At 72.0% G+C, this 55235-nt stretch carries 56 protein-coding genes and 1 pseudogene; 22 read left to right on the top strand and 35 right to left on the bottom strand.

Features of this window, described 5'->3' with window-relative positions; all coding sequences use genetic code 11:
• The first annotated feature begins 40 nt into the window (after positions 1 to 40).
• Positions 41 to 385, top strand: a complete 345-nt coding sequence (locus tag BM085_RS25595) for an anti-sigma factor antagonist (RefSeq protein WP_093889455.1) — start codon at positions 41 to 43, stop codon at positions 383 to 385.
• Here the strand turns inward: BM085_RS25595 and BM085_RS25590 are convergent, their stop codons facing one another.
• Positions 386 to 610 carry an HGxxPAAW family protein gene (locus BM085_RS25590; protein ID WP_093889454.1) on the bottom strand — a complete coding sequence of 75 codons (225 nt, stop codon included), beginning with the start codon at positions 608 to 610 and terminating at the stop codon, positions 386 to 388. It abuts the gene before it with no gap.
• A gap of 27 nt (positions 611 to 637) precedes the next feature.
• Positions 638 to 1075: a MarR family winged helix-turn-helix transcriptional regulator gene (locus BM085_RS25585; protein ID WP_037936271.1), complete on the bottom strand. Its 438-nt coding sequence runs from the start codon at positions 1073 to 1075 to the stop codon at positions 638 to 640.
• Between the two features lie 90 nt (positions 1076 to 1165).
• On the opposite strand from BM085_RS25585, the gene BM085_RS25580 reads away from it, so the two are divergent.
• From BM085_RS25580 to BM085_RS25570, 3 genes are all read left to right on the top strand, one after another.
• Positions 1166 to 1348, top strand: a complete 183-nt coding sequence (locus BM085_RS25580) for a hypothetical protein (RefSeq protein ID WP_093889453.1) — start codon at positions 1166 to 1168, stop codon at positions 1346 to 1348.
• A gap of 240 nt (positions 1349 to 1588) precedes the next feature.
• Positions 1589 to 2758 (top strand): Gfo/Idh/MocA family protein, encoded by a 1170-nt coding sequence (locus BM085_RS25575; RefSeq protein ID WP_093889452.1) that lies wholly within the window; start codon positions 1589 to 1591, stop codon positions 2756 to 2758.
• A 278-nt stretch (positions 2759 to 3036) separates the two neighbouring features.
• Positions 3037 to 3231 carry a DUF5302 domain-containing protein gene (locus BM085_RS25570; RefSeq protein WP_012890522.1) on the top strand — a complete coding sequence of 65 codons (195 nt, stop codon included), beginning with the start codon at positions 3037 to 3039 and terminating at the stop codon, positions 3229 to 3231.
• 211 nt (positions 3232 to 3442) lie between these two features.
• Here BM085_RS25570 and BM085_RS25565 read toward each other — a convergent pair whose 3' ends face one another.
• Positions 3443 to 3817, bottom strand: a complete 375-nt coding sequence (locus BM085_RS25565) for a hypothetical protein (RefSeq protein ID WP_093889451.1) — start codon at positions 3815 to 3817, stop codon at positions 3443 to 3445.
• On the opposite strand from BM085_RS25565, the gene BM085_RS25560 reads away from it, so the two are divergent.
• From BM085_RS25560 to BM085_RS46120, 4 genes are all read left to right on the top strand, one after another.
• Complete coding sequence (locus BM085_RS25560; protein ID WP_245789693.1) at positions 3816 to 4907, top strand: helix-turn-helix domain-containing protein; 1092 nt, start codon at positions 3816 to 3818, stop codon at positions 4905 to 4907. The genes BM085_RS25565 and BM085_RS25560 overlap by 2 nt on opposite strands.
• 20 nt (positions 4908 to 4927) lie before the next feature.
• Entirely contained in the window at positions 4928 to 5152 is a 225-nt protein-coding gene (locus BM085_RS25555; protein ID WP_245789692.1) for a DUF397 domain-containing protein, read from the top strand.
• A gap of 105 nt (positions 5153 to 5257) precedes the next feature.
• Positions 5258 to 6118, top strand: a complete 861-nt coding sequence (locus BM085_RS25550) for a phosphotransferase enzyme family protein (RefSeq protein ID WP_245789691.1) — start codon at positions 5258 to 5260, stop codon at positions 6116 to 6118.
• Between the two features lie 363 nt (positions 6119 to 6481).
• On the top strand, positions 6482 to 6622 hold the full coding sequence (locus BM085_RS46120) for a hypothetical protein (RefSeq protein ID WP_245789703.1): 141 nt from the start codon (positions 6482 to 6484) through the stop codon (positions 6620 to 6622).
• Between the two features lie 5 nt (positions 6623 to 6627).
• Here the strand turns inward: BM085_RS46120 and BM085_RS46115 are convergent.
• The 7 genes and pseudogenes from BM085_RS46115 to betA all read right to left on the bottom strand — a co-directional run.
• Positions 6628 to 6687, bottom strand: a pseudogene (locus tag BM085_RS46115) (serine dehydratase beta chain); the annotation flags it as partial.
• Positions 6684 to 7256, bottom strand: coding sequence for a sarcosine oxidase subunit gamma (locus tag BM085_RS25540; RefSeq protein ID WP_093889447.1), 573 nt, complete (start codon positions 7254 to 7256; stop codon positions 6684 to 6686). The pseudogene BM085_RS46115 and the gene BM085_RS25540, both read right to left, overlap by 4 nt.
• Positions 7257 to 7325: 69 nt before the next feature.
• Positions 7326 to 10115, bottom strand: coding sequence for a 2Fe-2S iron-sulfur cluster-binding protein (locus BM085_RS25535; RefSeq protein ID WP_218158819.1), 2790 nt, complete (start codon positions 10113 to 10115; stop codon positions 7326 to 7328).
• Positions 10112 to 10390 carry a sarcosine oxidase subunit delta gene (locus BM085_RS45335; protein WP_012890518.1) on the bottom strand — a complete coding sequence of 93 codons (279 nt, stop codon included), beginning with the start codon at positions 10388 to 10390 and terminating at the stop codon, positions 10112 to 10114. Before BM085_RS45335 ends, BM085_RS25535 begins: the two co-directional genes overlap by 4 nt.
• Before the next feature lie 32 nt (positions 10391 to 10422).
• Positions 10423 to 11649, bottom strand: coding sequence for a sarcosine oxidase subunit beta family protein (locus tag BM085_RS25530; RefSeq protein ID WP_093889446.1), 1227 nt, complete (start codon positions 11647 to 11649; stop codon positions 10423 to 10425).
• A 44-nt stretch (positions 11650 to 11693) separates the two neighbouring features.
• Positions 11694 to 14120 (bottom strand): GcvT family protein, encoded by a 2427-nt coding sequence (locus tag BM085_RS25525; RefSeq protein WP_093889445.1) that lies wholly within the window; start codon positions 14118 to 14120, stop codon positions 11694 to 11696.
• A 212-nt stretch (positions 14121 to 14332) separates the two neighbouring features.
• Positions 14333 to 15991: a choline dehydrogenase gene (gene betA, locus BM085_RS25520; protein ID WP_245789690.1), complete on the bottom strand. Its 1659-nt coding sequence runs from the start codon at positions 15989 to 15991 to the stop codon at positions 14333 to 14335.
• Between the two features lie 115 nt (positions 15992 to 16106).
• Between betA and BM085_RS25515 the strand changes: the two genes are divergently transcribed.
• Positions 16107 to 16898: an IclR family transcriptional regulator gene (locus BM085_RS25515; RefSeq protein ID WP_177245261.1), complete on the top strand. Its 792-nt coding sequence runs from the start codon at positions 16107 to 16109 to the stop codon at positions 16896 to 16898.
• On the opposite strand, the gene BM085_RS25510 is transcribed toward BM085_RS25515, so the two are convergent.
• The 3 genes from BM085_RS25510 to BM085_RS25500 all read right to left on the bottom strand — a co-directional run bounded on the left by BM085_RS25510 (position 16870) and on the right by BM085_RS25500 (position 22098).
• Positions 16870 to 19158 carry an FdhF/YdeP family oxidoreductase gene (locus BM085_RS25510; RefSeq protein WP_093889443.1) on the bottom strand — a complete coding sequence of 763 codons (2289 nt, stop codon included), beginning with the start codon at positions 19156 to 19158 and terminating at the stop codon, positions 16870 to 16872. The genes BM085_RS25515 and BM085_RS25510 overlap by 29 nt on opposite strands.
• Before the next feature lie 85 nt (positions 19159 to 19243).
• Positions 19244 to 20368, bottom strand: a complete 1125-nt coding sequence (locus BM085_RS25505) for an aromatic ring-hydroxylating oxygenase subunit alpha (RefSeq protein ID WP_093889442.1) — start codon at positions 20366 to 20368, stop codon at positions 19244 to 19246.
• Between the two features lie 464 nt (positions 20369 to 20832).
• Positions 20833 to 22098 (bottom strand): MFS transporter, encoded by a 1266-nt coding sequence (locus tag BM085_RS25500; protein ID WP_245789689.1) that lies wholly within the window; start codon positions 22096 to 22098, stop codon positions 20833 to 20835.
• Positions 22099 to 23092: 994 nt separating this feature from the next.
• Here BM085_RS25500 and BM085_RS25495 point away from each other — a divergent pair.
• The 6 genes from BM085_RS25495 to BM085_RS25470 all read left to right on the top strand — a co-directional run bounded on the left by BM085_RS25495 (position 23093) and on the right by BM085_RS25470 (position 28390).
• Positions 23093 to 23317 (top strand): type II toxin-antitoxin system CcdA family antitoxin, encoded by a 225-nt coding sequence (locus BM085_RS25495; protein WP_093889441.1) that lies wholly within the window; start codon positions 23093 to 23095, stop codon positions 23315 to 23317.
• Positions 23314 to 23742, top strand: a complete 429-nt coding sequence (locus BM085_RS25490) for a PIN domain-containing protein (protein ID WP_093889440.1) — start codon at positions 23314 to 23316, stop codon at positions 23740 to 23742. Before BM085_RS25495 ends, BM085_RS25490 begins: the two co-directional genes overlap by 4 nt.
• A gap of 183 nt (positions 23743 to 23925) precedes the next feature.
• The gene (locus tag BM085_RS25485; protein ID WP_177245260.1) at positions 23926 to 24453 is read left to right on the top strand and encodes a shikimate kinase; all 528 of its coding nucleotides are present in this window, start codon (positions 23926 to 23928) and stop codon (positions 24451 to 24453) included.
• A 240-nt stretch (positions 24454 to 24693) separates the two neighbouring features.
• The gene (locus BM085_RS25480; RefSeq protein WP_245789688.1) at positions 24694 to 25455 is read left to right on the top strand and encodes a carotenoid biosynthesis protein; all 762 of its coding nucleotides are present in this window, start codon (positions 24694 to 24696) and stop codon (positions 25453 to 25455) included.
• The gene (locus BM085_RS25475; RefSeq protein ID WP_245789687.1) at positions 25443 to 26873 is read left to right on the top strand and encodes a phytoene desaturase family protein; all 1431 of its coding nucleotides are present in this window, start codon (positions 25443 to 25445) and stop codon (positions 26871 to 26873) included. Before BM085_RS25480 ends, BM085_RS25475 begins: the two co-directional genes overlap by 13 nt.
• 161 nt (positions 26874 to 27034) lie before the next feature.
• Positions 27035 to 28390 carry a glycosyltransferase family 2 protein gene (locus tag BM085_RS25470; RefSeq protein ID WP_245789686.1) on the top strand — a complete coding sequence of 452 codons (1356 nt, stop codon included), beginning with the start codon at positions 27035 to 27037 and terminating at the stop codon, positions 28388 to 28390.
• On the opposite strand, the gene BM085_RS25465 is transcribed toward BM085_RS25470, so the two are convergent.
• Positions 28299 to 28937, bottom strand: a complete 639-nt coding sequence (locus BM085_RS25465; RefSeq protein ID WP_093889437.1) for a glycerol-3-phosphate acyltransferase — start codon at positions 28935 to 28937, stop codon at positions 28299 to 28301. The two genes, BM085_RS25470 and BM085_RS25465, sit on opposite strands and share 92 nt — an antisense overlap.
• 40 nt (positions 28938 to 28977) lie before the next feature.
• Here BM085_RS25465 and BM085_RS25460 point away from each other — a divergent pair, with 40 nt between their 5' ends.
• Entirely contained in the window at positions 28978 to 29640 is a 663-nt protein-coding gene (locus BM085_RS25460; protein ID WP_245789684.1) for a spheroidene monooxygenase, read from the top strand.
• Positions 29641 to 29833: 193 nt separating this feature from the next.
• Here the strand turns inward: BM085_RS25460 and plsX are convergent, their stop codons facing one another.
• The 18 genes from plsX to BM085_RS25375 form a co-directional block, all read right to left on the bottom strand.
• Positions 29834 to 30805 (bottom strand): phosphate acyltransferase PlsX, encoded by a 972-nt coding sequence (plsX, locus tag BM085_RS25455; RefSeq protein ID WP_093889435.1) that lies wholly within the window; start codon positions 30803 to 30805, stop codon positions 29834 to 29836.
• A 44-nt stretch (positions 30806 to 30849) separates the two neighbouring features.
• Positions 30850 to 31749: a phytoene/squalene synthase family protein gene (locus BM085_RS25450; protein WP_093889434.1), complete on the bottom strand. Its 900-nt coding sequence runs from the start codon at positions 31747 to 31749 to the stop codon at positions 30850 to 30852.
• A complete protein-coding gene (gene crtI / locus BM085_RS25445) occupies positions 31746 to 33206 on the bottom strand; it encodes a phytoene desaturase family protein (protein ID WP_093889537.1) in 1461 nt (486 codons plus the stop codon). Before crtI ends, BM085_RS25450 begins: the two co-directional genes overlap by 4 nt.
• Before the next feature lie 190 nt (positions 33207 to 33396).
• Positions 33397 to 34668: a hydrogenase expression/formation protein HypE gene (hypE, locus tag BM085_RS25440; protein WP_281249866.1), complete on the bottom strand. Its 1272-nt coding sequence runs from the start codon at positions 34666 to 34668 to the stop codon at positions 33397 to 33399.
• Positions 34665 to 35792, bottom strand: coding sequence for a hydrogenase formation protein HypD (gene hypD, locus BM085_RS25435; protein ID WP_093889433.1), 1128 nt, complete (start codon positions 35790 to 35792; stop codon positions 34665 to 34667). Before hypD ends, hypE begins: the two co-directional genes overlap by 4 nt.
• 6 nt (positions 35793 to 35798) lie before the next feature.
• Complete coding sequence (locus tag BM085_RS25430; protein ID WP_341351694.1) at positions 35799 to 36050, bottom strand: HypC/HybG/HupF family hydrogenase formation chaperone; 252 nt, start codon at positions 36048 to 36050, stop codon at positions 35799 to 35801.
• Positions 36025 to 36417: a hydrogenase maturation nickel metallochaperone HypA/HybF gene (locus BM085_RS25425; protein ID WP_093889535.1), complete on the bottom strand. Its 393-nt coding sequence runs from the start codon at positions 36415 to 36417 to the stop codon at positions 36025 to 36027. The genes BM085_RS25430 and BM085_RS25425 overlap by 26 nt, the downstream gene beginning before the upstream one ends.
• A gap of 92 nt (positions 36418 to 36509) precedes the next feature.
• Positions 36510 to 36614: a DUF6893 family small protein gene (locus tag BM085_RS47480; RefSeq protein ID WP_386443556.1), complete on the bottom strand. Its 105-nt coding sequence runs from the start codon at positions 36612 to 36614 to the stop codon at positions 36510 to 36512.
• Positions 36608 to 37111, bottom strand: a complete 504-nt coding sequence (locus BM085_RS25420; RefSeq protein WP_093889432.1) for a hydrogenase maturation protease — start codon at positions 37109 to 37111, stop codon at positions 36608 to 36610. Before BM085_RS25420 ends, BM085_RS47480 begins: the two co-directional genes overlap by 7 nt.
• On the bottom strand, positions 37108 to 38454 hold the full coding sequence (locus BM085_RS25415) for a hypothetical protein (protein WP_093889431.1): 1347 nt from the start codon (positions 38452 to 38454) through the stop codon (positions 37108 to 37110). The genes BM085_RS25420 and BM085_RS25415 overlap by 4 nt, the downstream gene beginning before the upstream one ends.
• Complete coding sequence (locus tag BM085_RS25410) at positions 38451 to 39086, bottom strand: DUF6084 family protein (protein WP_031169318.1); 636 nt, start codon at positions 39084 to 39086, stop codon at positions 38451 to 38453. Before BM085_RS25410 ends, BM085_RS25415 begins: the two co-directional genes overlap by 4 nt.
• The gene (locus tag BM085_RS25405; protein ID WP_218158818.1) at positions 39076 to 39822 is read right to left on the bottom strand and encodes a DUF5947 family protein; all 747 of its coding nucleotides are present in this window, start codon (positions 39820 to 39822) and stop codon (positions 39076 to 39078) included. The genes BM085_RS25410 and BM085_RS25405 overlap by 11 nt, the downstream gene beginning before the upstream one ends.
• Positions 39819 to 40379, bottom strand: a complete 561-nt coding sequence (locus BM085_RS25400; RefSeq protein WP_177245259.1) for a NifU family protein — start codon at positions 40377 to 40379, stop codon at positions 39819 to 39821. The genes BM085_RS25405 and BM085_RS25400 overlap by 4 nt, the downstream gene beginning before the upstream one ends.
• Before the next feature lie 67 nt (positions 40380 to 40446).
• Positions 40447 to 42255: a nickel-dependent hydrogenase large subunit gene (locus BM085_RS25395; protein WP_093889429.1), complete on the bottom strand. Its 1809-nt coding sequence runs from the start codon at positions 42253 to 42255 to the stop codon at positions 40447 to 40449.
• A 7-nt stretch (positions 42256 to 42262) separates the two neighbouring features.
• Positions 42263 to 43339 carry an NADH-quinone oxidoreductase subunit B family protein gene (locus BM085_RS25390; protein WP_093889428.1) on the bottom strand — a complete coding sequence of 359 codons (1077 nt, stop codon included), beginning with the start codon at positions 43337 to 43339 and terminating at the stop codon, positions 42263 to 42265.
• Positions 43340 to 43497: 158 nt separating this feature from the next.
• Entirely contained in the window at positions 43498 to 44175 is a 678-nt protein-coding gene (locus BM085_RS25385; RefSeq protein WP_093889427.1) for a D-sedoheptulose-7-phosphate isomerase, read from the bottom strand.
• Positions 44162 to 44395 (bottom strand): HypC/HybG/HupF family hydrogenase formation chaperone, encoded by a 234-nt coding sequence (locus BM085_RS25380; RefSeq protein WP_093889426.1) that lies wholly within the window; start codon positions 44393 to 44395, stop codon positions 44162 to 44164. The genes BM085_RS25385 and BM085_RS25380 overlap by 14 nt, the downstream gene beginning before the upstream one ends.
• Positions 44392 to 45036, bottom strand: a complete 645-nt coding sequence (locus BM085_RS25375) for a D-sedoheptulose-7-phosphate isomerase (protein WP_093889425.1) — start codon at positions 45034 to 45036, stop codon at positions 44392 to 44394. The genes BM085_RS25380 and BM085_RS25375 overlap by 4 nt, the downstream gene beginning before the upstream one ends.
• Before the next feature lie 168 nt (positions 45037 to 45204).
• Here BM085_RS25375 and hypF point away from each other — a divergent pair, with 168 nt between their 5' ends.
• The 3 genes from hypF to BM085_RS25360 all read left to right on the top strand — a co-directional run bounded on the left by hypF (position 45205) and on the right by BM085_RS25360 (position 49154).
• The gene (hypF, locus tag BM085_RS25370) at positions 45205 to 47583 is read left to right on the top strand and encodes a carbamoyltransferase HypF (protein ID WP_093889424.1); all 2379 of its coding nucleotides are present in this window, start codon (positions 45205 to 45207) and stop codon (positions 47581 to 47583) included.
• Positions 47584 to 47685: 102 nt separating this feature from the next.
• Positions 47686 to 48558, top strand: coding sequence for a metalloregulator ArsR/SmtB family transcription factor (locus BM085_RS25365; RefSeq protein WP_093889423.1), 873 nt, complete (start codon positions 47686 to 47688; stop codon positions 48556 to 48558).
• Positions 48555 to 49154: a dihydrofolate reductase family protein gene (locus BM085_RS25360; protein WP_093889422.1), complete on the top strand. Its 600-nt coding sequence runs from the start codon at positions 48555 to 48557 to the stop codon at positions 49152 to 49154. Before BM085_RS25365 ends, BM085_RS25360 begins: the two co-directional genes overlap by 4 nt.
• A 9-nt stretch (positions 49155 to 49163) precedes the next feature.
• On the opposite strand, the gene BM085_RS25355 is transcribed toward BM085_RS25360, so the two are convergent.
• Complete coding sequence (locus tag BM085_RS25355) at positions 49164 to 50390, bottom strand: MFS transporter (protein WP_093889421.1); 1227 nt, start codon at positions 50388 to 50390, stop codon at positions 49164 to 49166.
• 64 nt (positions 50391 to 50454) lie between these two features.
• Between BM085_RS25355 and BM085_RS25350 the strand changes: the two genes are divergently transcribed.
• The 3 genes from BM085_RS25350 (at position 50455) to BM085_RS25340 (ending at position 53480) form a co-directional block, all read left to right on the top strand.
• Complete coding sequence (locus BM085_RS25350) at positions 50455 to 51474, top strand: LacI family DNA-binding transcriptional regulator (RefSeq protein ID WP_245789682.1); 1020 nt, start codon at positions 50455 to 50457, stop codon at positions 51472 to 51474.
• 423 nt (positions 51475 to 51897) lie between these two features.
• On the top strand, positions 51898 to 52737 hold the full coding sequence (locus BM085_RS25345) for a metallophosphoesterase family protein (RefSeq protein ID WP_093889419.1): 840 nt from the start codon (positions 51898 to 51900) through the stop codon (positions 52735 to 52737).
• Positions 52734 to 53480 carry a 4'-phosphopantetheinyl transferase family protein gene (locus BM085_RS25340; RefSeq protein ID WP_245789680.1) on the top strand — a complete coding sequence of 249 codons (747 nt, stop codon included), beginning with the start codon at positions 52734 to 52736 and terminating at the stop codon, positions 53478 to 53480. The genes BM085_RS25345 and BM085_RS25340 overlap by 4 nt, the downstream gene beginning before the upstream one ends.
• On the opposite strand, the gene BM085_RS25335 is transcribed toward BM085_RS25340, so the two are convergent.
• On the bottom strand, positions 53462 to 54130 hold the full coding sequence (locus BM085_RS25335) for a response regulator (protein WP_093889418.1): 669 nt from the start codon (positions 54128 to 54130) through the stop codon (positions 53462 to 53464). The genes BM085_RS25340 and BM085_RS25335 overlap by 19 nt on opposite strands.
• The coding region (locus BM085_RS25330; protein ID WP_245789678.1) for a sensor histidine kinase at positions 54127 to 55235 on the bottom strand (1109 nt) is incomplete at its 5' end. The genes BM085_RS25330 and BM085_RS25335, both read right to left, overlap by 4 nt.

The following is a 55235-nucleotide window of genomic DNA, read 5'->3' as shown; positions in this document are numbered from 1 at the left end:
AGGCAGCCCGCCCTGCGACCCGCGGGCGGAGGAGTGGGGCATGGCCTTTTTCATGGTTTCGACGAGCCGGCACGGGACGGCGTGCGTCGTCCAGGCAAGCGGGGAGCTCGACTACGGCAACGCGCCCGTCTTCCGCGACGAGACGACCAAGGTCTGGGAGGCCGAGGCCCCTTCCACGGTCGTCATCGACGTCACGGCGCTCACCTTCTGCGACTCCACAGGCGTCGCGGAACTGATCGTGAGCCTCCGGCGGAGCCGCGCCCTGGGCGCCCGCCTGGTCCTCGTCGGCGTTCACGGCACCCTGGAGCGGATCCTGACCATCACCGGTCTGCGCTCCGCCTTCGAGCTCTCCCCCTCCGTCGAGGAAGCCCTGCGGGAGATGTGATCAGCTGGTGTGGTCCAGCGGCGCCCGGGGCGCGTCGATGATCACGTCGGAGAAGATGTCGACCACCAGGGCGATCACACCGCCGACGGCGATGATCCCGGCTCCCACCCAGAACAGCATCCAGTTGGGACCGAGGCACAGGGCCACACCGCCGACGGTGAACCCGATCAGAATGACGATCACCGCAAGCCAAGACTTGGGGCTTCCTCCGTGGCTTCCAGCCATGAGCCTTTCCTGTCCTCTCTGTGTGGATCAGGGATGCGCGCCGTTCGCCGCGGCGATCACCCTGGTCAGCGACTCGTGGAGCTCCTGCAGCTCTTCCAGTCCCATACCCAGGCGTTCGACGACGGACGGCGGAATCCTCTCAGCTTCGCTCCTCAGCTCCCGGCCCTTCGGAGTGAGCGTGACCTCCAGGACGCGTTCGTCCCGGCTGCCGCGCCGCCGCCGGACGTAGCCGATCGCCTCAAGACGTTTGAGGAGCGGGGACAGCGTACCGGGGTCGAGTTGCAGTAGCTTGCTCAGCTCCTTCACAGACAGGGGCGCGTGCTGCCAGAGCGCGAGCATCACCAGATACTGCGGGTGGGTGAGCCCCATGGGTTGCAGCAGCGGCCGGTAGACCCCGACGACGCTGCGCGAGGCGACTGCCAGGGCAAAGCACACTTGCCGCTCCAGATGAAGCGCATCGGTCATCTCGCTCACGCACACCTCCTACCGACATAGTACGATAATTGGTGCACAAACTATTGTGACCCCAAGCATAGGTCGGCCAAAAGGAGGCCCATGTTCAACCGCAAGCCGATCGAGGAGCGGATCGCCGAGCGAGAGGCCCGGCGTCCGGTGCTCGCCGAGGGCAAGCACTTCGAGCACGGACCGGCGAAGTTCATCTTCATCTTCGTCATCGTGTTCGTGGTGATCGGCCACCTCGCCGGGCTACTGCTGCTGATGGCCCTGGGCCTGCACTGAGACGTCCCCCGGATCCGGCGACGGCGATCCCCTGGATCATTCGTCGTCGCCGCCGGAGGCGGAGCATCCCGCGGCCCCCGTCACGAGCGCGCCGGCGCAGCCGAGCGCCCACACCCCCGGCCATCTCACCCCTTGTCCGGCGAACCTGTGCGAGCGTGTACGGCGACTGGCGCTCATTTATGAAAATAACTAGGATAATTGGAGCGTGAGCGAGCAGCCCCATGGCGAACAGGAGCGACAGTGAGGAACGACCTCCGCATCGGAGTGGCGGGATACGGCCTGAGGAGGTCACTGGCTCGTGAGGCGCACCGGCCCGGGGACGGCAGCCGGGTGGTGGCGCTGTACGACCCCGACCCCGGGGCGCAGCGGCAGGCCCGCGCCGAAATAGGCTCCGAGCTGCGGTTGGCCGCCGATTTCGACACGCTGCTGAACGACGTGGACGCGGTGATGATCCTCACGCCCGACCACACCCATGCGGAACTGGCCGTCGCGGCGCTGAGGGCGGGCAGGGCGACCCTGGTGGAGAAGCCGCTGGCGATCACGGTCGAGGACTGCGACCTGATCCTGCGCACCGCCCACGAGCACCGCGCCCGGCTGTACGTGGGACACAACATGCGGCACATGCCGGTCGTCCGCGCCATGCGGCAGCTGATCATCGATGGCGCGATCGGCGAGGTCAGGGCCGTGTGGTGCCGCCACTTCGTCGGGCACGGCGGCGACTACTACTTCAAGGACTGGCACGCCGACCGGCGCAACACCACCGGTCTGCTGCTGCAGAAGGGCGCCCACGACATCGACGTCATCCACTGGCTGGCCGGGTCCAGGACCGCCCTGGTCACCGGCATGGGCGGCCTGACGGTCTACGGGCAGGTCACCGACCGGTCCGAGGGGCTCCCGCAGGACTGGTTCAGCCCGGAGACCAACTGGCCGCCCCTCGCCCAGCGCGGTCTCAACCCGGTGGTGGACGTCGAGGACCTCTCCATGGTGCAGATGCGCCTGGAGAACGGCGTCTACGCCAGCTACGAGCAGTGCCACTTCACCCCCGACTACTGGCGCAACTACACCGTCATCGGTACGGCCGGCCGCCTGGAGAACTTCGGCGACCACGGGGAGAAGGCCGTCATCCGGGTCTGGAACGGCGGGCGGCGCGGCTACGACCCCGAGGGCGACCTCCAGGTGCCGATCACGGCGGGCGTGAGCGGCCACGGCGGCGCGGACGAGGGGCTGGTCAGCGAGTTCGTCCGGTTCGCCGCCGAGGGAGGCATGACCGACACCTCCCCCGTGGCCGCGCGCGACAGCATCGCGGCCGGGGTCCACGCCACCGAGTCCCTGCGGGACGGCTCGACGCCCCGCCACGTCCCTCCCGTCTCCCCGGAGCTGGCCGCGTACTTCGCCGCCGGGCAGGTCTGACCGAATTTACATAAGCTCTTTGGAGAAATAAGCCTCCTGTGCCCGGCCGGGGAATGCGAGACAGGATCGCCGCCGAGTCGAGCCGGCGGAGCGGGGAACCGTCACCGCTCTCCTGTCTCGTCACACCGCCCGGCCTCGCCCGGAACCGCCCCGGAGGGCTACCCTACTTAGATAAGAGTCTTGCGTATTTACCGCCAACCGCCTCTCTATTTAGGACGTGAGAGGATAATGATCCGGTTGGCCGGAGTTGGACTGCCCGCCCAGATCAGGAGGTCCGTATGTCTGACGTCACGCCGGAACCCGAGAGTTCCGAGGACGAGCTGAAGCGCAAGTTCCGCGAGGCCCTGGAGCGCAAGAAGGTCGCGCAGACGGAGGCGAGCACCGGGGGCAAGGGGAAGAACGCCTCGAAGATCCACGGCGCCCACGGCCCGGTCGGGGGCAAGCGTTCCTTCCGCCGCAAGAGCGGCGGCTGAGCAGGCCCGGGTCAGGCCTCCCGCCTGAGCCGGGCCACGTCGCCGCCCCGCTGGACACCCCTGGCCAGTGGGCGGCGCGCTTACCTCTGCCCCGAGAAGCCGTCGCTCTACCCCTCCCCCTCACCGGGAGCCTCGTCCCGCTCGATACGCATTTCCGACGGGACCTGGCGGAGGGCTCCCGCACCGCATCCATGGATGCGACCTGACAGCCCTACTCACCGATGCCGTCTGCCTCTGCAGTCCGCGCATCGATCTCTGAAATCCAGACGAGATCACAGCCGAGCCTCGAAGCGGCACTGTCGGCGCTGATCCATCGGCCGAACCCCGAAGCGGCTACACCGACGGTCGCCGCTCCCCCTCCTGGCAGCGCCAGCCCGTAGGCCATCACTTCGGTGACGATCTCGTCATCCTCATCGAATTCCTGGACCAACGCGAACATGCGCGGCAGGCCACCGGTCGACGTTTCCTCCCCCGCGCGTTCGGGATCTCCGTCCCACCAGGGGCGTCCATCCCCGCCCATCACGATCTGCCCGCAGTACTGACAGCGGCAGATCGGCGGCTGCTTGAGCCCAGAGAAGTGCTCCATGTCGAATACTTCCTTCCGGCGCCAGGGTCCGGGCGAGTCTCTCCAGCAAGAGAACCTCGCCCAGCCACGATCCCTTTTCGCTTCTGATCAATCACTCAACGTGATGATCGATGCCCTGGTAGCGTGGCATCAGATCCACTACAACGCAAGCTTGCAAAATAACCTCTTTGAGATTGTCATGTTTTGCTCAATATTTGACTGTGTGATGATTCGAGCAAGCCCAGAGGAGGAGCGGGTGGGAGCGAAACGAGGACCGACGCTGCGGGCGCAGTGGCTGGGTAAACAGCTTCGGGAACTGCGTGAGTCCGTCAAGCTGACCCTCAAGCAAGCCGGAGACTACCTACAGCGTGACGCCGCCACCATCAGCCGGTTGGAGGTCGGCATCACTCCGGCGAGGGCGGCCGACGTGCTGGCACTGCTGAATCTGTACGGCGTCAGCGAGCAGAAGATCCGCGATGGAATGGAGCGGTTGAGCCGCGATGTCTGGCAGAAGGGTTGGTGGGACGGCTACGCCTCCGAGCCCCTCGGCGGGATGCTCGATCACGCGTGGCTGGAGGCGAGGGCGCGGGAGATCCGTTCCTACGACGCAATGGTCGTCCCCGGGCTTCTCCAGACTCGTGAGTACGCTTTGGCCGTCATCTCGGCAAGCGACGCGGACGCCGACCGAGAACAGATCGAACGCTGGGTGAAGTTCCGGATGGCTCGGCAGCAGGTGCTCGCCCCTGATTCCAGCCCGAGCGTGGAAGTCGTCCTCGACGAGGCCGTACTCCATCGTGTGATCGGTAACCCCCATGTGATGCGCGCTCAACTGGAACACCTTCTCGGTGCGATGACCCGCCGCAATGTGACGATCCGAATCCTGCCGTTCAGCGCTGGAGCGCATGCCAGCCCAGAGGGCCCTTTTACGATCTTCGACATGCCGGAGCCCTACCCCGATGTGGCTTACGCGGAGACACGAGGAGGTTCCGTCTACACGGAGGCAGAAGGTGCCGAGAGCTTCGTGCGAGCGTACGATTCCATCAGAAAAGCCGCACTCAATCCGGATAAATCAGCGACTGTGATCCGGGATGCGGCCGACCGGATCGGATGAACGGGACGGAGGCGTACCCGATGGCCACCCCCCAGGAGCTGGCAGATGTCGCCTGGCGTATAAGCGCCAGAAGCGCCAACGGCGGCGGGCAGTGTGTCGAGGCGGGACCACTGGCCGACGGCAGCGGAAGAGTCGCCGTACGGCACAGCCGCCACCCCGACGGTGAGGTGATCGTCTATACCCGCGCCGAGTGGGAGGCGTTCGTCGGCGGCGTCAAGGACGGCGAGTTCGACTTCTTCGTCTGATGACGGCAGCCTTCCGTAGCGCTCGAACTTCTGCAGGCTTCATCTCATCCGGCGAGGCATTCGGCTGCGGCGGCGAGCAGTCACTTGGCAAGGTGAGCAGGTCACGTGCCCTGGATCACCAGGAAGCGCCCCAATGGATCGCCGGGCTACAAGGAGTCCCGAATGACGCCATCACTGCGGATCGAGGAAGAAGAGCTGAACGGCGGGGGTGTCAATCACGTCGTAAGGATCGGCACCACGGTGCGGCGACCTGCGGGCCGTTGGATGCCGGCCGTTCACGCGCTGCTGAACCATCTCGCGGCGGTCGGCTTCACCGGTGCTCCCGCCGGTCACGGGCTCGATGACGAAGGCCGGGAGATCCTCGACTTCCTGCCCGGCCAGGTGCCCGACTACCCGCTGCCCGAGTACGCACGGTCGGACGAAGCCCTCCTCGGCGTCGGCGTCTTGCTGCGGGACTACCACGAGGCCACCGCCGATTTCCCCGCATCGCCCGACGCCGACTGGTACTTCTCCCCGCAGAGTCCAGCCGAGGTGATCTGCCACGGCGACATCGCCCCCTACAACTGCGTGTTCCGTGACGGGCGCCCGGTCGCGTTCATCGATTTCGACACCGTGCATCCAGGACCGCGTATCTGGGATGTCGCCTATGCGGCCTACCGGTTCGTACCCCTGGCCGATCCTCACCGCGAGGACGGCATCCCTACCGTTCACGAGCAGGCACGTCGGCTGCGCCTGTTCGCCGACGCCTACCGTCTCGGCGACACCGACAGGAACACGCTGACCGGCACCGCGCTGGCGCGACTGGACCACTTGATCCGGCACATGCACGACCAGGCCGACGCGGGAAACGAGGCGTTCGCCGCCCACATCGCGGCAGGAGACGACATCATCTACCGCACCGACGCCGAACACATCGCACGACACCAGGCCGTCTTCCAGACTGCACTGGACCCTGCCAGCGAGTAGGACCTGGACGGCAGCCGCAGATCGGAATCTTTGAGTCATCATCGCTGCCAGCGGCGCTGGAGAGCGGTCCTACGTCCTGGACCGCGGTGCTGGACGCGATCCGCCTGGGACCCGAAGACGACGCCACCGCGGTCACCACCGCCCGGTTGCGCGAGGTGGTTCAGCGACTGGTGGGGGCCGGCCACCGGCACTCGTCCGTTCATCGAATCGGGTCGGCACCCGCAGCCGGTCCGTCGTGCCAGTCGACCAGGCTCTGCCCGGTGCTGACATCCACCCATCGCCGGGGTGTCTGGCCTGCCCGGGCTGGACGATATATCCATGGATCATCGGTAGACCGGCATAATCCGGTTCGACCGAACGAGCTTGCGCTTCCTCGACGTCCCGGCACTGGCCACGTTCCTGGCCGAGGCCGGGTTCGCCATCGAGAATCAGTACGGCGACTGGCACCGGGGTCCCATCACCGAAACCAGCCGCGAGATCATCACGATCGCCCGCCGCATCTGATGCAAGCTGTGCGAGCTGGACGGGCCGATCCCGACCTTGAACAGGTCGAAGACGCCGACGGTCATCCCGGCTGCCCGGAGACGTACTCGGCCGCGGCGTCGAGCAGCCACGCGACGAGGTAGCCGGCGAACGACGGGCGGACGAGCACCATGAACTCATCGCCGTCGCGGGCGACGAGCAGGACCTGCGCGCGGGCCAGCATGGTCTGGGCGCACCTGCCCGGGCCGAAGACCCGGGGGTGCAGGTCGAGGGCACAGCCGTGGGCCAGCAGGTCACGCGCCTTCGGCCCGGCCACCAGCAGCGTGGTCCGCTGCGCCGAGACGTCGGTGACCGCGACGTGCCCGGTCCCGGCCGCGTCCCGCAGCCGGGTCTCCAGTTCGCGTTCCCGCCCGGGTTCCCCGACGACCAGCCACTCGTCGGGGCCGAGCCACAGCACGTCGACGTCGGCGCTCCCGTACGTGCCGGGTTCGGCGGGGAGCGGCACGCCCAGGGCGCGCCCGATGTCGCCGGCCGCGGGGCCGCCGGGGTCCAGACGCAGGTTGACCTGGGTGCGGAACGGCACTTCCGCGATGCGCAGGTCACCGTCCGACACCGGCTCGAACCGGGCCGGCGGGCTCGGTCGCTCACCCGTCACGGCGCACCCCCTCCGGGTCGTATCGGTCGCTCACCCGTCACGGCACTCCCTCCGGGTCGCGTCGGTCGCTCACCCGTCACGGCGCGCCCCCTCCGGGTCGTAAAGGACATGGCGGGTGACGGTGACGGGGACCTGCTCGGCCCCGACGGGCACGTAGAGCCGCTCGCCGACCCGCTCGCGCCCGCCGCTGACGAGGGCGAGCGCGAAGGTCCGCCCGAGTGCCGCGCTGCGGTAGCTGGAGGTGACGTGGCCGAGTGCGGGGACCGGCGGTTCGGGCAGCCGGGCGGTGGCCACCAGGTGGGCGCCTTCGGGCAGCAGCCGGTCCGGGTCGTCCGGCAGCAGGCCGACCAGGTGCTTGCGGTCGGGTCTGAGGTCGCCGGGGCGGGCGTGTGAGCGCTTGCCGACGTAGTCGGCCTTCTTCCCGGAGAGCGCCCAGCCCAGGCCGAGGTCGGCGGGGGTGACCGTGCCGTCGGTGTCCTGGCCGACGATGGGATAGCCCTTCTCGGCCCGGAGCACGTGCATGGTCTCGGTCCCGTACGGCGTGACCGCCCCGCTCCCCTGCACCGCCTCCCAGAGTGCGAGCCCGTCCCAGGCGCTGACGTTGATCTCGTAGGCCAGCTCGCCGGAGAAGCTGATCCGGCACACTCTCGCCTCGATGTCCGCCACCCGGGCGTCCCGCCACGTCATGAACGGGAAGCTCGCCCCGTCCACGGCCAGGCCGGGGGCGAGCCCGGCCAGCACGGCCCGGGAGCCGGGCCCGGCGAGCGCCACCGTGGCCCACTGCTCGGTGACCGAGGTGCAGTACACCCTCAGCGACGGCCACTCGGTCTGCAGCCACTCCTCCATCCAGTCCAGGACGGCGGCGGCGTTGCCCGTGGTCGTGGTGGCCAGGAAGCGGTCCTGCGCCAGGCGGGTCACCGTTCCGTCGTCGAAGACCGTCCCGTCGGGCCGGCACATCACGCCGTAGCGGATCGCGCCCACGGGGAGGGTGCTCATCATGCCGGTGTAGAGCCGGTCGAGCAGCTCGGCGGCGTCCGGCCCCTGGAGATCGATCTTGCCCAGCGTGGAGACGTCCATCGCCCCCGCGCCCCGCCGTACGGCCGCGCACTCCCGCAGGACCGCGGTCGGCATGTCCTCGCCCGCGCGGGGGTAGTACCGGGGCCGCTTCCACTGGCCGATGTTCTCGAACAGCGCGCCGCGGGCCACGTGCCACCCGTGCAGCGGGGTGACCCGGACGGGATCGTGCAGCGCCCCCCTGTCGCGCCCGGCGAGGGTGGCGAAGCTCACCGGCACGTACGGCGCGCGGAAGGTGGTGGTGCCGAGCTCCGCGACGTCCACTCCCAGGAGGTGGGCGACGACCCCGCTGGTCAGCAGCCCGGAGGTCTTGCCCTGGTCGTGGGCGGTCCCGGCGGTGGTGTAGCGCTTGACGTGCTCGACCGAGCGGAGCCCCGCCCCGGTCGCCCGCATGACGTCGGCGACGGTCACGTCCCGCTGCAGGTCGACGAAGTGGCCGCGGTAGTCGGCGGCGGGGACGAGCCACACGTGCTCGGCGGGTGCCGCCGCGACGTCCTCGGCGCGGGCGGCGGGCCGGCGGCCGGCGCGGAACCCGGCCGCCTCCGCCGCCCGCGCCCCGGCCGCGGCTCCGTCGGCGAGGCAGCGGCCCAGGGTGGACAGCCCGCGCGCGGCGCCCGCGACCTCCACCGCCTGGCGGGTGGCGGCGGGCAGGAGGGCGCCGAGCCGCTCGTCGTAGCGGAGCCGTCCCCCCGCCTGGCCGAACAGGTGGACCACGGGGTTCCAGCCGCCCGACACGAGCAGCAGGTCCGCCTCGATCTCCCGGCCCCCGGCGGGGCCTCCCCCGGGGTCCGGGGAGACGGTCACCGAGGAGACGCCGTCCGGCCCGTCCACTCCGGTGACGAGGTGCCCGGCGAGCACCTCGCTCCCGTCCCATGACCGGCCGCCGCCCCGCCGTACGTCGACGACTGCCGCGACCTCGACGCCGGCGGCCGCCAGGTCGCGGGCCGCGGCGTAGGCGCTGTCGTTGGCGGTGAACACCACCGCGCGACGGCCCGGCAGGACTCCGTACCGGTTGACGTAGGCGCGGGCGGCGGAGGCCAGCATGACGCCCGGCCGGTCGTTGCCGGCGAAGGCGACGGACCGCTCGTGCGCGCCGGTCGCCAGCACGACGCGGCGGGCGCGGATGCGCCAGAGGCGCTCGCGGGAGGACGCCCGCTCCCCCCGGCGCTCCACCGCGACCAGGTAGTTGTCGTCGTAGTAGCCGAGGACGCCGGTGCGGGCGAGCACCCGTACCTCGGGGTGGCCGTCCAGCTCGGCCAGCGCGGCGGCGGCCCACTCCGCGCCGGGGAGGCCGTCGACCGTCTCGGCGGTGTCCGGCAGGCTGCCGCCGGGCACGGGCCGGTCGTCGGCGAGGACGACCCGGGCTCCGGAGCCGGCGGCCGACAGCGCCGCCGAGAGCCCGGCGGGCCCGGCCCCGACCACCAGGACGTCGCAGTGGGCGTACACGCCGTCGTGGCGCGCCGGGTCGGCCTCGCCGCTCAGCCGCCCCTTCCCCGGCAGGCCCCTGGCCACCAGCCCGTCGTACAGCTCGACGGTGGTGGCCTGCAGCATCGGTTCGGGGAAGGGGTGTTCGATCTGGACGAGCGCGTTGGGCTCCTCGGTCCACGCGGCGAAGACGCCCCGGGGACGGCCCAGCCGGACGCTCGTCGCGACCGCGCGCACCCCGTTGGCGAGCAGGGCGGCGGCGAGCGTGTCGCCCCGGTACCCCTCGTAGTCGCGGCCGTCGAACCGGAACCGCAGCGTCTCGCCCCGGTGGCCGTCCCTGCGGAACGGCTGGCGGGTCACGGGCTCACCGGCCTCTGCCCGCCCGCGCGGTAGACGGCGTGGATCTCGTTGGTCGCGGTGTCCCGGACGACGTTGAACCAGCGGCGGCAGCCGGCCGCGTGGCTCCACCGTTCGGCGAAGGGCCCCTTGGGGTTGTCGCGGAAGAACAGGTAGCGGGCCCATTCGGCGTCGGAGAGGGCGGCCGGGTCCGCGGGGTAGGCGACGTGCGCCTGCCCGCCGTAGTGGAACTCGGCCTCGTCGCGCGGCCCGCACCACGGACAGGGGATGAGCATCAACTGTCGGTCTCCTTCAGTGGGCCGCCATGGTCTCAGTGGGCCACCGCGGCGGCGCCGTGCTCGTCCACGAGCGCGCCGGTGGTGAATCGTTCGAGGGAGAAGGGGGCGGTGAGCGGGTGCGGCTCGCCGTGGGCGATCGTGTGCGCGTAGCACCAGCCGACCCCCGGCGTGGCCTTGAACCCGCCGGTGCCCCAGCCGCAGTTGACGTAGAGGTCCTCGACCGGGGTGAGCCCCACGACCGGGGAGGCGTCGGGGGTGACGTCCACCACCCCGCCCCAGGTCCGCAGCACGTGCGCCCGCGCGAAGACGGGGAACAGCTCCAGCGCCGCCGCCATCTGCCGCTCGATGACGTGGAAGGCGCCGCGCTGCCGGTAGGAGTTGCAGGCGTCGATGCCCGCCCCCATGACCAGCTCGCCCTTGTGCGCCTGGCTGACGTAGACGTGCACGGCGTTGGACATGACCACCGTCGGGTGCACGGGTTCCAGCAGCTCCGAGACCAGCGCCTGGAGGGGGTGGCTCTGCACCGGCAGGTCCAGCCCCGCCATCCGGGCCACGACCGAGGAGTGACCGGCCGCGCACATCGCGACCCTGCCCGCCGCGATGCGGCCCCTGGTGGTCCGTACGGCCCGCACCCGCCCGCCGGCGACGTCGATCCCGGTGACCTCGCAGTGCTCGATCAGGTCGACGCCCATCGCGGCGGCCGCGCGGGCGAACCCCCACGCGACGTTGTCGTGCCTGGCGATCCCGGCCCGGGGCTGGTAGGTCGCGCCCAGCACCGGGTAGCGCACGCCGGGCGAGACGTCGACGATCGGGCAGACCCGCCTGACCTCCTCGGGCTCGAGCCACTCGGCGTCGACGCCGTTGAGCCGGTTGGCGTTGACCCGGCGCACGCTCTCCCGGACGTCCTGCAGGCTGTGGGCGAGGTTGAGCACGCCGCGCTGACTGAACAGGATCGGGTAGCCGAGATCCTCCTCCAGCCCCTCCCACAGTTTCAGCGCGTGCTCGTAGATGCCCGCGCTCTCCTCCAGGAGGTAGTTGGAGCGGATGATGGTGGTGTTGCGGGCCATGTTGCCGCCCGCCAGCCAGCCCCTCTCCAGCACGGCCACGTTGCTGATCCCGTGGTCTCTGGCCAGGTAGTAGGCCGTCGCCAGGCCGTGGCCGCCCCCTCCGACGATCACCACGTCGTAGGAGGCCGCCGGCTCGGGGCTGTTCCACAGCCGGTCGGGGTGCTCGGGCGGGCCGGCGTCGTGGACGCTCATCGCGGTCCCTTCGGTGAGGCGGTCATGGGGTGCCCTGCCGCGCCCTAGCCGCGCAGCCGGTCCATCGCCGGGTCGTAGAGCGGTTCCCCGGCGACGGCGGCGGCGATCCGCCGGTCGAAGTAGCCGATGTGGAGGGTCTGTCCGGGGACGGAGAGCGCGGCCGGCAGCCAGGCGTAGGCGACGCCCCTGCCGATCGTGTGGCCGTAGGCGGCGCTGGTGACGTATCCGACGCACTTCTCGCCGTCGTAGACGGGCTCCTTGCCCATGACGACGGCGTCGGGGCCGTCGATCGTCAGGCAGGTCAGCCGGCGCCGCACCGAGGCGTGGCGCTCCCGGAGGGCCGCGCGGCCGATGAAGTCGCCCTTGCCCTCCTTCCGTACGGCGGAGCCGAGGCCGGCCTCGTAGGGGTCGTGCTCGTAGGTCATGTCGGTGCCGAAGGAGCGGTAGCCCTTCTCCAGCCGGAGGCTGTCGAAGGCGCCCCGGCCGCCGGCGACGATCCCGTGCCTCAGGCCCTCCTCCCAGAGGGTGTCCCACAGCTTGGCGCCCAGGTCGGCCGTCGTGTAGAGCTCCCAGCCGAGCTCGCCGACGTAGGAGAGGCGGAGCGCGGTGACGGGCACCGTGCCGACGTGGCCGCGCTTGCCGCGGAAGTAGCGGAAGCCGTCCCGGGAGAAGTCCGGGCCGGCCAGCGGGACCATCAGGTCACGGGCGCGGGGGCCCCAGACGCCGACGCAGCAGGTGCCCGCCGTGATGTCGCGGATCACGACCGAGCCGTCGGCCGGGAGATGGCGGTGGAGCCAGTCGAGGTCGAGGTTGCCGTTGGCGCCGATCTGGAACAGCTCCGGGCCGAGCCGGGCGACGGTGATGTCGCCGCGGATGCCGCCGTCGGCGTTCAGCAGCAGGCAGTAGGTCACCGAGCCGACGGGCTTGCCGACGTCTCCGGTCGAGACCCGCTGCAGGAAGGCGGCGGCCCCCCGGCCGCCGACCTCGATCCGCTTGAGCGCGCTCATGTCGTACAGCGCGACGGACTCCCGCGAGGCCCTGGCCTCGGCGGCGACGATCGGCGACCAGTAGCGGGCGGCCCACGCGTCCGGCCGGGGGACGGCCCGGCCTTCGGCCGGCGCGGCGTTGGCGCCGTACCACTGGGGGCGCTCCCAGCCGCCGGCCTCCAGGAAGAACGCGCCGAGCTCGCGCTGCCGGGAGTAAAAGGGGCTGGTGCGGATCGGGCGCAGGTTCTCCGGCGGTTGCAGCGGGTGGATGATGTCGTAGACCTCGACGAAATTCTGGCAGCCGCGGGTCAGGACGTACTCCGGGGCGAGCTGGTGGGGCTCGAACCGGTTGACGTCGCACTCGTGCAGGTCGAAGGACGAGCAGTGGCCGTCGGCCAGCCACTCGGCCATGGCCCGGCCCACGCCCGCCGAATGCGTCACCCACACGGCCTCGGCCACCCAGAAGCCCCCGACCTCGGGTGACTCGCCGAGCAGCGGCATGTTGTCGGTGGTGAAGGAGAAGAGGCCGTTGACGCCCTCCGCCACCTCGGCCTCCCGCGTCGCGGGCAGCAGCGACCGGGTCTCGCTCCACGCCGGGGCGAAGTCGTCCCCGGTGAACGGCATCACCGACGGCATCGCCTCCGCCGCGCCGATCGGGAGGATCTCGTCGGGGTGGATCGGCATCGGGCGGTGCCCGTAGTAGCCGATGCCGATCCGCTCGAAGTGCTCCCGGTAGTAAAGGTCGGCGTCCTGGTGGCGCAGTATCGGCCGGACGGCCTCCTCGGTCTGCCCGCTCAGCGCGGGGACGGGCCCGGTCCAGGCGAGCTGGTGCGCCATCGGGGTAAGCGGGAGGGACATCCCCACCATGCCCGCGATCTTCGGGCCCCAGATGCCCCCGCAGCAGACCACCAGGTCGGCCGGGATCTCTCCCCGATCGGTGACGACGGCGGCGACCCGGCCGTCCTCGACGCGGATGTCCAGCACCTCGTGCCGGTCCAGTACGCGCACGCCGCGTTCCCCGGCGCGGCGGAGCTGGATCTCGACGGCGCGCACCGCCTGTGCCAGGCCGTCGCCGGGGAGGAAGAGGCCGCCCAGCACCCGGCCGGGGTCCAGCAGGGAGTGCCGCTCCAGGCACTCCGCGGGCGTGAGCAGGTGCGCCTGGAGCCCCCAGGCCACGGCCCAGCCGTGGCGGCGGCGCAGTTCGAGGAGCCGCTCGGGCGTGGTGGCCACCTCCAGGCCGCCCACCTGGAGGAAGCAGCCGAGCGACACGAACTTCTCGACGGTGTAGCGGGCCAGCTCCGTCATCGTCTTGGACGGGTTCGTCTGGAACACCAGCCCGGGGGCGTGGGAGGAGGATCCCCCCGTGGACGGCACGGCGCCCTGGTCGACGACGGTGACGTCGTCCCAGCCCCTCGCGGAGAGCTCGTCCGCGAGGGCCGCGCCGACGACTCCGGCTCCGATGACGACGACGCGACGGCCTGCCATACCCACCTCCGCCGTTGCGCACTTCGAAACGTAGTGCGCTTCCCGCAACAGGTTCTCTCCTGCGGGCCGCTCGGTCAAGGATGGATCGGGGGGCGCCGCAGGAGCGGCCGTCCGCCTCTCCGGCGGGGGGCCGGAGGGGCGGGCCGTACGGTCAGCCGGCCTTGCCCCCACGCTGCCGGGAGAAACCGGTGGGTGGGAGGCGGGCCGTACGGTCAGCCGTCCGCGCCCCCGCGGTGCCGGTAGAAGCCGGCGGGTTCGGCCGCCATCGGCGTGTTGCCCAGGATCAGGTCCGCCGCCTTCTCCGCGACCATCATGACCGGCGCGTAGATGTTGCCGTTGGTCACGTACGGCATGACCGAGGCGTCCACGACGCGGAGCCCGTCGAGGCCGTGGACCCGCATGGAGAGCGGATCGACGACGGCGAGGCCGTCGACGCCCATCCGGGCGGTGCAGGAGGGGTGCAGCGCGGTCTCGCCGTCCCTGGCCACCCAGTCCAGGATCTCCTGGTCGGTCCGGACCTCCGGCCCGGGCGACAGCTCCCCCGCGTTGAACTCGTCCATCGCGCGCTGGGTCAGGACGTCGCGGGCGGCCCGGACCGCCTCCACCCACTCCCGCCGGTCCCGCGCGGTGGACAGGTAGTTGAACCGCAGCGCCGGGTGGACCCGGGGGTCGGTGCTTCTGATCTTCACCGAGCCGCGCGCGTCGGAGTACATCGGCCCGATGTGCACCTGGTAGCCGTGCCCGCCGGCGGGCGCGGAGCCGTCGTAGCGGACGGCGACGGGCAGGAAGTGGAACATCAGGTTGGGGTAGTCGACGTCGTCGTTGCCGCGGACGAAACCGCCCGCCTCGAAATGGTTGGTCGCTCCGGGTCCGCTGCGCAGGAACAGCCACCGCGCGCCTATCCACGGCCGGTTGCGCCACTTCATCGCGGGCTGCATCGACACCGGCCGCCCGCAGGCGTACTGGATGTAGACCTCCAGATGGTCCTGCAGGTTCTCCCCCACCCCCGGCAGGTCGTGCACGACGTCGACGCCGAGGGCGCCCAGTTCCGCGGCGTGGCCCACGCCGGAGAGCTGGAGCAGCTGCGGGGAGTTGATCGCGCCGCCGCAGAGGACGACCTCGCCCGCGCGGACCGTCCGGCCGTCGCACTCGACGCCGACGGCGCGTCCCCCCTCGAAGAGGATCTTCGTGACGAACGCCCGCGTCCTGATCTCCAGGTTGGGGCGTCTCCTGACGGGGTGCAGGTAGGCCCGCGCGGCGGACAGCCGGCGGCCCTGGCGGATGGTGCGGTCGAAACGGGCGAATCCCTCCTGGCGGTATCCGTTGACGTCGTCGGTCAGCGGGTAGCCGGCCTGCTGCACCGCCTCGAAGAACGCCGCGAACAGCGGGTTGCGCACCGGCCCGCGCTCAAGCACCAGGGGCCCGCCGTGTCCGCGCAGCGGATCGTCCGGGTCCGCGGCGAGACAGTTCTCCATCCGCTTGAAATAGGGCAGGCAGTGGGCGAAGTCCCAGGTCTCCATGCCCGGGTCGGCAGCCCAGCGCTCGTAGTCCAGGGGATTGCCCCGCTGGAAGATCATGCCGTTGATGCTGCTGGAACCGCCCAGGACCTTGCCGCGGGCGTGATAGATCCGGCGGCCGTTCATGTGCGGCTCGGGCTCGGACTCGTACTTCCAGTCGTAGAACCGGCTGCCGATGGGGAAGGTCAGCGCGGCGGGCATGTGGATGAAGACGTCCCAGGGGTAGTCCGGCCGGCCGGCCTCCAGCACCAGCACCCGGTTGGCGGGGTCGGCGGACAACCGGTTCGCCAGCGCGCTTCCGGCTGATCCGCCTCCCACGATGACGAAGTCGTACATGTCTGCCTCGTCTCGCAACAGCAGCAGGTAAGATCAACAATCGTACTGAATGCCGCAATCCATTGCACCATCCGCAACGGAGGTCGAACGGGCGCGTTGGACGCGCGTTCCGCACAGCGCCTACAGTCCCGCTATGGGCAACGACTCCTCCAGCCACCGGGCTGACGGCACCGGCGGGGTGCAGTCGGTCGACCGGGCCATCAGCATCCTGGAGATCCTCTCCCGGCGTCAGGAGGCCGGTGTCAGCGAGGTCGCCGTGGAGATCGGCGTCCACAAGTCGACCGCCTTCCGGCTGCTCGGCGCGCTGGAGTCCCGGGGCCTGGTCGAGCAGGCCGAGGACCGGGGGAAATACCGGCTCGGCTTCGGAATGGTCCGCCTCGCGGGCGGCGTGGCCGCCCGGCTGGACCTCACCCAGCAGAGCCGCCCCGTATGCCGGCGGCTCGCCGAGAAGATCGGCGAGACGGTCAACATCGCCGTCCTGCGCTCCCACTACGCGGTGAACCTGGACCAGGTCCGCGGACCGTCGGCGGTCACCGTCCAGAACTGGATCGGCCAGCTCACCCCGCTGCACGCCACGTCGAGCGGGAAGGTGCTGCTGGCCCACCTCGACGACCGCCACCGGGCGCGGCTGCTCGACGCCGCCGGCTTCGAGCGGTACACCCCCGGCACGATCACCTCGCTCCCCGCTCTCGAAGAGCAGCTGGACGAGGCCCGGCGCAGAGGCTACGCGGTCACCGTCGAGGAGTACGAGACCGGGCTGAACGCCGTCGCGGCCCCCATCCGCTCCCACGACGGCGAGGTCGTCGCCGCGGTCAGCGCCTCGGGTCCGGCCTACCGCCTCGGCGCGGAGCGGCTGCACGACCTCGCCCCGGTCCTCGTCGCCGGGGCGCGGGACATCAGCCACCGCCTGGGGCACACCGGCTGAGCCGCACCACGACGCTCTTGGAGGTGGGGGTGTTGGAGGTCTCCGCGACCGAGTCCAGCGGCACGAGCACGTTGGTCTCGGGGAAGTACGCCGCGCAGCACCCGCGCGCGGTCGGGTAGGCGATGACGCGGAAGGCCTCGGCCCTGCGCTCCCCGTCGGGCCACTCGCTGACCAGGTCCACCAGGTCGCCGTCGGCCAGGTCCCGCTCGGCCAGGTCGCCGGGGTGGACGAAGACGACGCGGCGGCCACCGCTCACCCCCCGGTAGCGGTCGTCCATGCCGTAGATCGTGGTGTTGTACTGGTCGTGGCTGCGGACCGTCTGGAGCAGGAGCCGCCCGGCGGGGACGCGCAGCACCTCCAGGGCGTTGACGGTGAAGTTGGCCTTCCCCGTCGCGGTCGGGAACCGCCGCTCGTCGCGGGGCGCGTTGGGCAGGGCGAAGCCGCCGGGTTCGCGGACCCGGGCGTTGAAGTCGCCGAACCCCGGCACCACCCGGGCGATGCGGTCGCGGATCGCGTCGTAGTCGGCCTCGAACTCCTCCCAGGGCACGTGGGGGTCGGCGCCGAAGACCTCCCGCGCCAGCCGGCAGACGATCGCCACCTCCGGAAGCAGGTCCGGCGAGGCGGGGCGGAGCCGGCCCCGGGAGGCGTGGACCAGGCCCATGGAGTCCTCGACCGTGACGAACCGGTCGCCGTCGCGCTCGGTGCGCCCCAATGTCGGGAGGATGAGCGCCTGCTCACCGCAGACGGTGTGGGAGCGGTTCAGCTTGGTCGACACCTGCACCGTCAGCCGGGCCCGGCGCATCGCCGCCTCCGTCACCGCCGTGTCCGGGGTCGCGGCCACGAAGTTGCCGCCCATCGCGAAGAACACCTTCGCCTCCCCCGAGCGCAGCGCCCTGATCGCCGCCACGGTGTCCAGGCCGTGGTGCCGGGGCGGCTCGAAACCGAACTCCTCGCGCAGGGCGTCGAGGAAGCGCTCGGCGGGTCTCTCGTAGATGCCCATCGTGCGGTCGCCCTGGACGTTGGAGTGCCCGCGCACCGGGCAGACCCCCGCGCCCGGCCGTCCCACGTTGCCGCGCAGCAGCAGGAAGTTGACCACCTCGCGGATGGTGGCGACGGAGTTCTTGTGCTGGGTGAGGCCCATCGCCCAGCACACGATCACCGAGCGCGCCCCGAGCACGTCGCGGACCGTCTCCTCGACGGCGGGCCGCTCCAGCCCGGTCGCCTCCTCGACGTCCGCCCAGTCGAGGTCGCGGACGCTCTTGGCCCACTCGTCGAAGCCGTGGGTGTGGGCCCGGACGAACTCGTGGTCGACCACCGAGCCGGGGGCCGCGTCCTCGGCCTCCAGCAGCAGCCGCGACAGTGCCTGGAAGAGCGCGAGGTCGCCGTTGAGCCGGATCTGCAGGAACCGGTCGGCCAGCGTCGTGCCGCGCCCCACCACGCCGGACGGCCGCTGCGGGTTCTTGAAGCGCAGCAGCCCCGCCTCGGGCAGCGGGTTGACCGCGACGATCCGCGCCCCGTTCCGCTTGGCCTTCTCCAGCGCCGACAGCATGCGCGGATGGTTGGTGCCGGGGTTCTGGCCGACGACGAAGACGAGGTCGGCGCGGTGCAGGTCCTCCAGCGACACCGTGCCCTTGCCGATGCCCAGCGTCTGGTTGAGCGCCGAACCGCTGGACTCGTGACACATGTTGGAGCAGTCCGGCAGGTTGTTGGTGCCGAACCGGCGCACCATGAGCTGGTAGGCGAACGCGGCCTCGTTCGAGGTGCGGCCGGAGGTGTAGAACACCGCCTCGTCCGGGCCGCCGAGCGCGCGCAGCTCCCGGCCGACGATGGCGAACGCCTCCTCCCACGTCACCGGGACGTAGTGGTCGGACCCGGCCGGCTTGTGCATCGGCTCGGTGAGCCGTCCCTGCTGGCCCAGCCAGTAGTCGGTGCGTCCGGCCAGCTCCTCCACGGTGTGACCGGCGAAGAAGTCACGGGTGACCCGGCGGGTGGTGGCCTCCTCGGCGACCGCCTTGGCGCCGTTCTCGCAGAACTCCGCCGGGCTGCGGTGCTCCCCCTCCGGCCAGGCGCAGCCCGGGCAGTCGAAGCCGTCCTTCTGGTTGACGCGGACCAGGGTCAGGAGGGTACGGCCGACGCCCATCTGGGCGTGGGAGGCCAGCAGCGAGCGGGTCACTCCCGGCATGCCCGCCGCCCACTCCTTGGGCGGGCCGACCTTGAGATCGTCCTCGGTGACGTCCTCGCGCGGAGCCTTCCTCGCCATCCCGGCACCTCTTCTCTTCCGAATCCCGGTTCTCCGCCGGATCGCCGGCCACCCGGACGCCGCATTCGGCTGTCGAGCACCCAATCTACGCCGACGCCGCCCCCAGCCTGCCGAGCACCCAGTCGTGGAACGCCCCGATGTGGTGCTCGCTCGGCACCAGGACGCCGCCCCGGCCGTACGCCCGGGAGCTCATCGCCGGCTGGCATCTCTCGCAGGCCTCGAAGTCCTGCACGTTGACCCGGTGGAAGAGCTCGACCGACGGGCCGAGGTCCGCGCCCCGCCCGACGACGTCCTCGCGGAACAGCCAGTCGCACTCGACGATCGTCCGGCCGGCCGCCAGGGGGAACATCCGGTGGATGATCACGTGGTCGGGCACCAGGTTGACGAAGACCTGCGGCTTGATGGTGATCGCGTAGTAACGGCGGTCCTGGTCCTCGCCCACCCCCGGGATCCGGTCCACGCCCTGCGATCCGTCGACCGTGAACCCGTGGATGTTCTCACCGAACTCCGCCCCGTGCCCCACGAAGGACTGCGCCGCGTACCCGTCGGCGAACTCCGGGAGCACCTCGGTGAGCTCGGGGTGGATGGTGGCGCAGTGATAGCACTCCATGAAGTTCTCGACGAGGAGCTTCCAGTTGGCCTTCACGTCGTAGACGATCCTGCGGCCCACGGCGAGGTCGTCGACGCCGTAGTTCCCGATCGGCTCCTCGGCGCCCAGCCGGGTCACCACCTCGCCGACCACGTCGGCCTCGAACGACGGCGGGTCGTCGGCCAGACACACCCACGCATAGCCGAGCCACTCCCGCACGTGGACGTTCACCAGCCCGAACGCGACCCGGTCCACGTCGGGCATCCCGGTGAGGTTCGGAGCGGCGATCAGCCTGCCTTCGAGATCGTAGGTCCAGGCGTGGTAGGGACACGAGAAGGCATGCCTCACCTCGCCGGACTCCTCGGTGCGGAGCCGGGCGCCCCGGTGGCGGCACACGTTGAGGAAGGCGCGGATCGATCCGTCCCGGGCCCGGGTGACGAGGACGCTCTCCCGCCCCACCTGAACCGTCCGGAAAGCGCCGGGCCTGCCCAGGTCGGAGGCCCGGACGGCGCAGAACCACATCGACTCGAAGATCTTCGCCTGCTCGAGGGCGAAGACGCCCTCGTCGGCGTAGTAGCCGCCGGGCAGGGTGGAGATCAGGCTGGGCGGCAGGGCGGTCACGGCGCCTCCTCCGGCGGGACGACATAGAGGGTGCCGTCCTCGGCCACCAGCCGGTGGGCCTCGCCTCGCGGAAGGGCGGCAAGGGGGCGCGCGGGGATCATCGCACCCACCTCTGGTTGTACAAGAAGGAACGCTGAGTGGTTTTACAAGAAGAAACGCAAAGCGCTATACGCAACAGCGTGAGCTCCCGGAATTCCTCTGTCAAGAGTCGACACGTAGCACCGAATCCCCCATGATCTCTGCGCATTCCTTCGGACGGAATCCCCGGCGTTCCCGGCAAGCGGCTCCGGTGGCGCGCCGGGGTGGTCATGGTGGCGGGCAACGGTGAGCTGCGGCAAAGAAGCCAGGGGTTCGACCTCCGGTCTCCCGGCGGCGGGCACGGACGGCCACCGGGAAATGTCAGGGAACGGCGTCCGCCGGCGGGGACGCGCGGCGTGCCGCCGGTAGGAGAGTGCGCTCCGGGGCTACGTGTCGCGGGAGGGGACGGCTTGCCGGACGATGACGGCGGCGGTGAGGCACACGGCTCCGGCGACCGCCAGTCCGGATGAGGGGCCGAGAGCCGCCATCACCCCGGTGGCAGTCGCCAGGGTGAGTGTCTCCAAACTCATCCGCGCCGTGCTGAACAGCGCGGCGCCCGCCCCTCCGCGATGGGAGGGCACATACCTGAGCGCCTGCCCGTCCGGGACGCCTTCGGTCAGCCCGAGACACAGCCCGAGGACCCCGGCCGCGACGAGAAGGGCGGCAGGATGGTCGGTCACCTGGAGGACGACCGCGGTGACGGTGCAGGCTGACAGGGCGGTCGTCACCAGCGGCCGTGCCCATCGGCGCGCGAGCCGCGCGGCGAGAAGCGGAAAGACCGTCGACGGCACGGTCAGCAGGCTGAGCATGACCGCTGACTCGCCCGGCCCCATGCTCCGGGCGGAGCCGAGCTGGGGGAGCACGGTCAACCCCACCACGAGCATCCCCATGAAGGCGCCCGTCGACACGGCGTACGCCCGATAGGCGGGGATCCGCAACAGGTCCACGGGGATCGCGGGATCAGGCGCACGCCGTTCCACGCGGACGAGCCACGTGGCGCCGGCTGCCGCGACGAGGACGAGTCCCCCCGGCCCCCACCACGGGACGCCGGCCCCGAGGCCCAGCCCGAGCGCGGTCACCGCGGCGGCGATGGTCACCCCGAAGAGGACGGCGCCGGCGAGGTCGAACTCATCGGGCACCTCGGGGCTGCGAAGACCCGGAAGCCCGAGTGTGGCCAGGGCCGCGAGGGCGGCGACAGCCCCCGGCGCGACGAAGACGAGGGGCCAGCCTCCGATGGCCATGAGAGCCTGGGCGACGACCGGGCCCAGCGCCAGACTGCTGCCCAGCACGGCGCCCGCGTAGCCGTACACCCGACGCCGCTCCTGCGGCGGGTACACAGCCAGGATCATCGACGATCCACCGGCGGCGCACATGGCCGCCCCGACGCCGGCGACCACGCGGAGGACCACAAGAGACAACAGGTCTGGAGCGAGGGCGGACAGGACCCCGGTGGCTGCGACGACGATGTTGCCGACGGCGAAGACCCGGGTGCGGGCGGTGCGATCGGCTGTCGCCCCCGCCAGCAGGAGGGCTGCGGCGAAGAGCCCGTTGTAGGCGAGGACGATCCACGGCCCCAGGGCACCCGCACCGGGCAGCCGCGCGGTCACATCGGGGACGACCGCCGTCGCACCGGTGATCGCGAGCGGGAACACCGCATCAGAGATGAGGGCGGCCCAAAGGACACGCCGACGTTGACGAGAAGACAAGGCGAACATGAGTGCGCTCCGGAACAAGGGGAATCCGAGCGCCACGAAGGCGCTCCTGGCCAACGGTCAGGAGCGACGGCGAGAACCGGGGTTGTGCGCCGCCGCTCTCAGCGACGGCGCACCTTGTCCGCTTTCGGCACGAGCACACGCTAACAGCGGCCTCGGCCGAGACCCCTCGTAGGGGGACTGACGGCATAGCCGACTTCGACTGTTAAAGCGTCAATGAGGGGGCGGCCGCGTCGGGAGACAGGACCGGGGCCGGCGATCCAGGTCGTCGGGGCGAGACTTTGGATGCCGGGCCAGTAGGCCAAGGCGAGTTCATGACCAGTGTCATGGAGGACCCGGTGGGGAGAAGCTGTCCACACCCTGCCATCGAAGATGTCACGCCGGATAGCTGTGGCACCGCTGGGAAACTGAGCTACTGCGGGGACCGTCGATGGGCGCATGGCGCCACCCTAAGCGTCCATCGACGGGCACCAAAGAGGCATACGGACTCTCAGAGTTTCGTAAACCTGTGATCTGCGGCAACGCTTACTGACGCGGCCGTACAACGGCAAAACGATCGCCTCCACCCAGTCAGGCAGGAACGAGATCATCGACGGGTCATCGGCGACCGACTGCAGCACGGCCATACCGGCGACACCGTCCGCATCGCCCCTACGAGGGGTCGCAACGTGTCGCTGCCGGCGGCGACGCGCCTGGGCGGGTCCGGCGGTTGCTGGATCACCCCCGACCATGACGCCTGAGAGTGCGGCTATGACGATCTGACGGAGAAGGGGAGGCGGCTGTTCGACATGGTGGCCGAGCTGTATGGCCGCCGGCCGTCCCTGGTGACGCTGATCGCCACCTGATCGGGTGCTGGACGCGGGCCACGAAGAACGGTTCGCGTCTGGCAGCTCGACGGACGGAAAAGATCTTAGTGTGGTATTACCATGCAGGCATGGCTGCAAAAGACACCATCACCGTTACCGTCGACCACGACCTGGTCGAGCACGCAAAGGCGCAGAGCGCCCGATCACTATCCGCCTACGTCAACGAGGCCCTCGCCGAGCGTGTGGCCCGCGACCGCCGCCGCCGCGCACTCTTGACGGCCAAGGCCGCCCAAGCCGATGACGCTCGCGTTGAACGCATGATCGCGCACGTGGAGAGCCAGCGCGACCAGTGAGCGACTACACCCCCACCCCGCTCATCCTCGACGCCGGCGTCCTCACCGAGATCGCCCGAGGCGACGCCGACCTGATCCGCCTTGTCCAACGCTACGACGCGGCCGGACAGCCCATGGTCCTGCCGGCGTTGGCCATGACGGGAGCTTCACTCGACGTTCGCAGCGCCGAAGCCGACGACCTCCTGGGCGGCCTCGACCTGTTCGACCACGTCGCCATCGCACCCCTCCAAGGCTCCGGCCAAGCCACAGCTCTCGCCGCGGTGATGTCCAGAACAGGGCTCGACCCCTGGGACGCGCACGTGGCAGCCATCGCCGACGCCTCAGTACTTCCGATTCTCACCCTCGACCGGACCAAGTGGGAGGAGCCCTCCCGCGCTCTCGACGAGCCTCTGCATATCCGAGAGATCGCCGACCCTGACCAGTAAAGACTCCACGCCATATGTACGAGGTGGTTTTTGCCGTGTCCTCATCGTCCCTGCGAGGGATCGCACAAGCAGCCACGGGCCGTCGCCGCCGTCCTGCCGGTGTGCACGGGCCGGACGGCTAGAGCCGGTGCTCCTGGGCAGGGGATGAGCACTTCGTTCCATGGAAAGCAGGAGGTGGCGTGCATGACGGCCGATGTCCCGATCGTCGTGATCGGATTGATGGGCGCGGGGAAGACCAGCGTGTCACGGCTGCTCGGCGAAGCCCTCGGCAGGCCCGTGCGCGACAGCGACGAATATCTGGAAGAACGCTACGGCGCCACGGCCGCCGAGATCGCCGTCAGTGAGGGCGCCGAGGTGCTCCATGCCAGGGAGGCCGCCCACCTGCTGGACTCTCTCGCCGAACGGCCCGCTCCGGTCATCGCCGCCGCGGCCAGCGTGCTCGACGACCCGCGGTGCCGGGCCGAGCTGAAACCGGCCCTGGTCGTGTGGCTGGACGCCACACCGGAGTTCCTCGCCGAGAAGATCATGGCCAAGTCCCACCGGCCTCGGTTCGGCAAGGAGCCGCTGGAGCTGGCGTCCGAGCTGCACGAGCGCCGGGCGGCCTCCTTCGCCGAGGTGGCCGACCTGCGCTTCCAGAGACCCGAGATGTCCAAACACGAGGTGGCGCGGGCCGTACTCGACCATCTGGAGGCCGCGGAGGCGAAGGGCTGATCTCCCGCGCCGGCGCGCGCCTTCCCGCACGGCCCCGCCGGGACCTCACCCGGCCCCTGCCCGGACCTCACCGTCTCCGCCCGACCCCGGCCGGACCCGTAATGGGAGCGGCAGTGGAAAACAGCGGCGGCGGGAGATCAAAGGGAATCTGACCGGGGCCCACCGCTCCGATGACCATCCGCAGGGCACAGCCATGGGGTGAACAGCGGACGCCCGGCTCCCGGCCCGGTGAGGGACGCGGTGAGGCGGAGGTCGTCCGCGGGCGGCCGGGGAGCCCTCGGCGTGCTGGGCGTGCTGCTGCTCCTCGGCCTGATCGTCGCGCAGGTCGCATCGGGGATGCAGCCCCGGCCGATCCCGCTCACCAGCGTGGTCGTGCTGCTCCTGGTGGCGAGCGCCCTGGCCTTCGCCGCCGCGATCCACACCTTCCCCCGAGCCGTCACGGCTCTGACCGCCTCGATGGTGGCCGGGTACGTCGCGGAGTGGGTCGGCACCAGGACGGGGCTGCCGTTCGGGGACTACGGCTACACCGGGCTGCTGCGGCCGCAGCTCGGCGGGGTGCCGGTGATCGTGGCACTGGCGTGGGGCGGCATGGGACTGGCGGCCCACGCGACGGCCGCGGCCGCGGCCCCAGGCAACCGGGCGGCGCGGGTCGTCCTGGGAGCCCTGGCGCTGACCGCGTGGGACCTGTTCCTCGATCCGCAGATGATCCGGCTGGGCCTGTGGACCTGGCACGACCCCGGTCTCTACCGGGGGGTGCCGATCAGTAACTTCGCCGGCTGGCTGGTGGTGTCCCTGCTGGTCATGGTCTTGATCGAGGTCATCGTGGCCGACCCGGGCGCGAGAAGTGCGGGGCTGGTCGCGATCTACACGGTGATGGCGTTCATGGAGACCCTGGGTTTCGCGGTGGTCTTCGATCCACCGGATCCGGTGGTCGCCGCGGTGGGGGGAGTCTGCATGGGCCTGTTCGCCGTGCTCGCGTGGAGGCGCATGTGGCGGAGGTGATCGTGATCGGCGGCGGCGTGGGCGGCATGGTCTCCGCCCTGCTGCTGGCCGGGCAGGGGCATCGGGTGCGGCTGTACGAGCAGCGGTCCCGGCTGGGAGGCAAGCTCGCCGAGCACGCGCGCGACGGCTTCACCTTCTCCGTCGGGCCGTCGCTGCTGACCCTGCCCGGCGTCTTCGCCGACCTCGGCCTGAAGCTCGACCTCGTCGAGCCACGGGAGCTGTGCCGCTACCGCTTCGCCGACGGCTCGGAGCTGGCGGCGCACCGCGACCCGGCGAGGATGGCCGGCGAGGTGGACCGGCTCTCGCCGGGAGAGGGCCGCAACTGGCTGGCCTTTCACGAGTGGGCACGGACCTGCTTCGAGGCGTCGCGTCACACGTTCTTCGCCGGGCCGCTCACCCGGCCGCCGACGCGGGCACGCCTGTCCGACCTGATGGCGGTCGCGCCGGGCCGTACCCTCGACGGCCTGGCCCGCCGCTTCTTCACCGATCCGCGCCTGCTGCAGTACGCCGGCCGTTACGCGACCTACGCGGGCTCCAGCCCGTACCGGGCGCCGGCGGCGCTGGCCTGCATCCCCGCGATCGAGCACGGGCAGGGCGGCTGGTACGTGCCGGGCGGGCTGCCCCGCGTCGCCGACGCCCTGGCCCTGCTGCTGGACAGGGCGGGGGTGGAGGTCGCCCTCGGCGCCGAGGTGACGGACGTGCTCACCGACGGCCGCCGGGTCCGGGGAGTACGGCTGGCCTCCGGGCAGCGCGAACGCGCCGACGTCGTGATCGCCAACACCGACGCGGCGGCGCTCTACGGGCGGCTGCTGCCGGATCGGCGGCGGCTGCGGCGCATCGCCGCGCTCGGCACCTCCTCCTCGGCGTTCCTGCTGCTGGCCGGGGTGGAGGGGCGGACCGAGGGGCTGGCGCACCACTCCGTCGTCTTCTCCGCCGACTACGGACGGGAGTTCGCCGATATCTTCGACCGCCGCCGACCGCCGGAGGATCCGACCGTCTACATCGGCTGCTCGGCGGTGGACGACCCGTCACAGGCTCCGGAGGGCGCCGAGAACTGGGTCATGCTGGTCAACGTCCCGGCCCGCGCCCCGAGCCGGTGGCCGATGTCCCCCGAGGCCTACCGGGACCTGGTGCTGGACCGCCTGGCCGCACGGGGCCACGACCTGTCGGGGCGGATCCGCTTCGTCGATCTGCTGACCCCCGCCGACCTGCGCGAGCGGTACGGCGCGTGGGGCGGGGCGATCTACGGTGGCGCCTACGCCGGCCCGCTCGCGCCCTTCCGGCGCCCCGGGAACAGGGGGCCCCGGCGCGGCCTGTACCTGGTGGGCGGCTCGGCGCACCCCGGTGGCGGGCTGCCGCTGGTCGCGATGGGCGGCCGCATCGTCGCCTCGCTCGTCCAGGAGGACCTGCGGCGATGAGACCACTCACCACCCTCCGCACCACCGCTCATCGCGCGGGACTCCTCGCCGCCGCTCACCGCTTGGGATTTCTCGCCGCCGCTCACCACCCGGGACTTCGCACCACCGCTCACCCTCCGAAGCTCCTGGCCGCCCTTCACCGCGTAGGAGAGACCGTCCCGATGAGGCCGCTCACCGTGTCGCAGGCCGTCGCCGCCCTCGCCGTCGGGGTACGGCTGGCCCGCGGGCGCGACCGGCTGCCGCCGCTGGCTCCCCTCGGGACGGAGAACGGGCGGATCTCGGTGGTGATCCCGGCCCGCGACGAGGAGGGCCGTATCGGCCCCTGCCTGTCGGCGGTGCTCGCCGACCCGGCCGTCGCGGAGGTCCTCGTCGTCGACGACGAGTCGCGCGACGGCACGGCGCGGCTGGCCGCCGAGCTCGGCGCGAAGGTCGTCGTGGGCGCGCCCCTTCCGGAGGGCTGGGTGGGCAAGCAGTGGGCGCTGCTGCAGGGGGTCGAGGCGGCCGGCGGCGACATCGTGGTGACCCTCGACGCGGACGCCCGGCCCGCGCCGGGCCTGTTCGGCGCGCTGGCCGCGGCCCTGGACCGCTACGACCTGGTCAGCGCCGGCCCCCGGTTCGTCTGCGGCGGGATCGCCGAGCAGGCGCTGCACGCCTCGTTCCTGGCGACGCTGGTCTACCGGTCCGGCCCGATCGGGCCGTCCTCCGCCCCCGCTCCGCACCGTGTCATGGCCAACGGCCAGTGCATGGCCTTCCGCCGTACGGCGATGCTGTCCGCCGGCGGGTTCGGGCGGGTCCGCGGGCACATGACCGACGACGTGGCGCTGGCCCGCACCCTGGCCGCCGACGGCTGGGCGGTGGGCTTCCTGGACGCGGGCGGCCTGCTGGAGGTCGACATGCACGAGTCGGCAGCCGAGGTGTGGCGGGAGTGGGGGAGGTCGCTGCCGCTGCGCGACGTCACCGGCCCCGGCCGGCAGGCCGCCGACCTGGCCGCTATCTGGCTCACCGCCGCCCTGCCCGTCCTGCGGCTGGCGGCCGGGCGTCCCACCCGGCTCGACCTGGGGCTGCTGGCCGTACGGCTGCTGCTGGCCGGCGCGCTGCGCGGCAGCTACACCCGGCCCGGCCCCGGCGTGCTGCTGTCCCCGCTGCTGGATCCGCTGACCGCGGTACGGCTGACGCAGGCGACGCTGCGCCCGGTGCGCCGCTGGCGGGGCCGTACTTATCCCAGGGGCGCGGCTTATCCCAGGGACGCGGACCCCAAGGACGCGGACCCCAGAGACGCGGACCCCAAGGACGCGGACCCCAAGGACACGGACCCCGGGGACGCGGACCCCGAGGACGCGGACCCCGGGGACGCGGATCCCGGGGACCTGGTTCCCAGAACTGCGGCTCCCAAGGACGCGGCTCCGGGGATCACTGCTCCGGAAGTCACGGCTCCGGAGGGCACGTCCGGCGACCGGCCCGATCGGCCGGGCCGGGCCGGGCGGCCCGCGCCGCCTGCCCGAAGCGCAGCCCGATGAGGCACATCAGCGCCCCCGTTCCGGCCACGTGCCCGACCGGCGCGAAGAGGAGCTGGCACAGCGGGAGGCCGAACACGCCCGCCCGCGCGCCGATGGCGAAGGACCGTGTCACCAGGGCGGCCGCGATCAGGACGGCGACGCCGAGCAGGAACCCGGGCGGACAGATGACGGCGGAGCCGCCCACGAAGGCGAGGATCGACCTGCCGCCCCGGAAGCCGGCGAACACCGGCCAGGCGTGCCCGATCATCGCGGCGGCCACCGCCAGGTACACCGGCACGGCGCCGGCGCCGGTGACCCCCGCCAACCCCATGGTGTGCGGGCCGGTGGCCGCGAGGGCGAGCAGCGCGGCGAGCGTGCCCTTGAGCGTGTCGCCCGCGAAGACGGGCAGGGCGGCCCGCCAGCCGAGCCGCTCCTTGACGTTCCAGAAGCCGGGGTTGCCGTCGCCGACCTCGCGGGGGTCGAAGCCGTACGTCCGGGAGATCGCCACCGCGACCGGCACGGACCCGAGAAGGTAGCCGCCGATGACCGCGCCGAGCAGGAGAATCATCGCTTCGTTCCACCTCACGAGGTATGTGGATCTGGGATCCATGCGATACATGGCGTTCGACCGGCCGGTGCTGGCGGACACCGCGGGGCTGCTGTTCTGGCGGCTGCTGGGTTCCGGCCGCGGAGCCTCGATGAGCCTGGGCGCGGACCTGCGCCGCTGGGCGCTGCTGGCGGTCTGGAGCGAGGAGCGGGCGCTGGAGTCCTTCATGGAGACCTCGCCCGTGGCGGCCCGCTGGCGGGATCAGGCCCGGGAGTCCTGGCAGGTACGGCTGGCGCCGCTGGCCTCGCGCGGCCGGTGGGGCGGGGTGGAGCCGTTCGGGCCGATCGAGGAGGTTCCCCGGCGGAACACGGGCGGGCCGGTCGCCGTGCTGACCCGGGCGTCGATCCGGCCCTCCCGGCTGGTGCCGTTCTACCGGTCGGTCCCGCAGGTGGAGCGTCTCCTGAGCGAGCAGGCCGGCTGCCTGGCCTCGGTCGGCGTGGGGGAATGGCCGCTGGCCCGGCAGGCCACGTTCTCCCTGTGGCGCAACTCCCGCGCGGTGCGGGACTTCGCCTACCGGGGGCAGGCGCACCGGGAGGCGATCGGGCAGACCCGGGCGGAGGGCTGGTACTCGGAGGAGTTGTTCGCCCGGTTCGTTCCGTACGGCAGCGAGGGGACCTGGAACGGGGCCGACCCCCTCGCCCGGTACGGCGGGCGAGGGGGGTGACCGGTCCCCGGCGGCCGGCTCCGCCGGTTCCGGCTCCCCACCCGCGATCCACCGACCCGAACCCAGGCCACAGCCCCAGGCCCGGTCGCGGTCGCGGGCCCGGTCACGATCACGATCACGGTCACGGGCCCGGTCACGGAACAGGCCGCAGCCCCGGTCGCGGAACAGGTAGATGGTCACCGGGCCGGCCCGTTCAGGTGACCGGCTCGGCCGCGAGGTGGTCCCGGACGCGGGCGACGATCCCGCCACCGGCGAGGTCGTGCGCGACCACGCAGGCCCGGGTGATCGTCGCGGCCCGGGAGGAGCCGTGCGCGACGACGACGGTGCCGCTCAGACCGAGCAGCGCCGCCCCGCCGTGGGTCTCGGGATCGTAGCGGCGGGCCACCCCCCGCAGCGCCTCGGGCCCGGCGGCCCCCGACCGGGCCACCAGGGTCAGCACCGCCCGGACGGAGCCCTCGACGTTCTTCAGCACGATGTTCCCGGTGAACCCGTCGGTGACGATCACATCGACGGTGCCGGCCAGCACGTCGTGGCCCTCGACGTTGCCGTGGAAGCGCAGCGGCAGTCCCGGCAGCAGCTCCTCGACCCTGCGGGTCAGCCGGTTGCCCTTGCCCGGTTCCGAGCCGATCGACAGCAGGCCGACCGACGGGTCGGCCACGCCGAGCACGAGCTGGGCGTAGGACGCGCCGAGCAGCGCGAACTGGGCGATCATCTCGGGCGTGGGGTCGGAGGTCGCCCCGGCGTCGATCAGCACGGTGGCACCGCCGGTGACCGAGGGCAGGGCGATCGCCAGCGCCGGCCGGAGCACGGCCGGCGCGCGGCCGACGCCGCGGATGGCGCACGCGACGACCGCGCCGGTGGAGCCGGCCGACACGAACGCCGAGCCCGCGCCCTGCCGCAAAAGCTCGCAGCCCACCTTCAGGCTGGAGGCTCCGGAGGCGACGGCTCCCGCGCCCCTCTCCCCCATCGGGACGACCTCCTCGGCGTGCACCACGTCGATCTCGCCGACCGCGCCGTGGCGTGCCAGCTCCACGCGGATCTCCCCGGCCCTGCCGACGAGCACGACGGGGACCCCGTGCTCCCGCCGGGCCATGACGGCCCCGCCGACCGTCTCGGCCGGCCCGTGATCTCCGCCCATCGCGTCGACGACCACCGGCTCCGACATCGCTTCCTCCTGGCGACAGTGACAGATGACTCCGCTGGCGCGGTTCAGGGCACCTGGACGACGACCCTGCGTTCGGCCCGGTCTGCCACGGACGCCGCGAGCAGGTGCCGCGCGAAGACGGCCAGCCGGCGGTGCCGGGGCACGGTGGCACGGGTCCCCAGGACGTCGTGGCGGGCGGCCTCGATCCGGTCGAGGATGCCGCCGTACAGCTCGTAGGCCGCGAGGACGCACGGGCGCGAGGAGGGGGTCAGCAGCTCGACGCCCTCCAGCGCCAGCCGGTAGTGGCCGCGGGCCCGCTCGATCTCGAAGGCCAGCAGCCTGCGCAGGGCGGGAGTGGGGTGGGGGTCTCCCAGGTCGGCCACGCTCACCTCGAACCTGTCCAGGTCGGCGAGCGGCAGATACACCCGGCCGCGTGCCAGGTCCTCGGTCACGTCGCGCAGGAAGTTGGTGAGCTGGAAGGCCAGCCCGAGCTCGCGGGCGGGCCCGCGGGCCCGGTCCGCCATGCCCGGCAGCGGTTCGAGGACGGGCAGCATCATCGTGCCGATGACCGCCGCCGAACCCTCCATGTAGCGGAGCAGGTCGTCGTAGGTGGTGTAGCGGCTGACGGTCAGGTCGGTCCGCATCGACCGGAGGAAGTGCTCGATGTCGGCCCGGTCGATGCCGAACGAGCGCACGGTGTGCGCGAACGCGGGGAGCACCGGGTCGTCGACGGAGCCGCCCGCCAGCGCCTCCGCCAGCCGGTCGGCCAGCCCGTCGAGCGCCTCCGCGCGATCGTCCGTCATCGTGAAGGAGTCGACGACCTCGTCGGCGTAGCGGGCGAAGCCGTACAGGGCGTGCACGTGCGGGCGCTTCCAGGCCGGCAGCAGCAGGGTCGCCAGGTAGTAGGAGCGGCCGTGACGGGCGTTGAGCCTGCGACAGAGTTCGTAACTGCTGGTCAGGGTCATCGAGATGTCTCCAGGATGCGTTCGGCCGCGAGCTTGCCCGAGATAAGCACCGGTGGCACTCCCACTCCCGGCGCGGTGTACATGCCCGCGAAGTGGAGTCCGGGGACGCGCCGGGCCATGCCCGCGGGTCTGAACCAGGCCGTCTGGGTGAACCGGTGGTCCATGGCGAAGGGGGTGCCCGCGGAGTGGCCGAGCCGCGCCCAGGCGGGCGGGTCGACGGTGAGGCGGAGGGCGGCCGTCAGGTCGCCGTAGCCGAGGTCGGCCAGTCTGCCCAGCAGGCGGTCCTCCAGCCGCGAGGTGAGGCCGTCCCAGCCGTCCACGCCGTTCAGGTTGGCGGTCGGCTCCAGCACGGTGAGCGTGGCGTGGCCGGTGGGCGCGGCGCCGGCGTCGGACTCGGGGTAGGTGACCAGCAGGCTCGGGTCGGGCTGCGGCCTGCCGGCGTTCAGGGCCGAGAAGGTGGAGCTCCACCCGCGGCCGAAGTGCAGGGTGTGGTGTGCCTGGCCGGCGAGCCGCCGGTCCAGGCCGAAGTGGAGGACCAGGCAGGAGGGCGAGTAGCGGGGGCGGCGCAGCCGCCAGTCGCGTGCCCCGCCGGGAAGCAGTCCGGCGTGGGCGCGGGGCAGGTCGCAGGCGACCACGGCGTGCCCGGCGGCGAGACGCTCGCCGGTGTCGAGCCGGACCGCGGAGACCCCGGAGGACCCGGTCTCGATCTCGACGGCCCGCACGCCGTACCTGATCCGCGCCCCCGCCTTCTCCGCCACGGCGGCCATGGCCCGCGGGATGGCGTGCATGCCGCCGTGGCGGGGGAAGAACACCCCGCCGACCGTGTCCATGTGGGCGATCACCGCGTAGATGCCGAGCGCCCGCTGGGGGGAGAGGCCCACGTACAGGGCCTGGAAGGTGTGCGCCTTGATGAGCCGCGCGTCGGTGAGGTGCCCCTTCACGAGGCGGTCGAGCCGCCGGAAACCTCCCAGGGCGGCCAGCCGGGCCAGGACGCCCGGCTGGGCCAGGCTCCGCAGCCGTGTCATGTCGCGGTCGACGAAGGAGGGCCACTCGCAGGCGAACAGCTCGCCGAGCCTGGCCCGGAACCGCCGGTACCGGTCCGCCTCCGCGGCGCCGCACAGCCGGCGCACCTGCTCGGTCATGGCCTCCTCGCCGGGCACGATGTCCAGGTGGGAGCCGTCGTGGTAGCGCAGCCGGTAGTACGGGTCCAGGCGCCGCAGCGGAAGCAGGCTCTCCATGTCCTCCCCGGCGGCGGCGAAGACGTCGGCCAGCACGTCCGGCATCGTCAGCACCGACGGCCCGGTGTCGAAGCGGTAGTCCCCGACGCTCGCCGTCCCGCAGCAGCCGCCCGGCGTCTCGCGGGCCTCCACGACCGTGACGTCCCGCCCGGCGGCGGCGAGCCGGACCGCCGCGGCCAGACCGCCGAGCCCGGCCCCGATCACCACGATCGGGCTCATGAGCCCCTCCTCGCCGCCAGCACCGCGCATGTCGATGATCGACATCTTCCGCGCGGTCCATCCCCGGCCCTTCCTGCCGGTAAATCAACTCGTCGAACAAGAAGACGTAAAGGCGGGGAAGGGCGGAGCTCACCTGCGTTCCCGCCACGGGCGGGCCGGCCCCGTACGAGGCCGGCCCGCGCGGCGGGCTTCAGCAGATTCTCGGCAGGGGGTCGCCGACCAGCAGGTCGACGATGCGGGTGCCGCCGAAGGAGGTCTTCAGCAGGACCAACCCGGGCGGGTCGTCGCCGATCCGCCCGATGACGGCCGCCTCGGACCCGAGCGGGTGGGAGCGCAGGGCGGCCAGTGCGGCCTCGGCGGACCGCTGGGCCACCACCGCGACCATCCGCCCCTCACAGGCCACGTAGAGCGGATCGATCCCCAGTAGTTCACATGCCCCGCGTACGGCCGGGCATACCGGGATCGCGTCCTCCTCGAGCACGACCGCGACCTTGGAGGCCACGGCGATCTCGTTGACGACCGTCGCCACCCCGCCGCGGGTGGCGTCGCGCAGGCACCGCACCTGCCCGTCGCCGCAGGCGTCCAGCAACCGGCCGGTCAGCGTGTTGAGCGGCGCGGTGTCGGAGGTGAGGTCGGCCTGGATGTCGAGCTCGCCGCGGGCGAGCATGACGGTGACGCCGTGCTCGCCGATCGGGCCGGACACGATGACCACGTCGCCGGGCCGGGCGGCGGCGGCGCTCAGCCGGATCGGCCGCTCCACCGTCCCGACGCCCGAGGTGGTGATGTAGCAGCCGTCGGCCTTGCCGTTCTCCACGACCTTGGTGTCGCCGGTGACGATCCACACCTCCGCCGCCCGGGCCGCCGCCGCCATCGATGCGGTGATGCGCCGCAGGTCGGCGACGGGGAATCCCTCCTCCACGATGAAGGCGGCCGACAGGTATCTGGGCCGTGCCCCGCACATCGCCAGGTCGTTGACCGTGCCGTTGACGGCCAGGTCGCCGATGTCCCCGCCCGGGAAGAACAGCGGCGTCACCACGTAGGAGTCGGTGGTGAAGGCCAGCCCGTCGACGACCGCGCCATCCTCCAGCGGCTCCAGCAGCGGGTTGCGGAAGGCCTCCAGGAACACCGCTTCGATCAGGGTGTGTGTGGCCTTGCCGCCGGCGCCGTGCGCGAGGGTGATCCGCTCCTCACGGACCCGGGCCTTGCGGCGGCGCACCCGCTCGATCCGCTCCAGCACCTCCTGCTCGCGCCCCGGCGCCGCGCTTCCCCGCGGGCCGCGCTCCGTCCGGCCCGGGAACGCGGTCACCTCCGGATCCGGCCTCTCCCGGCCCGGCGGCGCGGCCGGCCCGGAATCCGTCCCCTCCCGGCCCGGGAACAGGGTCACTCCCGGATCCCGCGTTCCGGAGCCGGTCTCACGTGTCGTGGTCCTCTCCCGGAGGGAGGGGACTTCCTCGTCGTTCACCGGCGGGTCGCCTCCTTGACCCGCTCGCGGGAGAACCGGCCGAAGTTGTAGTAGGCCGCGCACGCGCCCTCCGACGACACCATGCAGGTGCCGATCGGGGTCTCCGGCGTGCAGGCGGTGCCGAACACCTTGCACTCCCACGGCTTGAGCACGCCCTTGAGCACCTCGCCGCACTGGCACGCCTTGGGATCGGCCACCCGCCCGCCGGGGATCCGGAAGATCCGTTCGGCGTCGAAGGCGGCGTACCGCTCCCCCATCCTGAGCGCCGAGTGGGAGATGAACCCCAGCCCCCGCCATTCGAAGTACGGCCGCAGCTCCATCACCTGGTTGATCACGCCGAGAGCCTTCGGGTTGCCCTCCCACGGCACCACCCGGGCGTACTGGTTCTCCACCTCGGCCCGGCCCCCGGCCAGCTGCAGGAGGAGCCGGTAGACCGTGTGCAGCACGTCGAGCGGCTCGAACCCGGCCACCACCAGGGGTTTGCCGTAGTCACGCGCGATGAACCCGTACGGCCGGCAGCCGATGACGGCCGAGACGTGGCCCGGCCCGACGAAGCCGTCCAGGCGCAGGTCGGGAGAGTCCAGGATGGCCTTGATCGCGGGGATGATCGTCACGTGGTTGCAGAAGACCGAGAAGTTGTCGATCCCCTCGGCGGCCGCGCGCAGGACGGTCATCGCCGTCGAGGGAGCGGTGGTCTCGAACCCGATCGCCATGAACACCACGCGTCTGGCGGGATTCTCCCGCGCGATCTTCAGAGCGTCCAGCGGGGAGTAGACCATGCGGATGTCGGCGCCCCGCGCCTTGGCGTCGAGGAAGGAGCCGTTGCCGCCGGGTACGCGCATCATGTCGCCGAACGACGTCATGATCACGTCGGGCTGCTCGGCGATGTGGACGGCGTCGTCCACCCGCCCCATGGGGATGACGCAGACGGGGCAGCCCGGGCCGTGCACGAGCGTGACGGCCTCGGGCAGGTAGTCCTCCAGCCCGTGCTTGTAGATCGTGTGGGTGTGCCCGCCGCACACCTCCATGAACTTGTAGGCGCGGCCGGGCTCGCACAGCGCGGCGATCTGCGCGGCCAGCGTCCGGGCCTTCTCCGCGTCCCGGTACTCATCGACGAAGCGCATCGGATCTCACCCTTGTTCGATCATGGATTCTCGGAGGGCCGCGATCTCGTCCTCGTACGCCTCACCGATGCTTTCGAGGAAGTCGAGCGCGGCCCTGGCCTCCACCTCGTCGATCTTCGACAGCGCGAACCCGACATGGATGAGGATCCAGTCGCCGGGCGCGAGGGACTCCTCCTCCAGCAGGCCGATGTTGATCGCGCGCTGTACGCCGCTGACGTCGACCATGGCCAGGTCAGGACGGTCCGACAGGATTTCCACGATCTCGCCGGGAATTCCCAGGCACATGAGCGGCCTCCGCCATCTGGATGGATTCGAGGACGAGATCGTCGCCGCCCTCGGTGTCGATATCGGTGCCGCCGCATTCGGGGCAGGTGGCGAAGGGGTCGACGGACGCGGCCGTCTGCCCGCAGGACCGGCAGATGAGCTGCACGGGGACGATGACCAGGTCCACCCGCGCGCCCTCGGCCAGCGATCCGTCGGCGACCATGGCGAACGCCTGGTTGATCACTGGTTCGGTGATGCGGAGCAGGGCTCCCGCGTGCACGCGCGCCCGTTCCACCCGCCGGCCGTCCGCGCGTCTCTCCACCGCGTCGAGGATCGCCTCCGCGATCCCGAATTCATGCATGGCTGAACTTCCCCTCTTCCACTGGATCTCTTCCTTGGGGCCCACCGGGACGCGCGCCGCGACCCGCGACGAGATGTCCGGCGCCGGGGCCGTCACATCCTCCTGATCCGCAGGTAGCGCTTGATGTCGGGGATCGACTGGTAGACGATCACCGCCACCCCGACGAGAAGCGCTCCGGTGACCAGACGTCTCAGCATGTCCGTTCCTCCTGATGACCCGCGCTGGCGCACGCCATCGCGATCTGTTGCCCGACCAGCTCCAGGACCAGTTCCACCGCCCTGCCGACGGCGTCCGCCACCGGCGGGCTCAGCTCCATGCCGGGTGAGAGGTCGGCGGGTTCGCAGCCGACGAGCAGGACCCGTCCGGTCGCGCCGCCGAGTGTGCCCGCCAGTGCCAGCACCGATTCGGGCGTCATGGCGTGGGCGTCGACGAAGGACCCCGGGCACTCGCCCGGCGACGGCTCCAGCACGTACAGCGTGCCGGGCGGGCCGTCGCGCGAGGCGGCGTCGATCAGGATCGTGGCGTCGTAGCCGCCGCCGGTGAGTTCGTAGGCGAGGTGGACGCCGCGGATGCCGAAGTCGGTGACCTTGACCCCGTCGGGGAGGTCGGTCTCCGCCAGGCGCCTGGCCACCGTGACGCCGAAGCCGTCGTCGCCGAGGAAGACGTTCCCGACCCCCGCGAGGAGAATCCTCATGCGATGGCCTCCCCGTCCCCGAGCGGCTCGACCTCGTCCGGGGCGAAGTAGAGGAAACGCCCGTGGGAGCGGTGCAGGTCGGCGCCCAGGTCATCGTCCAGGGTGACGGCCAGGTGCCGCGCCCCGTCGAGGTCGAGGAGAACGGCCTCCACCCGGGCGGTCCTGCCGGCCAGGAACATGTCGTGGGCGTCGGCGCGGCGCCTGCCGGGGACCAGCCGGACCCGGCTGCCCTTGGCGATCTCCACGCCGGAGACGGTCACGCTGTCGGTCTCCGGGGACACGCAGGAGTCGGCCGCCGGATCCCACCAGGGCGTGCCGGCCTCCCGCGCGGGCGCGTCGAGGTAGCGGATCACGCCGTGCAGCCGCTCCACCAGTTCGGGCGGCATGTCACCGACCATGTCGATGAGCTGCGCCGCCCGGGGATCGGTCGCCCGCGCCTGCCGCGTCTCCTCGTCGGTGAGGGTAAGCGTGCGCAGGTGGAGTATCTCGTCGATCTCGGTCGAGTCGAACAGGTCACCCGGGCTCTCCGGGGCGATGTCCGGATAGTCGTACAGGATGATCGGCGACGACAGCACCACGTCACGGTGTCCGGGCTCGCCGACGAGCACCGGCCAGGTGTGCTCGTTGCGGCAGTCCTGCGCCATCGGCCGGGCCCACTCCGGCGGGTCGAGCAGGGAGACGAAGGCGCCTCCGGTCACCCCGATGAGCAGGTGCGCCGAGATCAGCGAGCGCCGCAGTGCCTGCTCGCGCGCCGTTTCCGGCCCGGCCCAGCCGGCGGTGTTCTCCACTCGGACGCGCAGCCTGACGAGGCCGTACGGCCCCGGCACCCGCTCGGCCCCGGCCCTGAGCACGGCGTGCAGCGGCAGGTGCTCGGAGACGACGCGGCCCTCCCGTTCGCCGGTCGGCGCGAGGATCAGCTCGGCCGAGCGGTCTCCGGGGACGCGCACCTCGACCGTCTGCTCGGCGTCCAGGAGGGCGGAGATGGGCAGGACGGCCTCGACCTCGCGTTCGGTCGCCTCCTCGAAGGTGAGGTAGGTCCGCTCGCCGCTCGTCAGTTCGGCCACCGGCCGGTAACCGCCGCCCTCGGCCTGCTCGACGCTGCGGGTCCTGACGTGCAGGAATCGCAGGCGCAGGCGTACCACGGCGTCGTCGGCCCGTTCGAGGAGACATTCGGTCACGCTGGCGGAGGGCTCGGCGGTGGCGGTGAATCCCGGGGGCACGAGCACCCCGAACTGCCAGCGCAGCCGGTTCTTGGCCGCCGAGGCCCGGTAGGGGTAGAGCAGGTAGCCCTCGTACAGCACCGCGTCGGCCACCCTCCGGGCGATCTCCATCGGCACGCTCACCCCAGCGTCTCCTTGAGTAGTAGTTCCACGGCCTCGTCCCATGTCGCCAGGGCGCGTTCGGCCTTGAAGCGGTGCAGGGCCCGCAGGGTGTCGCGGCGCAGCCGCAGCCATCCGGTCTCCGGGAAGTAGCGGTTCATCAGCTCCTGCCAGACGGCCACCGGCAGCCGGTGGCGCGCCTCGCAGTGCCAGGGCACCTGCCCCACGGTGAAACCGTTGTCCGCCCTGGCGAACACGGTGCCGCTGAAGAGCATGAGCAGCGGGACCTCGCCCTCGTCGAGCGCGGCGAAGTATTTGCCCGCGGCCACCTCCAGGTCGTAGCTGCAGGGCACGGGCAGGTCGATCTCGGTGGTCCCGCGGAACGCGGGGACCGTGATCGAGACGTTGGCGAACTGCAGGGGCTTGAGCGTGTCGCCCCACCGGGAGGGGTCGCCGAAGAGGTCGTCGAGCAGTTCCACCTCGGCCGGCACGTACCGTCTGAGGTGCGGCTCCACCCGGATCTGGCACCGCAGTGCGATGGCGTGCACCCCGTCGGAGGACGGCTCGGTGACCCGCAGCCGGAAGACCAGCGTCGGGAAGGCCGCGTGCGGTTCCGCCCGCGCGCCCAGGCAGGCGAACCGGAGCTCATCGAGCATCGTCTTCTCCTCCTGGTCCTGCGAGCCCCTCGGGTGCCGCGAACCCTCCGGGGCCGGCGGGCCCTCCGGGGGTCGCGGGCCTTCCGGGTCCGTCGGCTCCCGCGATCCCCGCGGGCTCCGCGGACGGCACGGCGCGGCTGCGCCGGCGCAGCTCGGCGAAGAAGCCGTCGATGGCCTCCCACGCCTCCCGGCCGCCGTCGAAGCCCTTCCAGTGCAGCCGTACCAGGCCGACGAGCTCGTAGCAGGCGGCGATCGGCACCAGATGACACACCGGGCCGCCCTCCGGGCGGCGGTCCACCAGGAGCGCCTCGACGTCCGGCCGGATGTCGGCCAGCATCGGGTTGTCCGCCATGACGCGCTCCCAGGTCTCCAGGGGGAGGAGGGACTCGGTCGCCCCCGCGGGACTCGGGTAGAAGGCGACGATCTGGTCGAGCGCGGAGTTGCGGAAGAAGAACGCCGTGCGGACCGGGATCTGCAGCTCCTCCCAGTCGGCCGCGGCCAGCCTGAACGACGGGGCGTAGAGGTAGCGCTCCGGCACCGCGCGGTAGCGCCTGCGGGTGCCCGCGTCATGGGTGAACAGCAGGTGGCAGGCACGGCAGGCGCACAGCAGCGCCCGGCTTTCGATGTTGACCACGTGGCCGTGCTCCTCGCCGGCCGGCTCCGCGCACATCTCGCACCGCGCCACTCCGGGCTCGCGGGGCTCGCGGAACCGGCGCAGGCCGGCGGCGGCCGTCACGGGACCTTCTCCGGCACCGGGCACGGGCCGGGCGGGCGGCGCTGGATCTGCAGCAGCGGCGCCCGGTCGTCGGCCGGCCTCTCGACGTCCACCCCGGCCACCTCCGGCGCGGCCTGGAGGACGGCGCGTTCGACGGCGGAGATGACGGCGAGCTGCGAGGAGGGGCAGCCCCGGCTGGCGCCCTGCAGGCGCAGCCGTACGACCCCGGCCTCATCCACGCCGAGCAGCTCGACCCCGCCCTCGTGCAGCCCGAGGTGGGGCCGGACGGCGTCGAGGGCGGCGCGGACGCGCTCGGCCGTGCTCAGGGGATGCAGGTCGTGCAGCACGAGCAGGCCCGAGACGAGGTCGTCGGTGGCCAGGCGGTGGAGCACCTCCGCCGCCTCGGCGTCGGTGACGATCTCGACGACGCGTTCCAGGCCCGCGCCGTACAGCTCGACCAGCACGCGGACGAGCTCCTCGGCCTTGGCACGTGTCCCGGGGTCGCTGAGCGTGGCGAGTTCGGCGATCAGCGCCTCGACGCGGCCTCCGGCCGCCTGAACGTCATGGGCTTGCGGCATCGTGCCCGCGCCACCTTTCCTCACGTCCTCCCGCCGGGGAGCGGACGGCTCCCCGGCGGCCGATTGATCACAGGGTGCCGGCGGCATGGGGGGTGTGCAGCTTGCGTAGTTCCTTGCCGTCACCGAGATACATGTGGACCCCGCACGGCAGGCAGGGGTCGAAGCTGCGCACGGCGCGCATGATGTCGATGCCCTTGAAGTTCTCCGGGGAGTTCTCCTCGAAGATCGGGGTGTTCTGCACCGCGTCCTCGTACGGCCCCGGCACCCCGTTGACGTCGCGGACGCTGGCGTTCCAGGGCGTGGGCGGGTACGGATGATAGTTGGCGATCTTGCCGTTCCTGATCACCATGTGGTGCGACAGCACGCCCCGCACCGCCTCGGTGAACCCGCAGCTGATCGCCTCCTCCGGCACCGTGAACGGCGTCCAGGTCTGGGTCCGTCCCGCGCGCACCTCGGCCAGGCCCTGTTCGGCGAAGTGCAGCGCGCACGCCGCCGCGTAGGCCTGGAAGTAGGTGCGGGCCCGGTTGCGTTCCAGCGCGTTGGACATCAGCTCGCCGTTGCGCTCGGGGATCTTCCACTCGAACGTCTTCTCCGGCTTGGTCGCCGTCTTCGGCAGGTTGATCTGCACGCTGTGCCCGGTCGCCCTGACGTAGCCGATGTCGACCTTCCCCGACAGCGCGGTCGACCACAGGCGCGCGATCGGGCCGCCGCCGGTGTCCAGCGCCAGCATGTCCTTGCCATCGAACCAGCGCGGCGACATCACCCAGCTGTACTTGTCGGTGAAGTCGCGCTTCTGCGGGCGCGGGATGGTGTGCTGGTTCCACGGGTGGCGCATGTCGACCGGGTTGCCCAGCGGGTCATGGGTGACGAACGGCTCCTGCCCCTGCCAGTCGTCGTAGTAGGAGCTGCCCAGCAGGATCCGGATGCCGAGGTTGATGTCGACCAGGTCGTCGGTGACGAGTCTGCCGTCGACGATCACCCCCGGGCTGACGAACATCCGCTTACCCCAGGAGGCCATGTTCTCGTAGGTGAAGTCGCAGTGCTCCGGATCCTGGAAGCTGCCCCAGCAGCCCAGCAGCACGCGCCTGCGGCCGACCTCCTCGTAGCCGGGCAGCGCGTCGTAGAAGAAGTCGAACAGGTCGTCGTGCATGGGCACGACCCGCTTCATGAACTCCACGTAGCGCATCAGCCGGCTGAGGTAGTCGGTGAACAGCTGCACCGTCGCGACCGTGCCCACCCCGCCGGGGTAGAGGGTGGAGGGGTGCACGTGCCGCCCCTCCATCAGGCAGAACATCTCCCTGGTGGTACGGCTCACCGCCAGCGCCTCGCGGTAGAACTCGCCTTCGAGCGGGTTGAGGGAGCGCATGATGTCGGCGATGGTCTTGTAGCCGTGGTCGGCCGCGTGCGGGGCCTCGGTCCGCTCGGCCCTGGCCAGCACGCCGGGGTTGGTCTCGCGCACCATCTTCTCGCAGTAGTCGACCCCGACCAGGTTCTCCTGGTAGATGTTGTGGTCGAACATGTATTCGGCGGCCTCTCCGCAGTTGAGGATCCACTCCCCCAGGGCAGGCGGGCGGGCGCCGTAGGCCATGTTCTGGGCGTAGACCGAGCAGGTGGCGTGGTTGTCCCCGCAGATCCCGCAGATCCGGCTGGTGATGAAGTGCGCGTCGCGCGGATCCTTGCCCTTCATGAAGATGCTGTAGCCACGGAAGATCGACGAGGTGCTGTAACACTCGGCCACCTCCCGGTTCTTGAAGTCGACCTTGCAGTAGATGCCCAGGCTCCCCACGATGCGCGTGATGGGGTCCCAGGACATCTCGACCAGCTCGCGTGGCTGGTCCTGCGGGCCGCTCTGCCCCGCTCTCGGTGAGGTCTTCATTTTCAGCTCAGCTCCAGGACGCCTTGTAACCGGTGAGCAGCTCGCGGCCCTTCTTGCGCCACTTCGGCTCTTTATCGACCGTTTTGAGGGTGATGCTGCGCAGGGTGCGGATCACGCTGCCGTAGGCGCCGCTGACGGTCGAGGACACCCGCGCCCCCGGCGGCTCGTCCATGAACGGCATGAACTTGTCCGGGAAGCCGGGCATCGTGCACGCGATACAGATCCCGCCCACGTTCGGACAGCCGCCGATCCCGTTCATCCAGCCCCGCTTGGGCACGTTGCACTTGACCACCGGACCCCAGCAGCCGATCTTCACCAGGCACGTCGGCGAGCCGTACTCGGTCGCGAACTGCCCCTGCTCGTAGTAGCCGGCCCGGTCACAGCCCTCGTGCACCGTCTGGCCGAACAGCCACGTCGGCCGCAACGCCTCGTCCAGCGGGATCATCGGCGCCTGCCCGGACACCTGGTAGAGCAGATACAGGATCGTCTCCGACAGGTTGTCCGGCTGGATCGGGCAGCCCGGCACGTTCACGATCGGCAGCCCCGCCTTCGAGCGCCAGTCCCAGCCCAGGTAGTCGGCCACCCCCATCGCCCCGGTCGGGTTGCCCGCCATCGCGTGGATCCCGCCGTAGGTCGCGCACGTGCCGGCCGCCAGCACCGCCGTCGCCTTGGGCGCCAGGCGATCCAGCCACTCGCTGGTGGTCATCGGCTGACCGGTCGCCGGGTTGTTGCCGAACCCGCACCAGTAGCCCTCCTGCTTGATCGACTCGTTCGGGATCGAGCCCTCCACCACCAGCACGAACGGATCCAGCTCTCCCCGGTCGGCCTTGAAGAACCACTCGATGAACACGTCCGCGCCCTGCATCGGCCCGGACTCGAAGTCGATCAGCGGCCAGTGCACCGCCACCTTGGGCAGCCCCGGCAGCGCCCCCAGCACGATCTCCTCGATGCTCGGCTGCGTCGCCGCGGTCAGCGCGACGGAGTCCCCGTCGCAGCTCAGCCCCGCGTTGATCCAGAGAATGTGGACGACCGGCTCTTCCTGCTGCTGCGGCCCGCTGCCCGCGGACTCCGTCGGCGCTGTCATGCCGCCTCCCCGCTCCTCGTCGATGGCGATAGGTCGTGGTCGGTGCGGGGGGCATGTGCGGTACGGGTCATGACGCGTCCCTTCTCCGGGGTCTCCTGGTCTCCTGGTCTCCTGGGTCTCCGGGGGAGAGCCGCGGCCGGTCGCCCGGCTCCGCGGGCCTACGGGGCGGGCACCGCGCCGAGCGCGTGCTGGGTGAGCTCCCACAGCACGTGGTAGACCGTCGTCTGGGCCTCCTGGATCCGGTGCACCGACGACGACGGGATGACGAACAGGTAGTCGAGCAGGTCGAGTTCGGCCAGCCTGCCTCCCTCGTCCCCGGCCAGGCCGATGGTGAGCATGCCCCTGCGCGTCGCCTCCTCGAAGGCGCGCACGACGTTGGTGGAGCCCCCGCTCGTCGACAGGCCGACGGCGATGTCACCGTGCCGTCCCAGCGCCGCGAGCTGACGCGCGAAGACGACGTCGAACCCCACGTCGTTGGAGAGCGCGGTGACCACGGCGACGTCGCTGGTCAGGGACAGGGCCGGCAGGGACAGGCCGCAGGGCGGATGGAGGAAGGCGGTCGCCACCTCCTGGGCGTCGGTGCTGCTGCCGCCGTTGCCGAAGGCGAACAGCCGCCCGCCCGAGGCGAACCGCAGAGCCATCTCCCCCGCGCACTCCATGAGCGCGTCGGCGGACGCCTCGGCCACCTGCCAGCGCAGCCGTACGATCTCGGCGGCCTTCTCCTCGGTGGAGCGGCACGCCTCCGCCAGCACGGATTCGAGGTCGGCCCGGCCCTCGTAGAGGAAGGGGTACAGCTCCCGCACCCCCTTGGCCGGCGGTTCCTCAAGCCTGCCCATCGCCGCCTCCCTTCGCGATCACGGCGATGGCCTCCTTGGCGTGCACGAGGACGGTGTCGCCCACCGCCGCGTCGACCAGTGCCACGCTCACCTCCTCGGCCACACCGCCGGTGCCGGCCATCGCCAGGTCCGGCTCGACCAGCCGGAGCACCGTCATCGGCACGGCCTGGTCGGAGCAGGTGACGCACACGCCGGCCGGGCAGTCCGCGGGCCCGCTCATCGGGCCGCCTCCCCGCTCGTCCCTCCGGGAGTCCCGGCGCCGGGCGGGCCGGGCTGCTCGTAGAAGACATGCACCAGCTCCCACAGCACGTGGTAGGCGGTGACGTGGATCTCCTTGACCACGGCGGGATCGTCCGAGGCGACGGTCAGCACGTGGTCGGCCGCCGGGCTCCGCGCGAGGGGGCCTCCGTCGCCGCCCGTCAGAGCGAAGGTGAACAGGCCCAGGGCCTTGGCCATCTCCAGGCCCCGCAGGACGTTCTCGCAGCGGCCGTCACGGGAGATCCCCAGCGCCATGTCGGCCGGGTCCGCCCAGCGGTGGACCTGGTGGGCGAAGGTCTCGGCGAGGCCCTCGCGGTTGCCCACCCCGCTGACCGTCGCGGCGTCGTTGCTCAGCGCGATCGCCGGAAGGGCCCTCTTGCCCACGAGGACCGGGTGCATGAACTCGACCGCGATGTGGGCAGCGTCCGTGCCGCCGCCGCCGTTGCCGAAGACGATCAGCTTTCCGCCGTGGCGGAAGCGGACCGCCATGTCCTGGCAGGCCCGCGCGATGCGCCCGGAGTCCTCCACGAGGGCGCGGGCGGCGCGGTCACGCCGGGCGAAGGCTTCGCTGACGGCTACTTGCATGGTCGATGTCACTGACATGTGGACGCTCCGTTATTTACGGTAGTCGTCAGATTACGGTGAGTGTTCATATACTCGACACCTTCGCCGCTACAAACCGGAGTAAAGGTCTGATCATGGGCGCAACCTTCTCCCCCGGGACCGCGCGCGCCCGCCGTCGCCGGCCGGGGGCGCGGGCAAGATGGCCGCATGAGCACCGGAGCGGCGCGGGCCGAGCCCCGGACACGGGTCAGCATCCGGGTCGAAGGGATCGTGCAGGGGGTGGGTTTCCGCCCCCACGTCCACTCCCTGGCCCGGCGGCTGGCCCTGTCGGGGTGGGTGGGCAACGACAGCGAGGGCGTGTTCATCGAGGCCGAGGGGACGCGGGAGAGCCTCACGCGCTTCCAGGAGGAGCTAGGGGGTCACGCGCCGCCGCTGGCGGTGATCCACCGCGTCACCGTCACCGCCGTGCCCGCCCTGGGTGACAGCGGTTTCGTCATCGCCGGCAGCAGGGAGGGGGGCGCGCGGGCGGCGCTGATCTCGCCCGATGTCGCGACGTGCGCGGACTGCCTGGCCGAGCTGTCCGACCCCGCCGACCGCCGTTACCGCCACCCCTTCATCAACTGCACCAACTGCGGGCCGAGGTTCACCGTCATCCGGGACGTCCCCTACGACCGGCCGGCCACGACGATGGCCGGGTTCGCCATGTGCGAGGAGTGCACGGCCGAGTACCTCGATCCGCACGACCGCAGGTTCCACGCCCAGCCGATCTGCTGCCCGGCCTGCGGTCCGGCACTGCGACTGCTCGGCGCCGACGGCCGCACCCACCGTCCCGGCGCCGCCGGGAGTGACGGCGGCGCCGCTCGCGATCCGATCCGGCTCGCGGCCGAGGTGGTGCGGTCGGGCGGCGTCCTGGCCGTCAAGGGCCTCGGCGGCTACCACCTGGCGGCCGACGCCACCGACGAGGCCGCCGTACGGACCCTGCGGTCGCGCAAGCACCGCGAGGACAGGCCGTTCGCCGTCATGGTCGCCGACCTCGACGCCGCGCGCACGCTGTGCGAACTGGATCCCGTGGCCGAGCGGCTGCTCACCGGCCCCCGGCGGCCGATCGTGCTGCTGCCCCGCCGCCCCGGCGCTCCGCTGGCCCGGGCCGTGGCGCCGGACGACCGCCGCCTCGGCGTCATGCTGCCCTATACGCCCATGCACCACCTGCTCGCCCGCGAGATCGCCCGGCCGTACGTCCTGACCAGCGGGAACCTCTCCGACGAGCCCATCGCCTACCGGGACTGGGACGCGTTCACCCGGCTCGCCGGCATCGCCGACCGCTTCCTCACCCACGACCGCCCGATCCACGTCCGCACCGACGACTCGGTGGTCCTCGCGGCAGGGGGGCGCGAGCTCCCGCTGCGGAGATCGCGGGGATACGCCCCCGAGCCCCTCCGGCTCCCCCGTCCCGTACGGCGGGCGGTGCTGGCGTGCGGCGCGGAGCTGAAGAACACCTTCTGCCTCGCCGAGGGAGGACGCGCCTTCGTCTCCCACCACATCGGCGACCTGGAGAACTACGAGACGCTGCGCTCCTTCAGCGAGGGGATCGACCATTTCCGGCGGCTGTTCGACATCACGCCCCGCGTCGTCGCGCACGACCTGCACCCGGAGTACCTGTCCACCAAATACGCCTGCGACCTGGACGGGGTCGACCTGGTCGGGGTCCAGCACCACCACGCGCACATCGCCTCCTGCCTGGCCGACAACCAGGAGGCCGGCCCCGTCATCGGGGTGGCCTTCGACGGCCTCGGCTACGGCGCCGACGGCACCCTGTGGGGCGGCGAGCTCCTCGTGGCCGACCTCACCGGCTTCACCCGCGCCGGATGCCTGACGCCGGTGCCGCTGCCCGGCGGCACGGCGGCGATCCGGCAGCCCTGGCGGATGGCCGCCGCGCATCTGGACGCGGCCTACGGCGGCACGCCACCCGGCGATCTCCGGGTGAGCTCCCGCCACCGGGACTGGGACGACGTGGTGGCCGTGGCCAGATCCGGCGTGAACTCCCCCCTCACCTCCAGCGCCGGGCGGCTGTTCGACGCCGTCGCGGCGATCCTCGGCCTCCGCGACACCGTCACCTACGAGGGGCAGGCCGCGATCGCGCTCGAACAGCGGGCCGATCCCGCCGAGGAGTCCGGCTATCCGGTCCGGCTCGGCGGCGACGAGGGCGAGCGCGAGGGCGAGGGCGAGGGCGAGGGCGAGGGCGACCTCGCGGGAGGGCTGCTGACGATCCGGACCGGCGACCTCATCCGGGCCGTCGTGGAGGACCTGCGCGGCGGGACCGACCCGGCGGTCATCTCCGCCCGCTTCCACAACGGGCTCGCCGCCGCCACCGCCGCGAGCTGCGCGCGGCTCCGCGCGTCCACCGGCATCGGCACGGTCGCCCTGTCCGGCGGCGTCTTCCAGAACCGGCTGCTGCTCGACAGGCTCGTCCAGGCGCTCCGGCTCCTGGATTTCCGGGTGCTGACCCACCATCGCGTCCCGCCCAACGACGGGGGCGTCAGTCTCGGCCAGGCCGCCGTGGCCGCCGCGCGCGATCTCGAGGGCTGACGAGCATCGCGACCGTGATTCCTGGCCTACGGCCCGGCACCGCTCTATCGATCCACAGATATTCCTTGACACGAATATTCTCTATGGGGAATACTCGCCTCCATGGACGCACTCCTCACCGCACTGGCCGACCCGGCCCGCTGGCGGCTCGTGAACCTGCTGGCCGAGCGGCCCCGCCCGGTCGGCGTCCTCGCCCAGCTCACCGGGGCGCGCCAGCCGCAGACGACCAAGCATCTGCAGACCCTTGAGCGCGCCGGCGTCGTCACCTCCCAGCGCGCCGGCCAGCGCCGCATCTACGCGCTCTGCTCCCCTCCCCTGCGGGACCTGGCGGCCGCCCTCGCCCGGCTCGCCGACACCGCGGACCAGGCCGGCGGCCCGCGCGAGACCTACGACCGCTACGGGCACAGCCTCCACGCGGAGCGGCTCGCCGCGGAGGAGCCGGGGTGGGCCGACGGCCGCTCGTTCCGGTTCCTGCGGTCGCTGACGGCGCGCCCCGAGCTGGTCTGGCGCCACCTGACCGAGACCGCCCTGCTCGCCCGATGGTGGACGCCCGACGACCTCCGCGTCTCCGAGCTCCTCTTCGAGGCGCGGCCGGGCGGGCGGATCGTCCACGAGTACCGCGATGCCGAGGACGCCGACGGCTCCGACCTGGTCGCCGGGCGCGCGGAGGGCGTCGTCGACGACGTACGCCCCGGTGAGCGCCTCGCCTACCGGCTCTCCCCGCTGCTTCCCGGCGGCGGCCTCGCCTTCACCGCCCACCTCGACCTCACCCTGCGGCCCGCCGACACCGGCACCGACCTCGACGCCCGCTGGCGGATCACCGACAGCACCGTCGACTCCGCGGACTTCGTCGCGGGCATCGAGATCGGCTTCGGCCAGAGCCTCGACAAGCTCACGGCGATCCTCGCCGCGGACCCGCACGACACCGACGACACCGACGACACCGACAGCACCACTACAAGGAGCACGAAATGACCGACTCGACCGGCCGCAGGGTGACCGCGAACCTGAGCCTCACTCTCGACGGGCGTTACAACGGTCCCGGCGGGCCCAGCGATTTCGGGGCGTTTGCCCCGTATGTGACCAGCGAGGTCGCGCGAAACCACATGACCGGCATCTGGGAGGGCGCCACTACGGCGCTGCTCGGCCGGATCAACGCCGAGGGATTCATGGGGTACTGGCCGTCGGTCGCCGAAGACGACGACGCCGATCCGCGTGATCGCGGATACGCGAAATGGCTGGTCGACACCGAGAAGGTGGTCTTCTCGACCACCTTGACCGAAGCGCCGTGGGAACGCACCCGCGTGGTGAACGCCCCCGCCGCGGACGTCGTCACCGAACTCAGGGCAACCGGTGCGGGCGACATCCTCGTCAACAGCAGCGCGAGCGTCATCAAGGCGCTCCTGTCGGCGGACCTGCTCGACCGGCTGCATCTCATGATCTTCCCCGAGATCGCCGGGGGCGGGCGGCGACTGTTCGACGACGGCCTGCCGGCTTCGAAGTGGACGCTCACCCACCAGGAGACCGGCGAGCTGGGCGAGATCGCCATGGTCTACGACCGGGTCCGCTGAACCGGCCGATCAGCGCACTCGGCTGTCCGGCGACCGTTGCCGCCGGCGGCGGTCAGCGGTGGCGACGGCGGCGCGGAGAGCCGGCAAGGTCAGCAGGGCCAGCGCTCCCGCGAGCACGGACACGGCCAGCATGGCACCCGGCAGCCCGGCGGCCTGGGCCCAGTACCCCACGTACACCGGCCCGGCGAGGAAGCCCAGGTAGGCCACGGTGGTCATGACCGAGGTGGCCGCGCCTCGGGCGGAGTCCGGGACGTCGGCGGTGACCAGGCCGAGCAGGGTCGGGAACAGTACGGCGGTGCCGGCGGCGGCCAGGGCGAGCCCGGCCAGCGCCGGCGGGACGGACGAGGCGGAGGCGAGCAGGACCGTCCCACCGGCCGCCGTGGCCGCGCCGAGGATCAGGACGGTCGTGGCGTGGCCGGATCCCAGGGAGCCGGCGGCGAACCGGGTGAGCGCGACGACCGCGGCGAAGACCGCGGGCCCCGCGGCGGCGAGCACGGGATCGGCGCCCAGCATGTCGGCCATGTAGACCGCGCTCCAGCTCTGGTGGGCGTTCTCCACGGCGAAGGCGAGCGCGCCCAGCACTCCGGCGACCAGCAGGAGCGGCAGATACGCCCGCAGGACCGACCGGCCGCCGGGGCCGGGACCCGGCGCCGCGCCGCGCCCGCCGAGGGGTGCCGAGTGGCCGCGGGCGTCGGCGGCGATGAGCAGTCCCGCTCCGGCGGCGGCTACCGCGACCAGCGCGAACGGCACCACGACGGGCGCCGCGACACCGCCGAGCAGGCCGGTGGCGAGGCTGGCCACCACCACGGCGGCGGAGAAGAAGCCGTGCGCCCTGGTGATGACCGGCCGGCCGGCGGCGCGCTCGGCCGAGCCCGCGGCGGCGTTGACGGCCACGTCCGCGGCGCCCGACGCCGCGCCGAGCAGTGCCAGGCCGGCGGACAGGCTCGGGAGGTCCCGGGCGACGACGGCCACCGTGACGCCGACGGCGCCGAGCAGGACGAGCAGGAGCGCGGTCAGGCGGTGGCCCCACCGGTCGACGGCCCGTCCGGCGGTCAGCATCGCCGGCAGCGCCCCGGCGCCGACGAACAGCAGCGCCGTGCCCAGCTCCCCGTCGGTGAGACCGGCCTGCTCCCGGATCGCGGGGACGGACGCGCCCCACACCCCCCAGAAGGCTCCGAAGACGGCGAAGCCGCAGTAGGCCGTCCTGACCCGCGTTCCGCCCGGCTGGAGAGACATGTGTGTAACGATACACAGGCTATGGTGAGGGATGACAAGAGCTGCGTCGCGCCGGCGTCCGACGATGGCGGAGGTGGCCCGGGCGGCAGAGGTGTCGGTGATGACCGTCTCCTACACCTACGCCCAGCCGGAACGGGTCTCGGAGCAGACACGGGCCAGGGTCCGGGAGGCCGCCGAGCGGCTGGGATATCCCGGCCCCCATCCGGGGGCGCGCTCGCTGCGGCGCGGCCGTGCCGGCAGCCTGGGAGTGATCCTCGGTGAGCACCTGACCTACGCCTTCGAGGACCCCCAGGCGGCCCGCTTCCTGGCCGGGATCGCCGAAGTGTGCGCCGACCACGGCCTGGGGCTCACGATCGTGCCCGTCACCGGCTCCGCGGGGGACGCCGGCCGGGTGGCCGAGGCCGCCGTGGACGGTTTCGTGGTGTGGACCACCTCCGATGACGACCCCGTGGTGGACGCGGTCGCCGCCACCGGCCTTCCCGCCGTCGTGCACGGCGGCCCGCGCCGCGACGACCTGTCGTTCGTGGCGGTCGACGACCGCGCGGCGGCCCGCGCGGTGGCCGCGGCGGCCTTCGCCGGCGCCCGCCGGCCGATGGTGCTCAGCTTCCCCCTCGACCGTACGCGGGCCACCGGCGTGCATCGGGCACTGGATCCGGCCGGGGCGAGCTTCCGGGTGACCCGCCAGCGCCTGCGGGGATTCCGCGACGCGTGGACGGAGAGCGGCGGCCGGTGGTCGCAGGTGCGCGTGGCCGTGTGCTCCAGGAACACCGCCCGCGAGGCCGAACGCCTCGCCGCCGGGCTGCTCACCGGCCCGCACGTCCCGGACGCCGTCGCCGCGATGAGCGACGAACTCGCGCTGGGCCTGATGCGGGCGGCCGGCCGCCTGGGACTGGCCGTGCCCGGCGACCTCGCCGTCACCGGCTGGGACGACACCGACGCGGCCGCCGCCGCCGGCCTGACGACCATCGCGCAGTCCCTGCGCGATCAGGGCGCCCGATGCGCCCGGCTGGCCCTCGGCGAGGAGGCGGACGATGGGCCGGTCGACTGGCGGCTGATCCTGCGCGACTCCACCCGGGGGGAGTGAGGCCGGAGAGGCTGTCGTGTTCGTCGTGGGAAAAGCCGCCCGGTCCCTTTCCGCACGCCGACAGCGGAAGTACCGCCATCGATCCCTCAGATCCTGGACAAACATCCCCCCATGGCAAGAAACTGGCCCCGCCCCCGAAGTCGGGACGGCACGGCGGCATCCCCTCTGGCCTGATCGAAGGAGAACGACCTTGACGGCAGCCCGTTCCTGGATCCGGCGCCTGCCCGCATCACCGCGGAACGACGTCCAGGCGGTCCGTCTCCCCCCGGCAGGAGGGGTCACGCCGTCCGGAGTCCCGTCCCTTCGTCCCGGGATGCCCGCCGTACCGGGCCCGGAGGCCGCCTTGGCCCGGATGCCCGCCGTACCCGGCTCGGAGGCCGCGCCGGCCGGGGCGGCCACCGGATCGCCGCGGGCGGTCCGCGCATGACGTCGCTGCTGGCCATCAGTGATCTGCACATCGGCTACCGGGAGAACCGGCGCATCGTCGAGGAGTTGCGGCCCGCCTCCGCCTCCGACTGGCTGCTGGTGGCGGGTGACGTCTCCGAGAAGGTCGCCGACGTCGAGTGGGCGCTGCGCCTGCTCGCCGACCGCTTCGCCAAGGTGGTGTGGGTGCCGGGCAACCACGAGCTGTGGACCCACCCCAGCGATCCGGTCCAGCTACGTGGCGAGGAACGCTACCGCCACCTGGTGAAGGTCTGCGGCGACCTCGGGGTGGTGACCCCCGAGGATCCCTACCCGGTGTGGGACGGACCGGGTGGGCCGGTCACCGTCGCCCCGCTGTTCGTGCTGTACGACTACACCTTCCGCGTGCCCGGCGTCGCGTCGGCGGAGGAGGCCCTCGCCCTCGCCTACGAGAAGGGCGTGGTCTGCACCGACGAGATGTTCCTGCATCCCGACCCCTACCCCTCCCGCCCCGCCTGGTGCTCCGCCAGGGTCGCCGAGACCGAGCGCCGCCTGGCCGCCCGCACCCCGGGCATGCCCACCGTGCTCGTCAACCACTACCCGCTGGTCCGCCAGCCGACCCTGGTCATGCGGCACCAGGAGTTCGCGATCTGGTGCGGCACCGAGCAGACCGCCGACTGGCACGTACGGTTCGACGCCCAGGCGGTCGTCTACGGTCACCTGCACATTCCCCGCACCACCTGGCACGACGGCGTGCGCTTCGAGGAGGTCTCGCTGGGCTACCCCCGCGAATGGCGGCCCCGCGCCACCCCGCCCGGCCGTCCGCGCCGGATCCTGCCCGCCCCGCAGCCCGTCCCGTGATCGAGAAGATCCTGCCGCCCTGGGTCGCCGCCGTGGAGGCCTTCCGCGACCCGCCGGACGCCGCGCTGTTCCCCGAGGAGGAGACCGTCGTCGCCGGCGCCGTGGACAAGCGGCGGCGCGAGTTCACCACCGCCCGTCACTGCGCCCGCCAGGCCCTGGCCCGCCTCGGACTGCCTCCGGCGCCGATCCTGCCCGACGAGCACGGCGCCCCGCGGTGGCCCGACGGGGTGATGGGCGCCATCACCCACTGCGCCGGATACCGGGCCGCGGCCGTCTCCCGGGAAGCCGTCACCCTCGGCATCGACGCCGAACCCCACGAGCGGCTCCCCGAGGGAGTGCTGCAGACCATCGCCCTGGACGAGGAACGGGCCGCGCTGGAACGGCTCGGCGACCGGATCCACTGGGACAGGCTGCTGTTCAGCGCCAAGGAGAGCGTCTACAAGGCCTGGTTCCCGCTGGCCCGGCGCTGGCTCGGCTTCGACGAGGCGCACATCACCCTCGCCCCCTCCGGAGTCTTCACCGCCCGCCTCCTCGTCCCCGGCCCGCAGGTCGCCGGGCGGCGGCTGACCGGCTTCACCGGACGCTGGATCGTCGCCGACGGCCTGGTGTCCACCGCCGTCACCCTGCCGTTCGAACAGCGCCCCGCGGACGCTCCACAGGATGTCCTCGGACAGGTCCGCGACGTCCTCGGGGATCTCCCGCCCGGTGGGGCACCGCCGCGGGGTCAGGGCTGGAACCGGTAGCCCATGCCCGGTTCGGTGAGCAGGTGGACCGGGCGTGCGGGGTCGGGTTCGAGCTTGCGGCGGAGCTGGGCCATGTACTGGCGCAGGTAGTTGGTCTCCGTGGTGTGCTTGCTGTCCCAGACCTCGGTGAGCATCTGCCGCTGGCTGATCAGCTTGCCCGGATTGCGCAGCAGGAGCTCGAGCATGCGCCACTCGGTGGGGGTCAGCCGCACGCCTCCGGAGATCGTCTTGTCGGCCAGGTCCACCGTGTGGCCGCCGATCTCGATCCGGGCGGGCTCGGCGTCCTGGACGGTCGTGCGGCGGGTCACGGCCCGCATGCGGGCCAGGAGCTCCTCGATGTTGAACGGCTTGGTGACGTAGTCGTCGGCGCCCGCGTCCAGGGCCTCGACCTTGTCCTGGTTCCCGGCCCGCCCGGAGAGCACGATGATCGGTACGGCGGTCCAGCCGCGCAGCCCGTGGATCACGTCCACACCGTCGATGTCGGGCAGCCCCAGGTCGAGGACGACCAGGTCGGGGTGCCAGTCCGCGGCCTGCCGCAGGGCCGAGCCCCCGTCCGGGGCCACCGCGACCTCGTAGTGCCGGGCGAGGAGGTTGATGCGCAGGGCGCGCAGGATCTGCGGTTCGTCGTCGACGACGAGGACGCGCGTCATGCCCGCGCCCCTGAGGAAGTGGGCAGCGCAAGGACCATGGTGAGGCCTCCCCCTGGCGTCTCGTCGGGTGTGAGGGTGCCGCCCATGGCCTCGGCGAGCCCCCGGGACAGCGCCAGGCCGAGGCCGACCCCGGTGTGGTTGTCGCGGTCGCCGAGCCGCTGGAAGGGCAGGAAGACGCGGTCGTGCGCCTCGGCGGGGATGCCGGGGCCGCGGTCGACGACGCGGATCTCGACGTGGTCGCCGTGCCGGCTCGCGGTGATGAGGACCTTCTTGCCGGCCGGGCTGTAGCGCACGGCGTTGGACATGACGTTGACCAGGATCCGTTCCAGCAGCGCGGAGTCGGCGACGACCTCGGGGAGGTCCACCGACACCTCGCCCTCGACGCGGTCGCGGAGCGGGCCGAGGTCGTCGATCGAGCGCGGGATGACCTCTTCGAGCGCGACCGGTTGCAGGGTCAGGCCGAGCACGCCGGCCTGCAGGCGGCTCATGTCGAGCAGGTTGGCGACCAGCCGGTCGAGTTTGAGCAGGGATTCGTCGGCGGTGGCCAGCAGTTCCTCGCGGTCCTCGGCGCTCCATTCGATCTCGGTGCCGCGCAGGCTCTCCACGGCGAGTCTGGCCGAGGCCAGCGGGGTGCGCAGGTCGTGGCTGACGGCGGCGAGCAGGGCGGTGCGCATCCTGTCGGTCTCGGCCAGCGGCCCGGCGAGGTCGGCCTCCCGGCGCAGGCGCTCCTGGCGCAGCGCCACGGCCGCCTCGGCGGCGAACGCCTCCAGCACGCGCCGGTCGGAGGCCTCCAGCAGCCTGCCCCGTACCGCGAGCACCAGTCGCTCGTCGATCACCACGTCGGCGTCGGCGGCTGCCGGGCAGGTGCAGGGCGGCCCTCCGGAGGTCGCCGCGATCCGCCACGCCTCGGGGTCCGACTGGTCGTCCGGAGCCGGCTCGCCGATCCGTTCCAGCAGCGTGACCGAGGTCAGGGTGAAGGTCTCGCGCAGCCGCGCCAGCAGGGACGGCAGCGCCGACTCGCCGCGCAGCACGTGGCCGGCCAGGGTGGACAGCACCTCGGCGTCCGCGCCCGCCCGCGCGGCCTCCCTGGTACGGCGGGCCGCCA

The sequence above is a fragment of the Streptosporangium canum genome (genome assembly GCF_900113865.1).
GTDB classification, from domain to species: domain Bacteria; phylum Actinomycetota; class Actinomycetes; order Streptosporangiales; family Streptosporangiaceae; genus Streptosporangium; species Streptosporangium canum.
Note: the sequence above shows the minus strand (reverse complement) of the source record. Positions and strands in the feature narration are given on the sequence as shown.

What these genes read in the sequence shown, in the direction of transcription:
- BM085_RS25515 (WP_177245261.1), top strand. Translation starts at nt 16,107, where the DNA reads ATGGGCAACGACTCCTCCAGCCACCGGGCTGACGGCACCGGCGGGGTG.
- BM085_RS25355 (WP_093889421.1), bottom strand. Translation starts at nt 50,390, where the DNA reads ATGTCTCTCCAGCCGGGCGGAACGCGGGTCAGGACGGCCTACTGCGGC.
- BM085_RS25350 (WP_245789682.1), top strand. Translation starts at nt 50,455, where the DNA reads ATGGCGGAGGTGGCCCGGGCGGCAGAGGTGTCGGTGATGACCGTCTCC.
- BM085_RS25555 (WP_245789692.1), top strand. Translation starts at nt 4,928, where the DNA reads ATGGCCACCCCCCAGGAGCTGGCAGATGTCGCCTGGCGTATAAGCGCC.
- BM085_RS25400 (WP_177245259.1), bottom strand. Translation starts at nt 40,379, where the DNA reads ATGCCGCAAGCCCATGACGTTCAGGCGGCCGGAGGCCGCGTCGAGGCG.
- BM085_RS25465 (WP_093889437.1), bottom strand. Translation starts at nt 28,937, where the DNA reads ATGATTCTCCTGCTCGGCGCGGTCATCGGCGGCTACCTTCTCGGGTCC.
- BM085_RS25450 (WP_093889434.1), bottom strand. Translation starts at nt 31,749, where the DNA reads ATGACCCTGACCAGCAGTTACGAACTCTGTCGCAGGCTCAACGCCCGT.
- BM085_RS25410 (WP_031169318.1), bottom strand. Translation starts at nt 39,086, where the DNA reads ATGCTCGATGAGCTCCGGTTCGCCTGCCTGGGCGCGCGGGCGGAACCG.
- BM085_RS25560 (WP_245789693.1), top strand. Translation starts at nt 3,816, where the DNA reads ATGTCGAATACTTCCTTCCGGCGCCAGGGTCCGGGCGAGTCTCTCCAG.
- BM085_RS25385 (WP_093889427.1), bottom strand. Translation starts at nt 44,175, where the DNA reads ATGGGCAGGCTTGAGGAACCGCCGGCCAAGGGGGTGCGGGAGCTGTAC.
- BM085_RS25510 (WP_093889443.1), bottom strand. Translation starts at nt 19,158, where the DNA reads ATGGCGAGGAAGGCTCCGCGCGAGGACGTCACCGAGGACGATCTCAAG.
- plsX (WP_093889435.1), bottom strand. Translation starts at nt 30,805, where the DNA reads ATGTCGGAGCCGGTGGTCGTCGACGCGATGGGCGGAGATCACGGGCCG.
- BM085_RS25570 (WP_012890522.1), top strand. Translation starts at nt 3,037, where the DNA reads ATGTCTGACGTCACGCCGGAACCCGAGAGTTCCGAGGACGAGCTGAAG.
- BM085_RS25495 (WP_093889441.1), top strand. Translation starts at nt 23,093, where the DNA reads ATGGCTGCAAAAGACACCATCACCGTTACCGTCGACCACGACCTGGTC.
- BM085_RS25485 (WP_177245260.1), top strand. Translation starts at nt 23,926, where the DNA reads ATGACGGCCGATGTCCCGATCGTCGTGATCGGATTGATGGGCGCGGGG.
- crtI (WP_093889537.1), bottom strand. Translation starts at nt 33,206, where the DNA reads ATGAGCCCGATCGTGGTGATCGGGGCCGGGCTCGGCGGTCTGGCCGCG.
- BM085_RS25595 (WP_093889455.1), top strand. Translation starts at nt 41, where the DNA reads ATGGCCTTTTTCATGGTTTCGACGAGCCGGCACGGGACGGCGTGCGTC.
- BM085_RS25425 (WP_093889535.1), bottom strand. Translation starts at nt 36,417, where the DNA reads ATGCATGAATTCGGGATCGCGGAGGCGATCCTCGACGCGGTGGAGAGA.
- BM085_RS25365 (WP_093889423.1), top strand. Translation starts at nt 47,686, where the DNA reads ATGGACGCACTCCTCACCGCACTGGCCGACCCGGCCCGCTGGCGGCTC.
- BM085_RS25460 (WP_245789684.1), top strand. Translation starts at nt 28,978, where the DNA reads ATGCGATACATGGCGTTCGACCGGCCGGTGCTGGCGGACACCGCGGGG.
- BM085_RS25580 (WP_093889453.1), top strand. Translation starts at nt 1,166, where the DNA reads ATGTTCAACCGCAAGCCGATCGAGGAGCGGATCGCCGAGCGAGAGGCC.
- BM085_RS25345 (WP_093889419.1), top strand. Translation starts at nt 51,898, where the DNA reads ATGACGTCGCTGCTGGCCATCAGTGATCTGCACATCGGCTACCGGGAG.
- BM085_RS25375 (WP_093889425.1), bottom strand. Translation starts at nt 45,036, where the DNA reads ATGTCAGTGACATCGACCATGCAAGTAGCCGTCAGCGAAGCCTTCGCC.
- BM085_RS47480 (WP_386443556.1), bottom strand. Translation starts at nt 36,614, where the DNA reads ATGCTGAGACGTCTGGTCACCGGAGCGCTTCTCGTCGGGGTGGCGGTG.
- hypD (WP_093889433.1), bottom strand. Translation starts at nt 35,792, where the DNA reads ATGCGCTTCGTCGATGAGTACCGGGACGCGGAGAAGGCCCGGACGCTG.
- BM085_RS25585 (WP_037936271.1), bottom strand. Translation starts at nt 1,075, where the DNA reads ATGACCGATGCGCTTCATCTGGAGCGGCAAGTGTGCTTTGCCCTGGCA.
- BM085_RS25335 (WP_093889418.1), bottom strand. Translation starts at nt 54,130, where the DNA reads ATGACGCGCGTCCTCGTCGTCGACGACGAACCGCAGATCCTGCGCGCC.
- BM085_RS25565 (WP_093889451.1), bottom strand. Translation starts at nt 3,817, where the DNA reads ATGGAGCACTTCTCTGGGCTCAAGCAGCCGCCGATCTGCCGCTGTCAG.
- BM085_RS25590 (WP_093889454.1), bottom strand. Translation starts at nt 610, where the DNA reads ATGGCTGGAAGCCACGGAGGAAGCCCCAAGTCTTGGCTTGCGGTGATC.
- BM085_RS25530 (WP_093889446.1), bottom strand. Translation starts at nt 11,649, where the DNA reads ATGAGCGTCCACGACGCCGGCCCGCCCGAGCACCCCGACCGGCTGTGG.
- BM085_RS25360 (WP_093889422.1), top strand. Translation starts at nt 48,555, where the DNA reads ATGACCGACTCGACCGGCCGCAGGGTGACCGCGAACCTGAGCCTCACT.
- BM085_RS25380 (WP_093889426.1), bottom strand. Translation starts at nt 44,395, where the DNA reads ATGAGCGGGCCCGCGGACTGCCCGGCCGGCGTGTGCGTCACCTGCTCC.
- BM085_RS25395 (WP_093889429.1), bottom strand. Translation starts at nt 42,255, where the DNA reads ATGAAGACCTCACCGAGAGCGGGGCAGAGCGGCCCGCAGGACCAGCCA.
- BM085_RS25470 (WP_245789686.1), top strand. Translation starts at nt 27,035, where the DNA reads ATGAGGCCGCTCACCGTGTCGCAGGCCGTCGCCGCCCTCGCCGTCGGG.
- BM085_RS25390 (WP_093889428.1), bottom strand. Translation starts at nt 43,339, where the DNA reads ATGACAGCGCCGACGGAGTCCGCGGGCAGCGGGCCGCAGCAGCAGGAA.
- BM085_RS25525 (WP_093889445.1), bottom strand. Translation starts at nt 14,120, where the DNA reads ATGGCAGGCCGTCGCGTCGTCGTCATCGGAGCCGGAGTCGTCGGCGCG.
- BM085_RS25420 (WP_093889432.1), bottom strand. Translation starts at nt 37,111, where the DNA reads ATGAGGATTCTCCTCGCGGGGGTCGGGAACGTCTTCCTCGGCGACGAC.
- hypF (WP_093889424.1), top strand. Translation starts at nt 45,205, where the DNA reads ATGAGCACCGGAGCGGCGCGGGCCGAGCCCCGGACACGGGTCAGCATC.